Below are 57,671 nucleotides of genomic sequence, written 5' to 3' on the forward strand. Positions count from 1 at the left end.
CCAGATGCGCCGCCAGCTGGGCACGGTCTTCCAGGACTTCCGACTGCTCCCCAACAAGACCGTCGCGGAGAACGTGGCGTTCGCCCAGGAAGTCATCGGCAAGCCGCGCGGCGAGATCCGCAAGGCCGTACCGCAGGTCCTCGACCTGGTCGGCCTCGGCGGCAAGGAGGACCGGATGCCCGGTGAGCTCTCCGGTGGTGAGCAGCAGCGCGTGGCGATCGCGCGGGCATTCGTGAACCGTCCCATGCTGCTGATCGCGGACGAGCCGACCGGAAACCTCGACCCGCAGACCTCCGTGGGCATCATGAAGCTGCTGGACCGGATCAACCGGACCGGGACCACCGTCATCATGGCGACCCACGACCAGAACATCGTCGACCAGATGCGCAAGCGCGTGATCGAGCTCGAGAAGGGCCGTCTCGTACGCGACCAGGCCCGCGGCGTCTACGGCTACCAGCACTGAGCGGATCCGGCCGCGCCGGACCCGCTGAGCATCGAGTACTGAAAGGACGCCATGCGCGCCCAGTTCGTCCTGTCGGAGATCGGCGTCGGTCTCCGTCGCAATCTCACGATGACCTTCGCCGTCGTCGTCTCCGTCGCCCTCTCGCTCGCCCTGTTCGGCGGCGCGCTGCTGATGCGCGAGCAGGTCAGCACGATGAAGGACTACTGGTACGACAAGGTCAACGTCTCGATCTTCCTCTGCAGCAAGAACGACGCGGAGTCGGCGGCCAACTGCTCCAAGGGCGCCGTCACCGCTGAGCAGAAGAAGGAGATCGAGACCGACCTCGGAAAGATGAAGGCCGTCGAGAAGGTCACCTACGAGTCGGCCGACGAGGCGTACAAGCACTACCAGGAGCAGTTCGGCGACTCCCCGATGGCCGGCAACATCACGCCGGACCAGATGCAGGAGTCGTTCCGCGTCAAGCTGCACGACCCGAAGAAGTACAAGGTCGTCGCCACCGCCTTCGCGGGCCGTGTCGGGGTGCAGTCCGTCCAGGACCAGAGATCCATCCTGGACAACCTCTTCGGGCTGATGAACGGCATGAATGTGGCCGCGATCTTCGTCATGGCGCTGATGCTGGTCATTGCGCTGATGCTGATCGTGAACACCGTCCGCGTCTCGGCGTTCAGCCGGCGCCGCGAGACGGGCATCATGCGGCTCGTCGGTGCTTCCGGGTTCTACATCCAGATGCCGTTCATCATGGAGGCAGCGTTCGCCGGGCTCATCGGTGGCGTGCTCGCCTGCATCATGCTGCTGGCCGGGCGGTACTTCCTGATCGACGGTGGTCTGGCCCTCCAGTCGAAGCTGAATCTGATCGACTTCATCGGCTGGGACGCGGTCCTCACCAAGCTGCCGCTGGTCCTTGCGATCGGGCTGCTGATGCCCGCCGTTGCCGCACTCTTCGCGCTGCGCAAGTACCTCAAGGTGTGACATGCGCCCCGTGGGGCGCGCGGTGAACCCGCCGTGCGCCCTCGGAGTGTTGTCCTAGACTCAACGCCATGTCGGGCCCCACGCACGCTCTCGGGCCCCGCGGTCTCTGCCGCGGGGCGGCCCTGACATTGGTCTTCGCGAGCGTCCTGGCCACCGGGGCGGCCACCGGATCGCTGCCGCACGGGCACGGGACGAGCACCGCGATGAAAGCCCGTGCCGTCGCCTCCACCGCCGACCGCGACGAGGTCGCGCACGCCGCCGCCGAGGCACTGGCCGACGGCAAGTCCGCTACGGAGGCGGCCGAGGAGGTCGTCAGCCGCAGCGGGGACCGCTGGGGCGCGGTGTACGACGAGCGGGAGTACGAGGAGTTCGAGCAGGCCCTCGACGGCTCGTACACGGGGGTCGGACTGGCCGCGAAGCGCTCGGCCGACGGGCTGGTCGCCGTGGCCCGGGTCCAGCCGGGCGGCCCCGCCGACCGGGCCGGTATCGAGCGGGACGACCTGCTCCGTACGGTCGACGGCCACCGGGTCGACAAACGCCCCGTCGCCGAGGTCGTCGCCCTGCTGCGCGGGGACCGTACGAGCGCCGCCGCGGGCACCACCGTCGTGCTGGGCGTCCAGCGCGGCGCCACCGGCCCGACGAGGACCCTGACGCTGACCCGGGCCCGGCTCATCACCGAGGCCGTCACCGTCCAGAAAATCGGACCGGACCGTTCCGATTCCTCCACAGCTGTACTGATCAAGGTCGACTCGTTCACCAAGGGCGCCGGCGCCAAGGTCCGCGACGCGGTCCGGAGCGCACCCGCGGGCGCCGGGGTGCTGCTCGATCTCCGGGGCAATTCCGGCGGGCTGGTCACCGAAGCCGTGGTCGCCGCCTCCGCGTTCCTCGACGGCGGGCTGGTCGCCACGTACGACGTGCACGGCGAGCAGCGAGCCCTCTACGCCGAGCCGGGCGGCGACACCGTACGACCCCTCGTCGTCCTCATCGACGGCGGCACCATGAGCGCGGCCGAGCTGCTCACCGGCGCCCTCCAGGACCGGGGCCGCGCCGTCACCGTCGGCTCGCGTACCTTCGGCAAGGGCTCCGTCCAGATGCCCAGCAAGCTCGCAGGCGGCTCGGTCGCCGAGCTGACCGTCGGCCACTACCGCACCCCGGCGGGGCGCAGCGTCGACGGGCACGGCATCACCCCGGACCTCGCGGTCTCCTCCCGGACCCTGCAGCGGGGCGAGACAGTATTGAGTGGCCTCGGGGGTGGGTCGTAGTGCGAAAATGGCCGCACTATGGCTAAGGAAAAGGACACAGGGCGCAAGCTCATCGCGCAGAACAAGAAGGCGCGGCACGACTACCACATCCTCGACACCTATGAGTGCGGTCTCGTACTGATGGGCACCGAGGTCAAGTCGCTGCGGCTGGGCCGGGCCTCGCTGGTGGACGGCTTCGTCCAGATCGACCGGCATGAGGCGTGGCTGCACAACATCCATGTCCCCGAGTACGTGCAGGGGACCTGGACCAACCACTCCGCCAAGCGCAAGCGCAAGCTGCTGATGCACCGGGCCGAGATCGACAAGCTGGAGTCGAAGTCGCAGGAGACCGGGCACACGATCGTGCCGCTCGCGCTGTACTTCAAGGACGGCCGGGTCAAGGTCGAGATCGCGCTCGCCAAGGGCAAGAAGGAGTTCGACAAGCGGCAGACGCTGCGGGAGAAGCAGGACCTGCGGGAGACGAACCGCGCGATCTCGGCGGCCCGGCGGCGTCAGCGGAGCGCCTGAGCGCGCTCCGGCAGGAATAGGCTGGCACCGTCGGGCGTTGGTCACGTACGATGGCACTGCACCTCACAGCGGGTGTGCCTTTGAAAAATCAACATGGGGATGATCGGTTTCGACAGCGGATGTCGAAGCAGGGGAAGCGAGCCGAGGAAGCGGCAATGATCTCGTAAACCATATGTCGCAACCAATAATCGCCACTTCCAAGAGCGATTCCCAGTCCTTCGCCCTCGCTGCCTAATAAGCAGTGAGTGAGGGACCCTTAATGGGTGTCAGCCCGGGGGTGTTCCCGACCCGGACCCTGGCATAATCTAGGGGACTAAACCACTGAGCCCGGTCACGGGGTTCAGTGGGAAATCAAACAGTGACTGGGCCCGTCGGAGACTTGTTCGCGAGATCTCCGGGGCCGAGAAAATCGCAGCGAACTGCGCTCGGAGAAGCCCTGATTCTGCACCGTTGGACGCGGGTTCGATTCCCGCCATCTCCACAATTCCCATGTGAACGAGGACCCCGTTGCCCACCGGCAGCGGGGTCCTCGTTCGTGTCCGGGGTCATGTCCGGGGTCATGTCCGGCGGATTCCGGCCGCCGCGACGGCCAGGGCGAGTCCCGCCGCGCACACCGGGACGACGTATCCCGAGACCGCCCCCGTGTGCTCGACCATCCAGCCGCCGGCCGCCGAACCGGCCGCTATCCCGCCCAGCAGCGCGGTGACCGAGAGCGTCATGCCCTCGTTCAACTGACCCTCGGGGGTCAGCCGTTGCACCAGCGTCATCCCGGTGACCATCGTCGGCGCCGTGGCCGCGCCCGCCAGCAGCAGACTGCCGGCCAGCGTGAGCAGCGAATCGCTCGCGGAGGCGGCGAGCAGCGGCAGGGACATCAGCGTCGTCATCCCCGCCAGGCACCACAGCAGCCGGCGCCGGATGTCCGTGGCCGGGCGCAGCGATCCGTACAGCAGTCCCGCCGCACACGAGCCGCCGGCCTGGAGCGCCAGGATCGCGCCGCCGGCGTGCGCGATCGTGACGACCTCCATGGCGCCGAAGACCGCGCCGGTGGCGAGGAAAGTGGCGAGCAGCGCGGGCATGCCGCGGGTACGCAGCGGGGAACCCGCCCGGGTGCGGGGCGCCACCGGGGGCTCCGTGGCGCGCTGGGCGGCGAAGACCAGCACGCCGGTCATCAGCAGGATCGCGCCGATCAGCGTCCCGGCCTCCGGGAAGAGCGCCGCGCACAGGAGCGCGGCGAGGGCGGGGCCGAGCATGAAGCACATTTCGTCGGCGGCCTGTTCGAAGGAGTTCGCGGTGTGCAGCGCGGCCGGGTCGCCGCGGTGCAGATGGGCCCAGCGGGCGCGGGACATGCCGCCGGTGTTGGGGGTGGTGGCGGTGGCGGCGTAGGCGGCGAAGAGTGTCCAGGCCGGGGCGTCGTAGTGCACGCAGAGCAGCAGCGCGAGCGATCCGAGCACGGCGATCGCGGTGGCGGGCACGGAGATCCTGGCCTGGCCGTACCGGTCGACGAGCCGGGCCGTCCAGGGCGCGACGACGGCGGTCGCGGCGAGTCCGGTCGCGGTGACCGCTCCGGCCAGGGCGTACGAGCCGCGCGACCCGGCGATCATGATCACGGCGCTGACGCTGAACATTCCCATCGGCAGCCGCGCGATCAGATTGCCGGTGGTGAAGGCGCGGGCGCCGGGGGTGGCGAGCAGGCGGCGGTACGGGTTGGCGGAGGCCCTACGGGCGGGGGCGCCGGTGCGCGGGGCGATCACCAGCAGGTCGCCGGAGACGGCGTGCAGCGGTGTGGTGGGCGTGTCGGACGGCATGGTTCAACCCTCGCGGCGTCCGGCCGGTGCGGTCCAACACCTGCTCCGCACCCATTCACGCACATCTGTTGTAAGTTCGGGCCCGTGACCTCCTCCGATACCGATCCCCGGCTGTTGCGCGCCTTCGTCACCGTCGCCGAGGAGCTGCACTTCACCCGCGCCGCCGCCCGGCTCTACGTCGCCCAGCAGGCACTCAGCCGTGACATCCGGCGGCTGGAGCGCGAACTCGGTGCGGAGCTGTTCGTACGGACCACCCGGCAGGTCTCCCTCACGCCCGACGGTGAACGGCTGCTGCCGCACGCCCGCCGGGTGATCGCCGCCCACGACGACCTCCGCGCCGCCTGGGCGATCCAGACGCGCCCACTGCTGGTCGACATCAGCGCCCCGGTCGGGACCGGCCACCGGCTGCTCGGGCTGGCCCGCAGCGAGGCGCCGGGGGTGGAGTTCGTGGCGCGCTATCTGAGCGGGCTGACGGGGGCGGCGGCGGAGATCCTGGCCGGGCGGCTCGATGTCTCCTTCGGCCGGGTGGCAGGGCTCGATCCGGCGGTACGGGCGGGGCTGGCGCATCAGCCGGTCTGCTTCGAGCGGCTGACCGTCCTGCTGCGCGACGACCATCGTCTGGCGTCGCTCGCCCAGGTCCCGCTGGCGGCTCTGGCGGGGGAGCGGCTGTACGCGGCGGCGGGCAACCCGGCCACGGCGGAATGGACCGACCTCGCGGAGCGGCTGTTCGCGGGGCGGGGGATCGAACTGGCGGCGCCCTTCCCGGAGATCGTGGGGGAGGAGGAGTTCGTACGGGTGGTGCGGAAGCAGGGCTGGTCGGTGCTGGCGAGCACCGAGTTCATCGAGGTGCCGGGGATGGTCGTACGGCCGCTGGTCGACCCCGTGCCGCTGTCACCGGTGTCGCTGGTGTGGCGCAAGGGGCTGAAACACCCGGGGGTGGATGCGCTGCGGCGCGTCGCGGCGGGGGTGACGACGGCGGAACGGGGGCTGGAGGTGCCTGCCGGGAGCTGGCTTCCCGAGGGAGAGCTGTCCTTCATGTCGTAGGCATGCCGATGCCGCAGGGCGCTGATCTGACATGTTGGCCGATTGTTGACCAACGTTGGCTCAACTCCAGGACAGATAAACGTGGATTGTGCATGTAAGGGCGGATCTTCTTTTCGGTGCAGGCTGTGTGAAATCGGTGTATCCCCCATTCCTGGACATCACTCGTTCAGGGGTAATTTCGTCAGCTTCGTGCGCCACATTCATCCTCCGGGTGCAAGGTGCTGGGGGGCGCACGGACCGGGTGGGGGCCCAGTCCGCCGGTACGTAACTGGCTCAAACGTGCGCACCCGTTGTTCTGAGTGGGGGATGTGCCTACACCTGTGGAAAATTGGCGTGAAGGTGCCCGTACCGGGCACACGCACGAGCCGAACGATGTCACCGTCCAGCTCGACGGTCTCGGACGTCAGCTCTCCGAACTAACTGCCGAACCAGGAGTCCCCGAAGGCTCCGACGGTCCGGTCTTCGTCGACGAGAGCGGCCGGCGCAGCAAGACGTTCAGGCGTCTGGGCTGGGTCCTTGCCGCGGTCTGCGCCTGCTACGCGGTGACGCTGGTCGTCGCCCTGCTCGGCGGCAATTCCAGCGCGCCGTGGCTGCCGCTCTCCGGCCAGAAACAGCACAAGAAGGCGGACGAGGCCCCGGCGCCGTCCGTTCCGTCGGGCAGCGCCGACGCGGTCGTGCCGGTGGGCGCGACACCGGGCGCCGCGGAGACGGAGCAGGTGGCCGGTGGCAGTGCGACGCCATCGGCCGGCGCCGGTTCCGGCAGCGCGTCCGCGCCCGGCAAGGACCCGTCGAAGCCGACGCCCGTCGTGCCGCCGAAGGCCAGCGCCACCACCGGCGGCGGCAAGAAGCCGGAACCGGGGACCCCGACCCCCGGTCCGCCCGCCGCCACCACGACGCCGCCCGTCGATCCCGGTCCGACCGTGACGCCGAGCCCGCCCGTCGAGTCCCCGGATCCTCCTGTGCAGCAAGAAGGCGCCCAGTAAATGACCACCCCCGCCTTGCGGGGCAGGCACAACAGACAGAAGCGGAACCAGCGGCGCAGGCTACCCATGCGCTATCTGCTGCCATCCGTATTTCTCGTTGCCCTGCTCGCCATGCTGATGTTGCGCGGTTACGTGCACAGCGAAATCCTCGCCGACCACCGGGTCCAGGCGCCGGCGCCCACCGACCAGGTGCCCGACGCGATCCTCGACGGCGGCCCGGTCATCGACGCCCGGAGCGCCACCGCGCCCGCCAAGACGCTGCGCATCCCCGATCACCGGATCGTGCTGACCTTCGACGACGGGCCGGATCCGGTGTGGACCCCGCAGGTCCTCGACGCGCTGAAGAAGTACGACGCGCACGGCGTCTTCTTCGTCACCGGGACGATGGCCTCGCGCTACCCCGGCCTCGTCCGGCGCATGGTCGACGAGGGGCACGAGGTCGGGCTGCACACCTTCAACCACCCGGATCTCTCCTACCAGTCGCACTCCCGTGTCGACTGGGAGCTGTCCCAGAACCAGCTGGTACTGGCGGGCGCGGCAGGCATCCGTACGTCCCTGTTCCGGCCGCCGTACTCGTCGTTCGCCGACGCCATGGACAACAAGTCCTGGCCGGTCACCCAGTACGTCGGCACGCGCGGCTACCTCACCGTCGTCAACAACACCGACAGCGAGGACTGGAAGCGCCCCGGGGTCCCCGCGATCATCGAACAGGCCACCCCCAAGGGCGGCAAGGGCGCCGTCATCCTGATGCACGACTCCGGCGGCGACCGGTCCCAGACCGTGGCCGCCCTGGGCGAGTTCCTGCCGCGGATGCAGCAGCGGGGCTACACGTTCACCAACCTCACCACCGCCCTCGGCGCCCCCAGTGCGCACACCCCAGTGGCCGGGTTCGCACTGTGGAAGGGCAAGGCCTTCGTCCTCACCGTCGATCTCTCCGAGAGACTCACCGACGTGCTGGTGGCCGGGCTCGCCGTCATCGGGGTCCTCGTCCTCGTCCGCTTCGGGCTGATGCTGCTGCTGTCCTTCCTGCACTCCCGGAAGGTCCGCAGGAGGGACTTCAGCTGGGGGCCTGCGTTCCGTCACCCCGTCTCGGTGCTCGTGCCCGCGTACAACGAACGCGAATGCATCGCCAACACCGTGCGTTCCCTGGTGGCGAGCGAGCATCCCATCGAGATCATCGTCATCGACGACGGCTCGACGGACGGCACGGCGGACATCGTCGAGGCGTTGCGGCTGCCGAACGTCCGCGTCATCCGCCAGCGCAACGCCGGCAAGCCCTGCGCCCTCAACAACGGCATCGCACACGCCCGTCACGAGATCGTCGTGATGATGGACGGCGACACGGTCTTCGAACCGGCCACCGTCCGTGAACTGGTCCAGCCGTTCGCCGACCCCAAGGTCGGCGCCGTCGCCGGGAACGCCAAGGTCGGCAACCGCGACTCGCTGATCGGCGCCTGGCAGCACATCGAGTACGTGATGGGCTTCAACCTCGACCGCCGGATGTACGACATGCTGCGCTGCATGCCGACCATCCCCGGCGCGGTCGGGGCCTTCCGCCGCGACGCGCTGGACCGTATCGGCGGTATGAGCGAGGACACTCTCGCCGAGGACACCGACGTCACGATGGCGCTGCACCGCGACGGCTGGCAGGTCGTCTACGCGGAGAACGCCCGTGCCTGGACCGAGGCGCCGGAGACCGTGCAGCAGCTGTGGTCGCAGCGGTACCGGTGGTCGTACGGCACCATGCAGGCGATCTGGAAGCACCGTCGCGCCGTCGTCGAGCGCGGCCCGTCCGGCCGCTTCGGGCGCGTCGGACTGCCGTTCGTCGCCCTGTTCATGGTCGTCGCCCCGCTGCTCGCGCCCCTCATCGATGTCTTCCTGCTGTACGGACTGGTCTTCGGCCCCACCGAGAAGACCGTCGGCGCCTGGCTCGGCGTACTCGCGGTGCAGGCCGTCTGCGCCGCGTACGCCTTCCGGCTCGACAGGGAACGCATGACACATCTGATCTCGCTGCCCCTCCAGCAGATCCTCTACCGGCAGCTCATGTACGTGGTGCTGCTCCAGTCCTGGATCACCGCACTCACCGGCGGCCGGCTGCGCTGGCAGAAGCTTCGCCGTACGGGAGTGGTGGAGGCGCCCGGCGTGATGGTGAGCCAGCGCGGGCGCAGCAACGATCGGAGACCTGTCGCATGACGAGCAGTTACACCCCGGCGTTCCCCCCGCCCCGCACGGCCCCGGTGCCCGCCCGGTCCGCCCCGCCGGCACCGGAGGCGTCGGCGCCGTCCGCCCCGGCTGCCACGAAGAGGCCGGGCCGCGACCGCTACCTCGACCTGCTGCGCGCTGTGGCCCTCGTCCGTGTCGTCGTCTTCCACGTCTTCGGCTGGGCCTGGCTGACGGTCGTGTTCCCCTCCATGGGCGTCATGTTCGCCCTCGCGGGTTCGCTGATGGCGCGCTCGCTGGACCGCCCCGCCCCGGCCGTCGTGCGGGCCCGGCTCCGCCGCCTGCTGCCCCCGATGTGGGCGTTCGCCGCGGTGGTCGTCCCGATCATGTTCGTCCTCGGCTGGAAGCCCCTGAAGGAGGAAGGTATCTGGTGGTTCATCAAGCTGGGCTGCTACCTCCTCCCGGTCGGCGCCCCGCCGTATCCGGAGGAGAGTGGCTCGCCGGGCGGGTTCCTGGAGCAGTCCTGGGCGGACCAGGCCGTCGGACCGCTCTGGTACATCCGTGCCTACCTCTGGTTCGTGCTCGCCTCGCCGCTGCTGCTGAAGGCCTTCCGCAGACTGCCCTGGGCGACTCTGCTCGCGCCGCTCGGTCTCACCGCCGTGATCGGCACCGGACTGGTCACCGTGCCCGGGGAGACCGGCGAGGGACTCGTCGACTTCGCGGTGTTCGGCTCCTGCTGGGTCCTCGGCTTCGCCCACCACGACGGACTTCTGAAGAAGGTCCCGCGCTATCTGGCGGTCTCGCTCGCCGCGTTCCTGATGGCGTTCGGACTGTGGTGGGCCGCGGGGCATCTGACGCAGGAGGGCTGGAACCTCGACGAGATCCCGCTGGCCCAGTCGGCCTGGTCGCTCGGCTTCTGCGCGATTCTGCTCCAGTACGCACCGTCCTGGCAGCAGCTCCCCGGCAGGCTGGCCCGGTGGGACAGCCTGATCACCCTCGCCAACAACCGTGCGGTGACGATCTACCTCTGGCACAACGTGCTGATCATGGCGACCTCGCCGCTCATAGACCAGCTGTGGAACATCCCCTGGGTCGGTGACCGCATCGGTCCGTACATCGACTCCTCGTACGCGGTGCTGATGCTGCTCCTGGTCTGGCCGCTGCTGGCGCTGGTGATCCTCGCGGTCGGCTGGGTCGAGGACGTCGCCGCGAGGCGCAGCCCCCGGCTGTGGCCCACCGGCGCGACCGCGAGACGGAAGAACGCACCGGCCCCGCACTGACCGGCCTTCTCCTCACCGGGCCGTCCCCGTCCCGGTGAGAGCAAGGTTGCCCACCGGTCACCTCGCGGCATCGCACCGAAACGCGCGCTCCCTAGCGTCGAGGCAGACGACCCGACACCCGTGGAACGCGAACCGTGGAGGCGTGATGGCCGGCAGGTGGATCGAGCGGTGGGAGCCGGAGGACGAGATCTTCTGGGAGGAGAAGGGCGAGCGGATCGCCCGCCGGAATCTGTGGTTCTCCGTGCTCTCCGAGCACATCGGGTTCTCGATCTGGACCCTGTGGTCGGTGATGGTGCTGTTCATGGGGCCGGAGTACGGGGTCGACCCGGCCGGGAAGTTCTTCCTGATCTCGACGGCGACGCTGGTCGGGGCCCTGGCCCGGGTCCCGTACACGTTCGCCGTCGCCAGGTTCGGCGGGCGGAACTGGACGGTGATCAGCGCCCTGACCCTCCTCGTGCCGACCGTCGCCGCGTACCTGGTGATGGAGCCCGGGACCTCGTACACCACCTTCCTCGTGGTGGCCGCGCTCGCCGGGATCGGCGGCGGGAACTTCGCCTCGTCGATGACGAACATCAACGCCTTCTTCCCGCTCCGCAAGAAGGGCTGGGCGCTCGGGCTCAACGCGGGCGGCGGCAACATCGGCGTACCCGTCGTGCAGCTCGTCGGGCTGCTGGTGATCGGCACGGCGGGCGCCACCCACCCGCGGATCGTGCTCGCCGTGTACGTACCGCTGATCGTCGCCGCCGCCCTGTGCGCCGCGTCCTTCATGGACAACCTGGCCCCCGTGCAGAACGACACCGGGGCCGCGAAGGACGCCGTCCGTGACCCGCACACCTGGATCATGTCGGTGCTCTACATCGGCACCTTCGGCTCCTTCATCGGCTACAGCTTCGCCTTCGGGCTGGTCCTGCAGACCCAGTTCGGCCGGACCCCGCTGCAGGCCGCCTCGCTCACCTTCATCGGCCCGCTGCTCGGCTCGCTCATCCGGCCCGCGGGAGGGTGGCTCGCCGACCGGTACGGCGGTGCCCGGATCACTCTGTGGAACTTCGCCGCGATGGCCGCAGCGACCGGCGTCGTCGTGTACGCCTCCGGCATCGAGTCGCTCGCCGTGTTCCTCGTCGGGTTCATCGCCCTCTTCGTCCTGACCGGGCTGGGCAACGGATCGACGTACAAGATGATCCCCGGCATCTTCCATGCCAAGGCGATCGCCCAGGGGCTGCGCGGCGAGGAGGCCGCGGCCCACGGGCGACGGCTGTCCGGGGCGGCCATGGGACTCATCGGTGCCGTCGGTGCGCTCGGCGGGCTCGCCATCAACCTCGCGTTCCGGCAGTCCTTCCAGACCGCGGGCACCGGCACGGCGGCCTTCTGCACCTTCCTCGCCTTCTACGGGGCGTGTTTCACGGTCACTTGGGCGGTATACCTTCGCCGCGCCGCCGTCGTCCCCGCGAAGCCGCAGCTCAGTTACGCCGAGGTGTGATCATGACCGTCCGGCGTCGGGACGACGTAACGGGCGGGAAATACGGGTGAACCGAGCCTGTCACGCTTCCTTGGCAGTCTCGGTCCTCCGCATCAACGAGCAGCGGGACGAGAGCCGGTAGACCACATGCGCGACGACGAACAGCACGGGCCCCTCGCGGGTTTCACGGTCGGGGTGACCGCCGCGCGCCGCGCGGACGAACTCGGCACCCTGTTGCAGCGACGGGGTGCCACCGTCGTACACGCGCCCGCCCTGCGGATCGTGCCGCTCGCCGACGACAGCGAACTCCTCGCCGCCACCGAGGAACTCATCGACCAGGTTCCCGACGTGGTCGTCGCGACCACCGCGATCGGCTTCCGCGGCTGGATCGAGGCCGCCGACGGCTGGGGCATCGGCGACCGGCTGGTCGACCGGCTGCGCACGGTCGAACTGCTGGCCCGCGGACCGAAGGTGAAGGGCGCCGTCCGGGCCGCCGGGCTCACCGAGGCCTGGTCGCCCGGCTCCGAGTCCATGGCCGAGGTCCTGGACAGGCTCCTCGACGAGGGCGTCGAAGGCCGCCGCATCGCACTCCAGCTGCACGGCGAACCACTGCCGGGCTTCGTCGAGTCGCTGCGGGCGGGCGGCGCCGAAGTCGTCGTCGTACCCGTCTATCGCTGGATGGAACCCGAGGACCTCGCCCCGCTCGACCGGCTGCTCGACGTCACCGCCGCCCGTGGCCTGGACGCGCTCACCTTCACCAGCGCCCCGGCCGCAGCCTCCTTCCTGAACCGGGCCGGGAAGCGCGGGCTGCTCCCGGAGATCCTGGGCGCCCTGCAGGGCGAAGTCGTCTCGGCCTGTGTCGGCCCGGTCACCGCACTGCCGCTGCAGGCCCGCGGCATCGACACCATCCAGCCGGAACGCTTCCGGCTCGGCCCGCTCGTCCAGCTGCTCTGTCGCGAACTTCCCGGCGGCGCCCGTACGTTGCCGGTCGCCGGGCACCGGGTCGAGATCCGCGGTCACGCGGTGCTCGTCGACGACGAACTGCGCCCCGTGCCGCCCGCCGGCATGGCCCTGCTGCACAGCCTGTCCCGCCGGCCGGGCTGGGTGGTGGCCCGGGCCGACCTGCTGCGTGCGCTGCCCGGCAGCGGTACCGACGAACACGCGGTGGAGACCGCGATGGCCCGGCTGCGTACGGCACTCGGTGTGCCCCGGCTGATCCAGACGGTCGTCAAGCGCGGCTACCGGCTGGCGCTGGACCCGTCGGCGGCGGACGCCAAGTACGCGGACTCCTGAGGCGTTACCGTGCAGGGGTGACCACCGACACCCACCTGCTCGACACGGAGATACGACTCCGTCCCGCCACCATGGCCGACGCCGCCTGTCTCGCCGATTCGCTGACCCGCAGCCGCGCGTACATGCAGCCATGGGAACCCGTGCGTCCCGACGTCTTCTACACCGAGAAGGGGCAGCAGGAGCGCCTGGCCGGGCTGCTGGCGGACCACGAGGCGGGGCGGGGGATGCCGTGGGTGCTCGCCGACGCCGACGACCGGGCGATGGGCGGGTTCACGCTCACCAACATCGTGCTGGGACCGTTCCGCAGCGCCAGTCTCGGCTACTGGGTCGATGTCGCCCACGCGGGCCGGGGCCTTGCCACCGCAGCCGTGGCGCAGGTCTGCGCGGCGGCCAGGGACGTGCTGCGGCTGCACCGCGTGGAGGCCTCGACCGTGCTCGACAACGCGGCGTCACAGCGGGTGCTCGCCAAGTCCGGCTTCGAGGTGATCGGTATGGCTCCGCGCTATCTGCACGTCAACGGTCAGTGGCGCGACCACCGGCTGTTCCAGCGGCTCCTGCACGACGGTCCGGTCGAAGGGCCGGCCGACCGGCCGTCCGCCGGCTGACCTGCCGGTCCGGACGAAACACCTGGTCCGCCTCCCGGACGTGGCGGTGCCCGTCGAGCGGCCACGGCGGGCGGGCCGGGAGGATCTCCGCGAAGGCGTACCCGCTCTTCACGGCGACCCGGCACGAGGCGCGGTTGTTCTCCTGGTGGAGCAGGTCGAGCCGCTGCAGACCGTCGTCGGCGAAGGTGGTGAACGCCCAGCCGGTGAGCGCTTCGACCGCCTGCGGGGCGAGCCCGCGGCCCCGGGCCCGCGCCGCCGTCCAGTAGCCGACCTCGGCCGAACCGGAGCCGGGCGCCGGGTACGTCAGCGCCACATTGCCGACCGGCCGGTCGTCGAGGGCCGTGTCGACGACGGCGAAGCTGAACCGGGTGCCGGACTCCCGGCCCTCGGTCTGGACGCGCAGCCAGCGTTCCGCGTCCGCCTCGTCCGTGACGAGATCCCGCAGCCGGTCGCGCATCGTGGGATCGCGGAAGGCCTCGACCAGCGCCGGTATGTCGTCCCGGCACCAGGGCCGCAGCAGCAGGGGGCCGGCCGAGAACGCGGCCTCCCGGAGATCGTCGCTCATGTCCTCACCGTACGGGGCTGGGACCGGCCATGACCCGGGAGGTGGGAGGGGTTCCGGGCCGGGCCGGCGACGGGCACTCTGGTGGTGGCTACCACCGGTGAACCGAGGCGGTGACATGCGCATGGCGGCGGGCAAGGGCTCGTACGACTGGCGGTTCGACTCCGGGCGGCTCTGCCTGGACCTGGTGGCGACGGGGATCGGCACCTCCGGCGCCTGCGAACTGCTCGACGGGGCGGACCGGCTCGCCGACTGGCTGGTGGCCACCGGGCTCGTACCGGAGGACACCCGCCTCGACGCCGTCGACGACACCTGGCTGACGAGCTTCCGGCAGCTGCGCACAGGCGTCGACCTGTTGCTGACCGCCGAGCTCGGCGGCCACGACGCCGACGGCGCGCTCGAACGTGTCAACGAACTTGCCGCCGGGGCCCCGCCGGGAGTGCGGGCCGTGCGCGCCCGGAACGGTCTGCTGGTACGGGCACTGAGCGCCGACCTCGAATGCCGGGCGCTGCTGTCCGCAGTCGCCCGCGACGTCGTGGAGCTCCTGACCGACCCGGTCGCGCGGGCCGGGCTCCGCCGCTGCGAGGGCGACAGCTGCCGACGGATCTACCTCGATACGTCACGGGGGCGACGGCGCCGCTGGTGCTCCAGCGAGGTGTGCGGGAACCGGGAACGGGTGGCCCGGCACCGGCGCCGGGCGGCGGGGGCCACGGTCCCGGCGGAGCGGACCTCGTAAAAAATCTCGGAACAGCGTTGAATGGATCGGGGCCCGCTTCCGTATTCGATGGCCAAGGAGCTCTACAGGGTCTCGACCGGGAGGTTCGGGTGCGCAAGGATGCGGCCGTGGCCGATGACCGTCCGCACAGGGCTCGACATCGCAGTGAACCGCCCCCGTCTCCCTCCGCCGTCCCCGACGAGGAGCTGATGCGGGCGCTCTACCGCGAACACGCCGGACCGCTGCTCGCGTACGTGCTCCGCCTCGTCGCCGGCGACCGTCAGCGTGCCGAGGACGTGGTGCAGGAAACGCTCATCCGTGCCTGGAAGAACGCCGGTCAGCTCAACCGGGCGACCGGCTCTGTCCGCCCCTGGCTGGTGACGGTCGCCCGGCGCATCGTCATCGACGGCCACCGCAGCCGGCAGGCCCGGCCGCACGAGGTCGATCCGTCGCCGCTGGAGGTCATTCCCGCGGAGGACGAGATTGACAAGGCGCTGTGGCTGATGACGCTCTCGGATGCGCTCGACGATTTGACCCCCGCCCATCGGGAAGCATTGGTCGAGACCTATTTCAAGGGACGTACGGTCAATGAGGCTGCCGAGGTGCTCGGCATACCCAGCGGCACGGTGCGGTCCCGGGTCTTCTACGCACTGCGCTCGATGAAGCTCGCACTCGAAGAGAGGGGGATCACGGCATGAGCAACCACGAGTGGGAGCCTTTCGGGCCCCGGCCGACCGGTCCCTCCAGCCCCACCGGCCCCACAGGTCCGCGCGGCCGTCCGGGAATCCCCGACAGCTTCGGCGGCCCCGACAACTTCGGCGGCTTCGGCGGCCCCGGGGGCTTCGGCGCAGCGCGCGTCCCCGGTTCCGGTGGAGCCACCGAAGGGCCGGAGCACGACGCCGCCGGTGCGTACGTCCTGGGCATCCTGGACGAGACCGAGACCTCCGCGTTCGAGGAGCATCTGGCCGGCTGCGCGCTCTGCGCCGCCCATCTCGACGAGTTCGCCGGCATGGAACCCATGCTCGCGATGCTCGCCGAGGCCCCCGCCGCCGTACCGGGCGCCCGCCCCGTCCCGCACGTGCCCGAGCCACCCGCCCCCCGGGTGCTCGACCGGCTGGTCGACGAGGTCGCGACCAGACGGGCCAGGCGGCGGCGCCGCGGCATGTATCTGGTGGCGGCCGCCGCGGCGCTGATCATCGGCGGTCCGGTGGTCGCCGTCGTGGCCACCGGCGGCGACAGCGGCACGAACCAGGCGGCCGACCCGCACCCCACCAGCCCCGCCGAGGACGCGTTCTTCCACCACATGACGGAGAAGGTGCAGGCCACCGATCCCATCACCAAGGTCCACGCCACGGTCGGTATGGAGAAGAAGGCGTGGGGCACGCACGCCGTGCTGGAGCTCAAGAACGTCACGGGACCGGAGAAGTGCAGCCTGATCGCCGTCTCGAAGACCGGCGAGGAGGAGGTCGTCACCTCCTGGTCCGTACCGAAGTGGGGCTACGGCCTCGAGGACTCCCCGCACCCGACCGCGAAATATCCGCTCTATGTCCACGGCGGCGCGGCGATGGACCCTGCCGACATCGACCATTTCGAGGTGCGCACCTTCGACGGAAAGCGGCTGGTGGACATCGACGCATAACCGCCCGACCGGGGCCCGACGCACAATCGAGACCTCTCACGAGCCATATCGGTGCTCGTGGCAGGTGCGCGGCGGGGCTTCCTTCGCATAGGGTTGACGGCTGCCCAATGCACGTCAGAAGGGGGCCTCGGTGGCCGCGCAGGATGCCGCTGTCGATTCGTTGCGGGACCGGGAAATCGGTGTCGAGCAGGAACATCTCGACCGTGTTTATCACCGCCTTGAGGAGAAGATCCACGAGGCGGAATTCCTCATGAACGATGCCGCCAAGCGCGGCCACGTCGGTACGCCCGGCGCGCTCGCCGAGCGTGATGCCCAGGTGTTCCGGGCCGGGATCCATCTCAACCGGCTGAACAGCGAGTTCGAGGACTTCCTCTTCGGGAGGATCGATCTGCTGCTCGGCAAGGACGGCGAGCGTGGCCCGGACGGCGCGTTCACCTCCGTCGAACCGGCCGACGACGCCGTACGCGACGACAGCACGGCCGATATCGCGGAGACGCTCCACATCGGCCGGATCGGGGTCCTCGACTCCGACTACGCGCCGCTGGTCATCGACTGGCGGGCACCGGCCGCCGCGCCGTTCTACCGGTCGACGCCGAAGGATCCGGGCCGGGTGGTACGCCGCCGGGTCATCCGCTCCAAGGGCCGCAAGGTCCTCGGGGTCGAGGACGACCTGATGCGCCCGGAGCTGACCTCGTACAAGGACGGCGACAAGCTGCCCGTCATCGGCGACGGCGCGCTGATGGCGGCGCTCAGCCAGGCCCGCAGCCACACCATGCGGGACATCGTCTCGTCCATCCAGGCCGAACAGGACATGGTGATCCGGGCGCCCGCCGCCTCCGTCACCGAGGTCTCCGGTGGCCCCGGCACCGGCAAGACCGCCGTCGCCCTGCACCGCGCCGCGTATCTGCTCTACCAGGACCGGCGGCGGTACGCGGGCGGCATCCTCGTCGTCTCGCCGACCCCGCTGCTCGTCGCGTACACCGAGGGCGTGCTGCCCTCGCTCGGCGAGGAGGGGCAGGTCGCGATCCGCGCGGTCGGCTCGCTCTCCGACGAGGCGGCGGGCGTCGAGGGTGCCACCACGTACGACGAACCGGCCGTCGCTCGGATCAAGGGCTCCTCCCGGATGCTCCAGGTGCTGCGCAAGGCGGCCCGCGGGGCGCTGGAACAACCGCGGACCCCGGGCGTACCCCAGGGCGGGCAGGACGGCCAGCTGTCGTTCGGTGACGGGGACGACACCGACGGCTCCGAGGACGAGGCGGCCGCGCCCCTCACCACCCCCACCCACCTGCGTGTGGTCGCCTTCGGCGCCCGCGTCGAACTGAATGCCGACGAGCTCCACCGCATCCGGCAGTCCGTACTCGGCGGCACCACCCCGGTCAACCTGCTGCGCCCCCGCGCCCGCAGGCTGCTGCTGGACGCCCTGTGGAACAAGTCGTCCGGCCGGGGCCGCTACACCGACCCCGAGCTGGCCGCGGAACTGCGCTCCTCCTTCGACGAGGACGTCTCCACCGAGACGCCGTTCATCGACTTCCTGAACGCCTGGTGGCCCGAGCTCACCCCACGCGGGGTGCTCGCCGCAATGGCCGATGAGAAGCGGCTCGGCCGCTGGGCGCGCCGGGTCCTCAACCAGGGCGAGGTGCGCCGCCTCGCCCGCTCGCTGAAGCGGCTCGACAGTGCGGGCCGGGGCCCCCTGTCCGTACACGACGTGGCGATCCTCGACGAGCTGCACGCGCTGCTCGGTACCCCGCACCGGCCGAAGAAGAAGCGCGAGTTCGATCCGCTGGACCAGCTCTCGGGTCTGGAGGAGCTGATGCCGCAGCGCGAGGAGACCCAGCGCGAGCGGGCCGAGCGGCTCGCGGCGGAGCGTACGGAGTACACGCACGTCATCGTCGACGAGGCGCAGGACCTGACACCGATGCAGTGGCGCATGGTCGGCCGCCGCGGTCGTACCGCCACCTGGACCATCGTCGGCGACCCGGCGCAGTCCTCCTGGTCCGATCCCGACGAGGCGGCCGAGGCGCGCGACGAGGCGCTCGGCAACCGCCCGCGCCGCCGCTTCACCCTCACCGTCAACTACCGGAACCCGGCGGAGATCGCGGAGCTCGCGGCGAAGGTCCTGGCGCTCGCCATGCCCGGAATGGAGTCCCCGGCCGCGGTCCGTTCGACGGGAGTGCAGCCCCGCTTCGAGGCCGTACGCGACGGCGATCTGGCCGGGGCCGTACGGGAGGAGGCACGGCGGCTGCTCGGCGAGGTGGACGGCACGGTCGGCGTCGTCGTCGCGATGAACCGGCGCGCGCAGGCCCACAAGTGGCTCGCGGAGCTCGGCGACCGGGTGGTGGCGCTCGGCAGCCTGGAGGCGAAGGGCCTGGAGTACGACGCCACGGTCGTCGTCTCGCCGGCGGAGATCGCCGACGAGTCGCCGGCCGGTCTGCGGGTGCTGTACGTGGCGCTGACCCGCGCGACGCAGCAGCTCACGGTGGTATCGGGGGAGCGGGACCTGCCCGACGAGGACGGTGTTCCGGATCTGCTCAGGGACTGACGGACAAGTCAACCTGCGGCGCGGGAATCACTTATCCCGGGGACTTTGTTAGCCTGGTGTCGGCACCGGCTCGATCCAAGCCCCCGGGCCCAACCTTCGTCGCTACGAGCGACCACTTGCCGCGAGGCGAGCATGGCGGGTCGGTGCCGCTCAAGTGAAAAAGACAGACCCGTGTCACCTTCCGGTGGCGCGGGTCTGTTTCTGTTGGTGGCCCGGTCCGGCAGCCGCGTCCGGGGCTGCCGGGGTTTCACGGAGAGACCAAATCTCGTATGGTGGAAAACACTTTCCGAAACATGGCAGTCATTACCGGCTACCGGCCAGTAGGTGCGAACATCGGGAAGCGTGTCCGAGGCGAGCGCCCCGGCCGCGCAGCAATGAAGCTAGGGAAAGCGAAGGACTCGGTCATGGCAACGGCGCCCAGCGTCTCGTACTCGATGACGGTCAGGCTGGAGGTGCCCGCGAGCGGTACAGCGGTCTCCCAGCTCACCACGGCCGTGGAGTCCTCCGGCGGTTCGGTCACCGGCCTCGATGTGACCGCTTCCGGTCACGAGAAGCTGCGGATCGACGTCACCATCGCGGCCTCCTCCACCGCGCACGCGGACGAGATCGTCGAAGGTCTGCGCGACATCGAAGGTGTCGTGCTGGGCAAGGTCTCCGACCGTACGTTCCTGATGCACCTCGGCGGCAAGATCGAGATGGCGTCCAAGCACCCCATCCGCAACCGTGACGACCTCTCGATGATCTACACCCCGGGTGTGGCGCGGGTCTGCATGGCGATTGCCGAGAACCCCGAGGACGCTCGGCGTCTCACCATCAAGCGCAACTCCGTCGCAGTTGTGACGGACGGCTCCGCCGTACTCGGCCTCGGCAACATCGGTCCGATGGCGGCCCTGCCGGTGATGGAGGGCAAGGCGGCCCTCTTCAAGCGGTTCGCCGGCATCGACGCCTGGCCGATCTGCCTGGACACCCAGGACACCGACGCGATCGTCGAGATCGTCAAGGCGATCGCCCCCGGCTTCGCGGGCATCAACCTGGAGGACATCTCCGCACCCCGCTGCTTCGAGATCGAGGCACGGCTGCGCGAGGCCCTCGACATCCCTGTCTTCCACGACGACCAGCACGGCACCGCGATCGTCGTGCTGGCCGCCCTGACCAACGCACTGCGCGTGGTGGGCAAGGGAATTGGGGACGTACGCGTCGTCATGTCCGGCGCCGGAGCGGCCGGTACGGCCATCCTGAAGCTGCTCATCGCCGCGGGCGTCAAGCACGCCGTCGTCGCCGACATCCACGGTGTGGTGCACGCGGGCCGCGAGGACCTGGTCTCCGCCGACCCCGACTCGCCGCTGCGCTGGATCGCCGACAACACCAACCCGGAGTCGATGACCGGCACGCTCAAAGAGGCCGTCGTCGGCGCCGACGTCTTCATCGGCGTCTCCGCTCCGAACGTGCTGGACGGCAACGACGTCGCGGCGATGGCGGACGGCGCGATCGTGTTCGCGCTCGCGAACCCGGACCCCGAGGTGGACCCGGCAATCGCCCGCCAGACCGCGGCAGTTGTCGCCACCGGGCGCTCCGACTTCCCGAACCAGATCAACAACGTGCTGGTCTTCCCGGGTGTCTTCCGGGGCCTGCTGGACGCTCAGTCCCGCACGGTCAACACGGAGATGATGCTCGCCGCGGCCGGCGCCCTCGCCGAGACGGTTGCCGAGGACGAGCTGAACCGGAACTACATCATCCCGTCGGTCTTCAACGACAAGGTCGCGGGCGCGGTCGCCGGGGCCGTCCGCACGGCCGCGAAGGCCGCTGGAGGCGCCGTGACGGGCGCGGGGAACTCCATGTGAACCCACCGCTTCCCTTGCCCGCCACGGCCCCTGCCGGGGGCTGTGCCGGGCTGTGGCGCCCCCACGTCGACCTGCCCCACGGCGCGTCGCGGGTCGCGGGGCCCCAAACGCCCCTTTAGGGTGGGCGGGCAGCGAGCCCCGCAGGACCCTGCACCCGCTGTGGACCCGCCGAGGGGCGCTCCAGCATCTGCTGAGGGCCGCTTCAGGGAGTCGACGGAACGTCACCACGACGAGGCAGTGGCGGCTTTCGTGTGACTCCGGAGGGTGCCGGATTGGCTTTCCCGCCGCAGGTGGGGGCAGGATGCGTATTCGGGCGCGAGGGTCTGACGTCAGACCCGGGTCCGGGGACTGTCCGAGGGCCCTGGCAGCATCGGCTTCGATCTCACGCCTCACAGGCAAGAAGAACACGGGAGTAACAACATGAACCGCAGTGAGCTGGTGGCCGCCCTGGCCGACCGCGCCGAGGTGACCCGCAAGGACGCCGACGCCGTGCTGGCCGCGCTCGCCGAGACCGTCGGTGAGATCGTCGCCAAGGGCGACGAGAAGGTCACCATCCCCGGCTTCCTGACCTTCGAGCGCACTCACCGTGCCGCTCGCACCGCTCGTAACCCGCAGACCGGCGACCCGATCAACATCCCGGCCGGCTACAGCGTGAAGGTCTCCGCGGGCTCGAAGCTCAAGGAAGCCGCCAAGGGCAAGTAAGCCCCGTAGGCACGACGGAGGGCGGTCACCCCGACCAAGGGTGACCGCCCTCCGGCGTGTGCAGGCCGCAGAATCCGCTGCAAGGCCGTTGTGAGCCGCTGTGAGGCCACTGCCGGGCCCGTAGCGAGGTTCTGGCGGCGAGAGGCCGTGTGTGCAAGCCTCGCCGGCGAAACGAGAAGCGGGGGCCCGGGGCAGTGCCCCGAACCCCCGCGTCGGTCCTGGCCGTCGGGCGCCCGCCCTCAGACCAGTGACCCGCCCGGCAGCTCCACCTTCGCGCCCAGCTTCTCCAGCTTGTCCATGAAGTTCTCGTAGCCGCGGTTGATCAGGTCGATGCCGTGCACCCGGGACGTGCCTTGCGCCGCCAGCGCGGCGATCAGGTACGAGAAACCGCCGCGCAGGTCCGGGATGACCAGATCCGCGCCCTGCAGCTTCGTCGGCCCGGACACGACCGCCGAGTGCAGGAAGTTCCGCTGGCCGAAGCGGCAGTCGGAGCCGCCCAGGCACTCGCGGTAGAGCTGGATGTGCGCCCCCATCTGGTTGAGCGCGGACGTGAAGCCGAGCCGGGACTCGTACACCGTCTCGTGGACGATGGACAGGCCCGCGGCCTGCGTCAGGGCCACCACCAGCGGCTGCTGCCAGTCGGTCTGGAAGCCGGGGTGCACGTCCGTCTCCAGGGCGATGGCGTTCAGTGCGCCGCCCGGGTGCCAGAAGCGGATGCCCTCGTCGTCGATCTCGAAGGCGCCGCCGACCCGGCGGAACGTGTTCAGGAACGTCATCATCGAGCGCTGCTGTGCGCCACGCACATAGATGTTGCCCTCGGTCGCCAGCGCCGCGGACGCCCAGGAGGCCGCCTCCAGGCGGTCCGGGATCGCCCGGTGCGTGTAACCGTCGAGCCGGTCGACACCGGTGATCCGGATCGTCCGGTCGGTGTCCATCGAGATGATCGCGCCCATCTTCTGCAGCACGCAGATGAGGTCCTCGATCTCCGGCTCCACGGCCGCGTTGGACAGCTCGGTGACACCCTCGGCGAGCACGGCCGTGAGCAGCACCTGCTCGGTGGAGCCCACCGACGGGTACGGCAGCCGGATCTTCGTACCGCGCAGCCGCTGAGGGGCCTCCAGGTACTGGCCGTCCGCCCGCTTCTCGATCGTCGCGCCGAACTGCCGCAGCACGTCGAAGTGGAAGTCGATCGGCCGTCCGCCGATGTCACAGCCGCCGAGTCCCGGAATGAACGCGTGGCCCAGCCGGTGCAGCAGCGGGCCGCAGAAGAGGATCGGGATGCGCGACGAGCCCGCGTGGGCATCGATGTCGGCGACGTTCGCGCTCTCGACATGGGTGGGGTCCAGGATCAGCTCGCCCGGCTCGTCGCCGGGGCGGACCGTCACACCGTGCAGCTGCAGCAGGCCCCGCACGACCCGCACATCGCGGATGTCGGGCACGTTGCGCAGCCGGCTGGGCCCGCTGCCGAGCAGCGCGGCGACCATCGCCTTCGGCACCAGGTTCTTGGCGCCTCGGACGCGGATCTCGCCCTCCAGCGGGGTTCCGCCGTGGACAAGCAGGACATCGTCTGTGCCGGTCATGGATCTCGCGTTCCGGAGTGGTCGGGCAGGGGGCCAACCGAAAGGGTAATGGGCAGGTACCCCCCTTCCATAAGGCTACGGGCGGTGTACGAACGTCATGAATCCGCCACAACACGCTCTGCTCGCGGAGCCTTGCGGAGGGTCACCGTCCGCAAGTGCCTCCCGGACCGTGCGCTCTTCGTGCAACCGTGCGCCCTGAGCTGCGCTCGGGCCCCCTCCGGCACCCGGCGCACCACTTGGTCCCCACGGAGGGCGAAGATGCGGGATCATTTCTGCCATGACCGAGGTGTCCTCGCTCACAGGGCGACTGCTCGTGGCCACACCCGCCCTGGCGGACCCGAATTTCGACCGCGCGGTGGTGCTGCTCCTCGACCACGACGAGGAGGGCTCGCTCGGCGTGGTCCTGAACCGCCCGACCCCGGTCGGTGTCGGTGACATCCTCGTGTCCTGGGCCGAGCTGACCGCCGAGCCGGACGTCGTCTTCCAGGGCGGCCCCGTCTCACTCGACTCGGCGCTCGGCGTCGCGGTGATCCCCGGCGACGAGGGACCGCTCGGCTGGCGACGGGTGTATGGGGCGATCGGTCTGGTGGACCTGGAGGCGCCCCCGGAGTTGCTGGCGGCGGCGCTCGGCTCACTGCGGATCTTCGCCGGATACGCGGGCTGGGGGCCCGGACAGCTGGAGACGGAGCTGACCGAGGGGGCCTGGTACGTGGTGGAGTCCGAGCCCGGAGACGTCTCCTCGCCGCGTCCGGAACAGCTGTGGCGGTCGGTCCTGCGCCGTCAGCGCAGCGAGCTCGCCATGATCGCCACCTATCCGGACGACCCTTCGCTCAACTGAAGCCCGGGCCTTTCAGTACCCTGGCTGTTATGAGCACTCTTGAGCCCGAGCGCGGGGCAGGTACGGGGACCCTCGTAGAGCCGACGCCGCAGGTGTCGAGCGGCGACGGCGACCACGAGCGCTACGCCCATTACGTCCAGAAGGACAAGATCATGGCGAGTGCCCTGGAGGGCACCCCCGTGGTCGCACTGTGCGGGAAGGTCTGGGTACCGGGGCGCGACCCCAAGAAGTATCCGGTCTGTCCCATGTGCAAGGAGATCTACGAGTCCATGGGCGCCGGTGGCGACAAGGACAAGGGCAAGGGCGGCAAGGACAAGAAGTAGTCCGTCCCCGACCGTTCGGGCCGAGGCCCCCGGGAGCGCGCTGACGCGTGCACCCGGGGGCTTTTCGTATGCACTTTCGTAGACCCTGGGTTGTTTGCCCGTATCGCTCGGTCACAGATTGGTTGAGACCACTTGTCGCCGTCCGTGACCGCTCCTACTCTCCTGCCAGTTGTGCAGAACGAAACGTGCGTTGCATATGTTGCAACACTCAATCGGTAGGGGTTCCGGATGAAGCTTTCCGCCCGAATTGCCGCCCCGGCCGCGGCGCTCGTACTGGCCGGCCTGACCGCCACCGCCTGCGCGCCGCAGACCTCCGACACCGGCGCCAAGGGGGACGAAAAGACCGGGACGCTGCGCGTGTGGCTGTTCCAGGAGGTCGGCAACAAGCCCAAGGAGCAGGTCGTCGACGCGGCGGTGGCCGACTTCGAGAAGACCCACAAGGGTGCGAAGGCGGAGATCGAGTACATCCCCGTCGACACCCGTGCCCAGCGCATCAAGGCCGCCTTCAACGATCCGAAGAGCGCCCCGGACCTCATCGAGTACGGCAACACGGACACGGCCGGCTACGTCAAGGACGGCGGACTCGCCGATGTGAGCAAGGAGTTCGCGGCCTGGGACGAGGCCAAGGACACCGATCCGACCGCGAAGCAGTCGGTGACGGTCGGCGGCAAGGTGTACGGGGCGCCGCTCTTCGTCGGCGTACGCGCGCTGTACTACCGCACCGACATCTTCAAGGACCTGGGCATCGAACCTCCCAAGTCGCAGGCCGAACTGATCTCCACCGCCAAGAAGATCCACAAGAAGAAGCCGGAGCTGTACGGCCTCGCCGTCGGTGGCGCGTACACGTACGGCGCGATGCCGTTCATCTGGGCGAACGGCGGCGAACTCGCCGACGAGAGCGGTGGTACGTACAAGGCGGCCATCAACAGCGACCGGGCCCGCAAGGGCATCGAGGCGTACACCTCGCTCTTCGGTGACGGCAACTGCCCGGCCGCCAAGTGCGCCGCGATGGGTGGAAATGCGACGGTCACCGCTTTCGCCTCCGGCAAGGCGGCCATGGCGATCGGCGGCGACTTCAGCCACGCGGCCGTCGAGGCGGGCTCGGTGAAGGGCAAGTACGCGGTGGTTCCGCTGCCCGGCGCGTCCGAAGGATCGATCGCCCCCGCGTTCGCGGGCGGGAACAACATCGGCGTACTGAAGAGCAGTTCGCACCGCACCCTCGCCGTGGACCTGATGAAGTCGCTGACCGGCAAGCAGACCCAGGCGAAGCTGTTCGACGCGATGGGCTTCCTGCCGACGTACACGGATGTGCGGGCCACGGTCGCGCAGAAGGAGCCGTTCGTCGAACCGTTCGTCAAGACGCTGGGCGCGGGCGCCAAGTTCGTCCCGGCCTCGCCGGGCTGGGGCCAGATCGACTCCTCGCTGATCCTGCCGACGATGTTCCAGGAGATCGTCAGCGGCCGTAAGGACGTGGCACAGGCCTCGGACGACGCGGCGAAGAAGATGGACGCGGCGTTCACCGACGCGGGCTGACGATGACGGCGAACAGTACGGCGTACAAGGCTCCTGCGGCGGCCGGGGCGGGCAGCACGCCCCGCCGCCGGCTCTCCCGGGGACCGGCACGCCGCCCCGGCTGGACCCCCTGGCTCTACCTGCTGCCCGCGCTCGTCCTCCTCGGCGGGCTCCTCCTCTACCCGATCTACCAGCTAGGCCTGATCTCGTTCCTGGAGTACACGCAGGCCCAGGTCAGCGGTGGTGAACCGACCACCTTCCAGGGGTTCGGGAACTACGCGACGCTCTTCGGAGACAGCCAGTTCTGGCAGGTGCTCCTCGCGACCGTCGTCTTCGCCGCGGCCTGTGTGCTCGCCACCCTGCTGGTCGGCTGCGCGCTCGCCGTCCTGCTGACGCGCGTACGGGCCCTGCCCCGGCTCGCGCTGATGCTGGCGGCGCTCGGCGCCTGGGCGACGCCCGCGATCACCGGCTCCACCGTCTGGGTGTTCCTTTTCGACCCGGACTTCGGACCGGTCAACAGGGTGCTGGGGCTGGGCGACTTCTCCTGGACGTACGGGCGTTACAGCGCCTTCGCCCTGGTGCTGCTCGAAGTGCTCTGGTGCTCGTTCCCGTTCGTGATGGTGACGGTGTACGCGGGCATCCGGGCGATCCCCGCCGAGGTGCTGGAGGCGGCCGCGCTGGACGGCGCCTCGCAGTGGCGGATCTGGCGGTCGGTCATGGCGCCGATGCTGCGGCCGATCCTCGTCGTCGTCACCATCCAGTCGATCATCTGGGACTTCAAGGTCTTCACGCAGATCTATGTGATGACGGGCGGCGGCGGCATCGCGGGCCAGAACCTGGTGCTCAACGTGTACGCGTACCAGAAGGCGTTCGCGTCCTCGCAGTACAGCCTTGGCTCGGCGATCGGGGTCGTGATGCTGGTGATCCTGCTGGCCGTCACGCTGGTCTATCTGCGCCTGGTACGGCGCCAGGGGGAGGAACTGTGAGCGTGCTGCGCATCCGTCGTCCGGGCAGGCTGGCCGCCGAGGCCGCCGCGCTCCTGATCGCCGCCGTGGTCGCCTTCCCGCTGTACTGGATGGTGCTCTCCGCACTCAAGCCGGCGGGAGAGATCCAGTCCACCGACCCCCGCCCGTGGACGCTGTCGCCGTCCCTGGACTCCTTCCGCCGGGTCCTCGAACAGCACGATTTCGGCCGCTACTTCCTCAACAGCCTGATCGTCGCCGGCACCGTCGTCGTCGCGTCCGCGCTGGTCGCCTTTCTGGCGGCGACGGCGGTGACCCGCTTCCGCTTCCGGTTCCGCACCACCCTGCTGATCATGTTCCTGATCGCGCAGATGGTGCCGGTGGAGGCGCTCACCATCCCGCTGTTCTTCCTGATGCGGGACTTCGGCCAACTCAACACGCTCGGTTCGCTGATCCTGCCGCACCTCGCGTTCTCGCTGCCGTTCGCGATCTGGATGCTGCGCGGCTTCGTCAAGGCCGTCCCGGACGCACTGGAGGAGGCCGCCTACATCGACGGCGCGAGCCGCACCCGCTTCCTGTGGCAGATCCTCTTCCCGCTGGTCCTCCCGGGGCTCGTGGCGACCAGCGTCTTCTCGTTCATCTCGACCTGGAACGACTTCCTGTTCGCCAAGTCCTTCCTCATCAGCGACACCTCGCAGTCGACGCTTCCGATGGCGCTGCTGGTCTTCTTCAAACCGGATGAGAACGACTGGGGAGGGATCATGGCAGCCTCGACGGTGATGACCGTCCCCGTGCTGGTCTTCTTCGTACTCGTACAGCGACGTCTGGTCTCGGGGCTGGGCGGAGCGGTTAAGGACTGACGTCATGGACATGGAACTGATCCCGGCACCGGTGAGCGTCGGCGACCAGGGACGGTGCGGCTTCCTGATGGACCGGGCCACGACCATCACCGGGCAGGACGGCACCGAGTCCACCGAGCGCTGGCTCCGCTCGACGCTCGGGGCCGCGTTCGGCCTGTCGCTCCCACCGGGCGTCGAGGGCAAGGACAACACCATCCTGCTGCGCATCGACCCGGCCCTGGAGCCCGAGGGTTACCAGCTGTCCACCGGGACCGGCCAGAGCGTCGTGATCACCGGCGGCAGTCCCGCCGGGGTCTTCTGGGGCGCCCAGACCCTCCGGCAGCTCCTGGGACCGGAAGCCTTCCGCCGGGCACCCGTCTCCACCGGCGTTCCCGCGCGCATTCCGTTCACGGACATCGAGGACCGGCCCCGCTTCTCCTGGCGCGGCATGATGCTCGACGTCTCGCGGCACTTCCTGCCCAAGGACGATGTCCTGCGGTACCTCGACCTCCTCGCCGCCCACAAGCTGAACGTCTTCCACTTCCACCTCACCGACGACCAGGGCTGGCGCGTGGAGATCAAGCGCTACCCGAAGCTCACCGAGGTCGGCTCCTGGCGCTCCCGTACCAAGCACGGGCACCGGGCCTCGGAGCTGTGGGACGAGACCCCGCACGGCGGCCACTACACCCAGGACGACATCCGCGAGATCGTCGCGTACGCCGCCGAGCGGCATATCCGCGTCGTCCCCGAGATCGACATCCCGGGCCACTCGCAGGCCGCCATCAGCGCATACCCGGAACTGGGCAACACCGACGTCATCGACACCACCACCCTCTCCGTTTGGGACACCTGGGGCGTCAGTCCGAACGTACTCGCGCCCACTGACAACACCCTGCGCTTCTTCGAAGGCGTTTTCGAAGAGCTCCTCGACCTCTTCCCGGCTGCCACCTCGCCGTTCATCCACGTCGGCGGAGACGAGTGCCTCAAGGACCAGTGGAAGGAGTCCCCGACCGCCCAGGCCCGCATCAGGGAGCTTGGCCTGGCCGACGAGGACGAGCTGCAGTCCTGGTTCATCCGGCACTTCGACCGCTGGCTCACGGCGCGCGGCCGCCGCCTCATCGGCTGGGACGAGATCCTCGAAGGCGGCCTCCCGGACGGCGCGGCCGTGTCGTCGTGGCGCGGGTACGCGGGCGGCATCGCCGCAGCCGAAGCGGGGCACGACGTCGTGATGTGCCCGGAGCAGCAGGTGTATCTGGACCACCGTCAGGACGGCGGCCCCGACGAACCGATGCCCATCGGGTACGTCCGCACCATCGAGGACGTCTTCCGCTTCGACCCCGTACCGCCGGGCCTGACCGAGGAGGCGGCCGGTCACATCCTCGGCACCCAGGCCAACGTGTGGACCGAGGTCATGCAGAACCGGTCCCGCGTCGACTACCAGGTCTTTCCGCGGCTCGCGGCCTTCGCCGAGGTCGCCTGGTCGGCACTGCCCGCCCCCGCCGACCGGGACTTCGCCGACTTCGAACGGCGAATGACGGCGCACTACGCCCGACTTGACGCGCTCGGCGTCGAGTACCGCCCGCCGGGCGGCCCGTTGCCGTGGCAGCGACGCCCCGGTGTTCTCGGACGTCCGATCGAGGGGGCGCCCCCGAACGTGTGAGCCCGGCTGCAGTGCGGGTCCGGCCACCACGGTTCCTGGGAACGTGGTGGCCGGTAAGCGTCCACCGCACGAACGGAACAAGTCGTACAACCATGGCTGAAGAGTGCCAATTCACACTCTGCGCCGAAGAGGTGCGAAACGGGACCATCTTCCAGGTCGGGGACGGATCCACCCTTCGCGGACCCTCGCGTCGGTCCGATCGGAAGATGTGCCAGAGTTGCCACGTCCGGGCTTCGAGCACGTACCGTACGGCGAAACAAGCCGGACGCCGGGACACCGGGAAGGGGCAGCTGGGTTGACCACGCACGCACCGCAGGCGGCGCAGTCCGTGACGCTGCCCGCCTCGCTCGACGAGGCCGTGGCGGCGCTCGGCGCCATGCCTGCCGCCGTTCCTGTGGCCGGTGGCACGGACTTGATGTCGGCCGTCAACAAGGGGCTCCTGCGTCCCTCCGGGCTGGTCGGCCTCGGCCGGATCAGTGAGCTCCGCGGCTGGCACTACCAGGACGGTCACGCCCTGCTCGGCGCCGGCCTCACCCACGCCCGTATGGGGCGGCCCGACTTCGCCGCCCTGATCCCCGCCCTGGCCGCGTCCGCGCGCGCCGCGGGCCCGCCCCAGATCCGTAACGCCGGAACACTCGGCGGCAACATCGCCACCGCCGCCCCGACCGGCGACGCCCTGCCGGTGCTCGCCGCCCTGGAGGCCGAGCTCGTCATCGCGGGACCCGGCGGCGCCCGCCGCGAGATCCCCGTCTCGCACCTGCTGGCCGGCCGCGAGATGCTCGAGCCCGCGGAGCTGATCGGCTTCGTCCGTGTACCGCTGCTGCACGCCCCGCAGGTCTTCCTGAAGGCGACCGGCCGCACCGGACCCGGCCGCGCCACCGCCTCCGTCGCGATCGTCCTCGACCCGGCCCGGCGCGGGGTGCGCTGTGCGGTCGGCGCCATAGCGCCGATGCCGCTGCGCCCGCTGGAGGCCGAGCGGTGGATCGCCTCGCTGATCGACTGGGACGGTGAACGGGGCCTGGCCCCCGACGCGCTGGCCGCGTTCGGCGAGTACGTCGCGGCGGCGTGCATCCCGGACCAGGCACCGCCCGCCGACGGGGGCGAGACACCACCGCTGCCCCCCGCCGTACTGCATCTGCGGCGCACGGTCGCCGCGCTCGCCCGACGCGCGCTGGGGAGGGCACTGTCGTGAGCAACAGCGACAACCACGAGGACCACAACGAGCAGCACGGAGGCTGGCAGCCGACCCCGCAGGGCGGCGAGTACGACTCCGAGGCCACCGCCTTCGTCCACCTGCCGCCGGAGGACCTGGCGAACGCGCCACTGGCTGCCCCCGGCCATGGCTACGTACCGCCGATGATCCTGCCGCTGACCCCTGCGGCCGGGCTCGACCCGGCGGCCACGGGCAGCTGGGTGGTCCGGACGCAGGGCCTGCCGGAAGGCGGCGCGGAGCAGCAGGCGCAGGGCACGGTGCACTGGCCGGATCCGAACCAGCAGCACGGGTATTCGCAGCACGAGCAGCACTCCGCGGGGGATCAGTACCCGCAGCACGAGCAGCACTCCGCGGGGGAGCAGTACGCCCAGCACGAGCAGCACGGTGAGCCGCCGGCCGCGACGGGCCAGTGGGACTTCACCGAGGCGACGGCTGCGGAGCCCCTCGGCCACACCGGCCAGTGGACGATCCCGGTCGCCGAGGGCGACCTCCCGGACGAGTCCGGCGAGTTCACGACCTCGGCGCTGGCCTCCCAGTGGTACGGGGACCGGACGCCGCCGGCCACGCTGCCGGGCGGCGCGCCCGCGCCGTGGGCGACGCAGCCGGAGCCGGCCCCCGAGGCCCCCGAAACGGCTGTGGGGACGCCGGCACACGGCGTGGACGTCACGCACGCGCCTGCCCCGGAGTCCACGCGCGTCCACGTGCAGCGCGATGCGGACGGCGAGCTGCCGACGGAGCCGGCCGCCGACCCGACGGCGGACTTCGTGCCGGACCCGACCCCGGACCTGGTCCCCGACCTCACCACGGACCTGGTCCCCGGCGTCGAGACCGACACCGACACCGATACCGACACCCCCGTCGCACTCGCTGCGGAGGAGGTCCCGGCCGACGCACCGCCCCTGGACCCGCCGTTCCTGGACGCACCGCCCGTCGACACCTCGAGCGAGCACCCCGCCACCTCGTACGTCCTGCATGTGAACGGCGCCGACCGCCCGGTCACCGATGCCTGGATCGGCGAGTCGCTGCTCTACGTGCTGCGCGAGCGGCTCGGCCTCGCCGGTGCCAAGGACGGCTGCTCGCAGGGCGAGTGCGGTGCCTGCAACGTCCAGGTCGACGGCCGGCTCGTCGCCTCCTGCCTGGTCCCCGCGGCCACGGCTGCGGGCAGCGAGGTCCGTACGGTCGAGGGCCTGGCCGTCGACGGCGAGCCGTCCGACGTCCAGCGGGCCCTGGCCAACTGCGGCGCCGTCCAGTGCGGCTTCTGCATCCCCGGCATGGCCATGACCGTCCATGACCTGTTGGAGGGCAACCACGCCCCCAGCGAGCTGGAGACCCGCCAGGCGCTCTGCGGCAACCTGTGCCGATGCTCCGGCTACCGCGGCGTGCTCGACGCCGTGAGCGAGGTCATCGCCGGCCGCGAGGCCGGCGCCGAGGCCGCCGCCGTGCCCGGCCCCACGTCCCCGTCCGCGGAAGCGCACGCCGACGAGGCGCGTATCCCGCACCAGGCAGCCCCGGGTGCCGGTAGTGTCCAGCCACATCTGCAGGACGGAGGCATGGCGTGAGCAACGACGCAGCCACCGCGGCGAACGCGACCCGCACAACGCTCACCACCCCCCCGGTCGACAGCCCCGACACCGAGCCGCCCGTGTTCGGCCTCGGCGCCTCGCTGCCGCCCGCCGACGCCCGTGCCAAGACCGAGGGCACCTTCCCGTACGCGGCCGACCTCTGGGCCGAGGGACTGCTGTGGGCGTCGGTGCTGCGTTCCCCGCACCCGCACGCCCGAATCCTGTCCATCGACACCAGCGCCGCGGCCGAGATGCCGGGCGTACGCGCGGTCGTCACGCACGAGGACGTCCCCGGCGACGGTGCGTACGGCCGCCGTGTGGTCGACCGCCCGGTCTTCGCGTCCGAACTGGTCCGCCACCACGGCGAGCCGATCGCCGCGGTCGCCGCCGACCACCCCGACACGGCCCGCCTCGCCGCCGCGGCGGTAGTCGTCGAGTACGAGATCCTCGAACCGGTCACCGACCCGGAGAAGGCCTTCGAGGCCGAGCCCCTGCACCCCGACGGCAACCTGATCCGTCACATCCCGCTGCGCTACGGCGACCCGGACATCGCGGGCGAGGTCGTCGTCGAGGGCCTGTACCGCATCGGCCGACAGGACCCGGCCCCGATCGGTGCCGAGGCCGGACTCGCCGTGCCCCGCCCGGACGGCGGCGTGGAGATCTACACCGCCTCCACCGACCCGCACACCGACCGCGACCTCGCCGCCGCCTGCTTCGGTCTGGAACCGGACCGGGTGAAGATCGTCGTCACCGGTGTCCCCGGCGCGACCGGCGACCGCGAGGACCCGGGCTTCCAGCTGCCGCTCGGCCTGCTCGCCCTGCGCACCGGCTGCCCGGTCAAACTGGCCGCCACCCGTGAGGAGTCCTTCCTCGGCCACGCCCACCGCCACCCGACGCTGCTCCGCTACCGCCACCACGCGGATGCGGAGGGCCGACTGGTGAAGGTGGAGGCGCAGATCCTCCTCGACGCGGGCGCGTACGCCGACGCCTCGTCCGAGTCCCTGGCCGCAGCGGTGGCCTTCGCCTGCGGTCCGTACGTCGTTCCGCACGCCTTCATCGAGGGCTGGGCGGTCCGTACGAACAACCCGCCGTCCGGCCATGTGCGCGGCGAGGGCGCGATGCAGGTCTGCGCCGCGTACGAGGGCCAGATGGACAAACTGGCGGCGAAGCTGGGCATCGAACCGGCCGAACTCCGCCTGCGCAACTCCCTCTCGACCGGCGACATCCTGCCCACCGGCCAGACCGTGACGTGCCCCGCCCCGGTCGCGGAACTCCTGCGAGCGGTACGGGACTTCCCGCTCCCCACACTCCCGAAGGACTCTCCCGAGGACGACTGGCTGCTGCCCGGCGGCCCGGAGGGCGCGGGCGAGCCGGGCGCGGTGCGCCGCGGCGTCGGCTATGCGCTGGGCATGGTCCACATGCTCGGCGCCGAGGGGGCGGACGAGGTCTCCACGGCCACGGTCAAGGTCCACGACGGCGTCGCCACGGTCATCTGCGCGGCGGTAGAAACCGGCCAGGGTTTCTCGACCCTGGCCCGCCAGGTGGTCCAGGAGACCCTGGGCATCGAGGAGGTCCACGTCGCCTCGGTCGACACCGACCAGCCCCCGGCCGGCCCCGCCACGCACGGCCGCCACACCTGGGTCTCCGCCGGAGCCGTCGAACGGGCCGCCAAGATGGTCCGTACCCAGCTCCTCCAGCCGCTGGCCCACAAGTTCGGCATGTCCACGGAGCTGCTCCAGATCGCCGATGGCAAGATCACCTCGTACGACGGAGTGCTGTCCACGACGGTCACGGAAGCGATGGACGGCAAAGAGCTCTGGGCCACCGCCCAGTGCCGCCCCCACCCCACCGAGCCGCTCGACGAGTCCGGCCAGGGCGACGCGTTCGTCGGCCTCGCCTTCTGCGCGGTCCGCGCGGTCGTGGACGTCGACATCGAACTCGGCTCGATCCGCGTGGTGGAGATGGCCGTCGCCCAGGACGTCGGCCGGGTCCTCAACCCGGCCCAGCTGGCGACCCGTATCGAAGCCGGCATCACCCAGGGCATCGGCACGGCACTGACCGAGAACCTCCGCACGGCCCGCGGTCTGATCCGCCACCCCGACCTAACGGGTTACGCACTGCCGACAGCGCTTGACGCGCCGGACATTCGCATCGTCAAACTCGTCGAGGAACGCGACGTGGTGGCTCCCTTCGGGGCCAAGCCCGTCTCGGCGGTCCCGGTGGTGACGTCACCGGCAGCAGTGGCCGCGGCAGTTCGCGCGGCGACCGGCCGCCCGATAAACCGCCTCCCGATCCGACCGCAGGCGGCTGTGGCGGCGGCCAGCGCCTGACCGAATTGCGTTGCACATGCAACACGGAGATGCGCGCTGTCACCGCTGCTGGCTACAGTGATCCCCAAAGCTGAAGACAGCTGCATACGGGGGAGGGTGCTGTGCTGCCGAGTGACGCCGGAGGATCGGCGGAAACACCGGGCGGGCCGTTCGGGTCCGTCGTCGGTTTCGCGCAGAACGCGGTCGGTGAACTGGTCACCGAGCTTTCGTCGTTCACGAAGTTCCGCGACCGGATCGACGAACTCCTGCGCGACCTCAAGGCATCGCCGGCCGGACCGAAGAAGGTGGGCGAAGAGCCCATGGTCCGCACCCAGTTCGGCGGCGGCCACAACGGCTGGGCCGAGGCGGCCGATCTGTTCCTCTCGTACCAGACGGTCATCACCCAGCTCGAATCTCTGTCGAAGCTGCTGTCGGACTCGATAGAGGGCATGGGCATCGCGGTGCTCGCGTCCCACAAGGGCTACGAGAACCTCGACGTGGACATTCGGCGCCGCATGCTCGCGATCAACGACAACGCGCAGGAGCACTACGGGGGTTCGTACGACCCGACAGTGCCGGCCAAGCAGCATGCCGACCAGCCGGCGGCGGCGAAGCCGACGCCCGGCGAGTCCACCGGGACCATCTGACTGATGAAGACGACGATCAGCGGCTTGGCACGGGCATAGACGGGGGCACGAGATGGACCACGGGGAAAGCGGCTCGGGTACGGCGTTCGAGAGCATGTCCCACGAGGAGATGCTGGCATGGCTGGACCAGGCGAACGGCGGGGCGATACAGGGTGCGGCCGACCGACTGGTGAGCGCGGCCACGGAGATCCGCAAGATCGCGGAAGATCTGAAGGTGCGCCCGCAGTGGGTCGAATGGAAGGGCGAGGGCGCCGACGCATTCCGCACATGGAGTGCGGACCTCGCCAACTCCACGTTGCGCCTGGGTGATTACAGCGAGGGCGCGTCGAAGTGGCTGACGCAGGCTTCGAACGCGATCGCATCGGCCCAGGCGGCGATCCCCCGCACCCAGGCGGGTGCACAGGCCAACTTGGACGCGGCGTTGGCGGCGCGCAATGACCCGGATGCATCGGCGGTTGCGCAGAAGTCGGCGGAGACGCTGATCGCAACGCAGGAGGCGAACCGCCAGGAGGCGGCGGCGCAGATGCGGAAGCTGGGGCAGTCGTACTCGTTGTCGGCGTCGCAGATGGACGGACTGGAGAAGCCGGCGTTTCCGCCGCCGCCGGCGACGATTGTTCCGGAGCGGGAAGGTGGCATCGACGACTCGGGGAGCTGGGCGCCTCCCGGTGGCGGTTCCGGGTCGGGAGGGGTTGGCGGCGGCGTCGGGCACGCAGCGACCACGGACACCTCGCCCGCGGAGGTGTCCGATCCGGGAACATCAGGCGCCGTTGACCGTGCGGTGGTTCAGATGCCCGCGCGCTCGGGAGCACCTGTGGGTATGGAGATCGACGGCGTAGCGACTTTGCCGGAGTCGTTGTCTACGCCTATCGGCTCGCCGACGGGACTGCCGCTGACGGGCAAGCCGGACGGTAATTCGCTGCTGGGCCCGAGCGTTATGCCGCCCGTATTCGGGGGAAATTCAACGCTGCCCCCGAATCAGCAGGGCGCCGGACGCTACACGGGTACGGGCGTCCGTCCTCCGTCGTTGTCTGGTCCAAATGGGCTCGGCAGCGGTCCGACAAGTCGTATGCCCCGTGACACTGGCATCAGCGGCGGTAGGCCGGTTACCCAGACCGGTGGGCGTCCGACGGGCGGACTTCCCCGTGGCACGGTGGTCGGCGGCGAAGGTACGCATGGCCGCGGCCCTCTGGGCCGCGGTGCGGGCATCGGTGGCCCGAGCGGGCTTCCCGGTAGTCGTCGGCTGGCCGGAGAATCCGACGGAGTCGTCGGCGGCCGTCCTCAGCAGCCGGGGCGTTCGAGCGGCCGTCCCTTCACGCCCGGCGGCTCTGGTCTGGTTCGGGGCAATGGTGCGAGTGACGGCACGCGTGCGGTCGGACAGGCGGGACGCGGAGCGAACGCTGCTGCGGGCGTCCGTCCAGGCTCCTCCCGTCGCGACGGCGGCGAGCGACCGGATTACCTGGCGGAAGACGAAGAGACCTGGCAGCAGGGTGGCCGACGCGTTGTGCCCCCCGTGATCGATTGATTGAAAGTATTCAGTGAAGGACGCAGATGTTTACCAGCAACATGCAAAAGGGCCGCACCTGGACCGCCGCGTCGGCGGCCGTTGGGATGCTGCTGGTGGCTGCCACGGCCGGGTCGGCCCACGCTGCATCGGTCCGTTCGTACCAATGGCACCTGACTGCCATGAAGGCCGAGGAGATCTGGCGGACCAGCACAGGTACGGGCGTTACCGTCGCGGTCATCGACACGGGGGTAGACGCGTCCAATCCTGACCTTCATGGGCAGGTCCTCAAGGGCAAGGACTTCGCCCCGGGCGAATCGGGTGACGAGCAGACCGACTACGATGGCCACGGCACGGGCATGGCCGGCCTGATCGCCGGCACCGGCGGAGCCCGCGGCGGGGATGGTGCGTTCGGTCTCGCTCCCGGAGTGAAGATTCTGCCTATCCGGATTCCTGACAAGGCCGCCAACCTCGAGGACGACATCAAGCAGTTCAATACCGCCGTTCCGGCTGCGATTCGATACGCAGCGGATCACGACGCCAGGGTCATCAACCTTTCCCAGGCGGCGAGCGAGGGCTCGCAGCAGCTGACGGACGCGGTGAAGTACGCCCTGGACAAGGGCTCATTGGTCTTCGCCGGTACGGGCAATGACGCGAGGACCGGCAACGTCGTCAAGTATCCGGCGGCGACGCCGGGAGCCGTCGGAGTCGGGGCCATCGGCAAGGATCTGAAGAAGACCGGCGAATCCCAGTTCGGTCCTCAGGTGGACCTTTCCGCGCCGGGCGACGAGATGATCCACGCCTGCTCGAGTAAGACGCATCTCTGCACCTCACACGGGACCAGCGACGCGACCGCCATCGCCTCCGCCTCCGCCGCTCTCATCTGGTCCAAGCACCCCGACTGGACCAACAACCAGGTCCTGCGCGTCATGATCAACACGGCCGGCGGCCCGACCAGCGGCGCTGAGCGCACCGACTACATCGGCTACGGCATCGTCCGCCCCCGCATCGCCCTGAAGACCCCCGGCGACCCCGGTCCAGCCGACGAGTACCCGCTCCCCGATCTCGCGGCAGCCGAGAGTGCTCAGCCCTCCGCCGAGCCCTCCAAAGCGACCGGAAGTTCAGAGAGCGACGACAAGCCGGCTGCCGCAGCCCCGGCATCCGACACCGACAGCAACACTGGTGTCTTGATTGGCCTCGGTATCGGTGTCGCCGCTCTCATCGGGGTAGCCGTCACCGCCCTGGCCATCCGCTCCCGCCGCCGCAAGGCCGCCGCAGCCGCACCGCACGCGTATACACACCAACCGCCGTACCCGTACCCGTCTCAGCACCAGCCCGCACCGTCGACCTTCGGGCCCCCTCCCACCGCTCCGCCCGGTTCTAACTCGCCGTACGGAGGCCCCCCGAGGCAAGGCCCTTACGCCTGAATTCGCAAACGGGAGTTTGCGGACAAGGCGGTGTGCGGGTGTAAGAGTTCTGCGGGAATGACTTGAACGTGCTGCTCCACGCTTACGCCCGTCAGATAGCGTTGATCCGCTCGGGCGATTCGCGTTGCCGGCCATGCCCGTAACTTCACGCCAGCAACGAGTCCACCTGTGCGTATGAGCAGAATCTGAAACGGGGACAGAGTGTCGTTCGACGAGGAATGGGCTGAGCTGCGCGCCGAAGCGGCGGCAAAGCAGACAGCGACGATGCACCTCAACAGCTTCCAAGCCGGAGATGGCTCGTCCGGGGCCAAGGAGAAGGTGAAGATCACCGGCGCGGAGCTGCGACGGCGGGCCGGCAAGGCCGACATCGTCCGGGGCGACTTTCGGGACGCCGACAACAAGACGATGACGGAGACCAAGCAAGTAGGACCCAGTCTGAAGGGTTTCGCGTCGCGGTCGGCGTTCGAGGTTTTCGTGAAGCGCTGGAATGCGCAGATGAAGTATGTCGAGGGACTCCTGGAGGGGGACGTGGCAGGAGCCCTGCGCGCGACCGCCGTTGACTTCGCTGCGGAGGACCAGGCGCAGGCTGACCGGCACAAGCACGCGTCCGGCAGGGATCGGGATCTGAAGTGATGGTGCGGGGATCGGGGGAACGGTCATGCTGACGTACGAGAATCTCCTCCAGGTGGATCTCGGTCCGCTCTCGGAGGCGGTTGTGAAGTGGCGCAACCTGCCAGGTCAGTTCAAGACCATCGCGCGGAAGTACGAGAACACCGTCGAGAAGGGGCTGTGGGACTATGACTGGGAAGGTGAAGCAGCCAACGCCGCGCGGACCAAGCTAGGCAAGGTGAAGCGGCAGATCGACGCGGCATCCGAAGAGGCCACGGATATACATCTGCTGCTTGACGACGCGCTTCATGTTTTCAAGTCGTCGCAGAAGAAGCTCAAGGAGCTGCGCGACCAGATCGAACAGGACAAGTACCTGTCGATAAAGTCGAGCGGCGAGGTCTGGTTCGACGCCCCGGCTGATACACCGATAGACGACCTGGCCGCACTCCGGAAGGGCTACCAGGAGTCGATCATCGCCTACCGCGAGAGCATTCGATCGTGCCTGACCGCGGCCGACGAGGCCGACGACACCCTTAGCTGGGTTCTCTCGCAGGACGGCAATGGCCGCGACCGTGGCTTCGACTCGCACGCGTACCGCAGCATCAAGGCTGCCAAGCAGGGGCGAGCGGCAGCCGAGAAGGACCTGGCAACTCTCACAGAGCTTGCGTCAGCTCGGACGGTTCCGGATACCGAGACGCTCACGCGGATCAACAATCTCCTGAAGAAGCACGAGGGCGATCCGTACTTCACCGAGCAGTTTGCGACTCGGCTCGGCCCCAAGAGGACACTGGAGTTCTGGACGAGGATCGCTGACCGCCGGCAGACCGGCGACGAGCGGACCAAGATTTCTGCCGAGATCCAGAAGTCTCTGAGCCGAACCCTGGCGACCGCATCTCACTCCGACAGTCCCGCCATGAAGCGTTGGAAGAAACAGATGGTGGCTCTCGGGGACGACCGTGTCCAGATGGTCGACATGGACGCAGTAACCATCAGCGATGGACCGTACGGCTACCAGGTGATGAGCAGCCTGATGCGGACCGGTGAGTACGACAAGGACTTTCTCACCGACTACGGCCGAAGCCTTATCGATTTCGAGAAGGACCACAAGAGCACCAAACTGAAGGACTTGTGGCAGCCGGACGGTTATGAGACGTACCTCAACTTCGGGCCAGGAACTGACCACGGACTGGACCCCATGGCCGGCTACATGGACGCACTCGGGCACAACCCGGACGCTGCGAAGTCGATGTTCTTCTCCAAGGATTGGGGGACGCACGACAAGATCGACCCCGACCTGCAGTATCTGCTCAAGGACCGGGAGTGGCCGAACGGGAACTGGCTGGTCGAGAACAAGCGGGGCTACGGATATGACGAGTTGGGCCACGCTCTGGAAGCAGCGACTCTCGGCGTGCCGTACGACCAGCCGGAACTGGGGCTGCGCCGGGACGACACGACGGCAAACGTCATGGAGCAGGTCGTGAGGCTGGTCGGCAATGACCAAGGCTTTGTAGCGGACAAGCCGGGGATCGGCAACAGCCTGGCCAAGATGGGCGCCGGGTACATCGATGACTTGAACTGGTCCGTCGCTAACTTCAGCGATGGCGACGGAGGAAGAGCTTCGCGGGACGCGGCGTTCGGTCATACGGGCAAGGGGCACATCTTCTTGAAGCATGACAGTGCCTTGAGTTTCCTCCAATCGGTTGGTCAACACGAGGGCGGCTGCGAAATCCTTTCTCAGGCGCAGGAGCAGTACACGGTCAGCGGACTCAAGGCTCATCCGAGTCCAGATGACGAGCTCAAGATGATCATTGAAAGTGGCGCCAAGACGCATGGAATCCTTGATCAGTCCCGCGTCACGGAGATCAATCATGAGTACGGCGAGAAGACGGACGAAGCCAATCGCAAACTTGCGGAAGCGGCTGAGTGGAAAAAATTTGGGATCAGTCAGGGCATTGGCGTAGGTGTCGGGCTGGCGACACTGCCCTTTGGTGGTCCCGCCGCAGCCACTGGAGCCGCAGCCGTTGCCCAGTTCGCCGTCCCGCTGATCATCGAAGGTGCAGGGGGAGCGATTGAGACGGATCAAGGGATCGGGATCGACCGCGAACTGGCCAAGCAGGAGGCAGATTTCGACCGCGAAGAAGAGGTGGATAAGAGAGGATTTGCTGCTCGGGGGCGCAAACGAGCCGGAGCTCCCCTGGACGCATACATTGCGGTGCACCCGGAGGTGGATGACACCGCTTGGTGGAAGGACGTCAGAGTCGGCGTTGAGCGTGGTTATACCAACGGTGACACCGAGGCCGATCAGACAGATGCGGACTGAGATGAAGAAGTGGTACTCCGTGGGTGCCGCCACGGTGATCCTGTTGGCGTCTGCCACTACTGCATGTACAAGCGGAGAGAAGGATGCTGGAGCAGAAGGGGGCAAGTCTGAGCACTCGAACTCTCTAACCCCTTTGGCCGAGGTCTGCGGCGGAATAGTTAATGGGGCGACCCGATCCGAGATCTCAAGCAAATTGAAGACCGATCGGGTCTATTGGTATGGGGCTGCGAAGGGAACTGCCCAAGGCGAGCCCGCCGAGGTGGCGGAAGTCTTGTCCAGAGGCATGAATCGGCGGTTTTCATACAATTCTACCTGCGGGTTCGGTAGGAGAGCGAGTGACGACGTGGCTGTGAACATCTGGCTTGATTGGTGGCCGGAGACGTTCGAACACGCGAAGGGCAAGATTCAAGGCGCTTCGGCGGCATATGACCTGACCTCAGGGGAACCTCGTCTTGCGCGTCTGTTTGTCGATTGCCAGCGCCCTGATCTGGCTGAGCCCGGCAAGGAGATGGATCTCCTAAGGGTAGTGATCGATGACCGGCTGCAGCTGAGTTCGAAGTCGCGCGTGCGGTTGCTCAATGCGGCGGCGTCACAGGTAATCGAGTTCATGGACTGCAAGAACAAGGTCACTTTGCCGGCGGTGGATGCCGTGGTCCAAGTGGATCCGCGCCTCAAGTGAGGAGGCGGAGTGGACCTGTGGCCGTCGTCGTGCGCGGCTCTTCACTCGCCGTGGCAGCGGTCGGCTTGTGCGCCGCGCTGCTGGCTGTGTCGGCCTGTGGCGGGGGTGACGACGGCGGGGGGCGCGGCTACTCGGTTCCGGACCGGCTGTGCGGTGTCGACGTCGGCGGGGACACGCTGACACCGCTGCTGCCGAACGGAGAGAAGCTCGCGGAGCGGGATTCCGGCTCAGCCCCCGGCAGTCTCCGTTGCGCGCTCACTGTCGACGGGCGGCCCGCGTTGTCTGTCGTCGGGGACGTACTGAACACGGACGCCGATCCCTTCGCCAGCGCCGACTGGTATCTCAGGCTGGGGAAGGACGCCGGGCCGAAGGACGGTGCGCAGTATCGGGGCACCCGCATCATGGATCGCTTTGCGCTCGCCGTGAAGGAGTGCGCATACCAAGGCTCCCCGCGGAAGTACGCCGTCCTTGTGGAACTCGGCGAATTCAAGCCGGTACCCGAGGATGTCGCCGACCGCCGCAAAGCGCTGAAGGAATTCATCAACGGATTCGTGTCGTCCGCGCTGGAGACGCAGGGCTGTTCCTGAACATGCCGAAGCCTGCCGGGCGCGACGTGTGAAACGTGCCTGGCAGGCTTCCCGTGTGACGGCCGTGACCGGAATCGAACCGGGGTAACGTGCTTTGCAGGTTTGTCCGGGCTGGTCAGAGTGTGATCCGGATCGGGTCGCCCGCGTCCATTCCGGTACGAATGGCGGGAGGGGCAGGGACGACTGAACAGCCCTGTACGGCCGCGTGCGGCGATGAACGACACGGAAACCGAAATGGGGCGTGGCCTACTCCGGAAAGCCGAGCACGCTGTCCGATCGGTCGGTGTGAGCGCTTCAGCTAGGGAGTCCGAGCGTTCTTGGCGGGCCGGTCTACGTCTGCGGCTCGGCATGCCTTGCCGAGGGTGATGAACGGATTACCTCAGCCCTCCTTGCCAGCCGCCCCATGCGATCTGCGCAGCTCCGCCGCAAGAGTCCTATTGTGGAAAGACATACCAGGGGCGGCGTCGAGGCGGGAAAGACGTGGCGGAACCGGAGATCGACTACGCGGCGGTGTTCCAGGCCCTTCCCGGAGCGGCGGCACTGCTGACCCCGCAGCTGATCTACGCGGACGCCAACGAGCAGTTCTTGCGCACCTTGGGCCGCACCCGCGAGCAGGTCATCGGCAGCTACCTGCCCGACGACTTCCGTGACAACCCGGACGACCCTGCCGCGGCCGTCGTGCTCAACATTCAGGCGTCACTACTCCGGGTGGCGGAAACCGGTGAGCTCGACATCATGGAGGTGCGGCGCGCCGACCTGGAGAGCCCTGACCGGCCCGGGGTACGGGACGAGCGGTACTGGAGCTGGATCAACACTCCCGTCTTCGGTCCGGACGGGCGGGTGGCCCTGTTGCTGCACCGGGTGGAGGAGGTCACCGAACTCATCCGCGCCCGCGAAGTCGCGCTGAGCTTGCAAGAGGCGATGCTGCCCGCCTCCCGGCCGCTCGGCCGTCACCCAGCAGCCGTACGCTACCGGCCCGCCGTCGACACGCTGCACGTGTGCGGCGATTGGTACGACCTGGTCGACCTGCCCGGCGACCGCATCACCGTCTCCGTCGGCGACGTCGTCGGCCACGGCCTGTCTGCGGCCAAAGTCATGGGACAACTGCGCAGCGCGCTGAGCACGGCCTCCCGCGCCGTCGACGGCCCCGCCGGGGCCCTGGAAGTCCTTGAGCTGTACGCCCGCTCCATCGCCGGCGCCGAGAACACCACAGTGGCCACGACGTTCATCGACTGGGACACCCGCACCGTCACCTACAGCAGCGCCGGTCACCCCCCACCGGCCCTCCTGCAGAGGGACGGCACAATGGAGTTCCTGGACCAGGCCACCGACCCCCCACTCGGGGCCCGCCCTGACAGCGCCCCCCGGCCCCAGGCCACCGCGCCCTTCACCGAGGGCGCAGTCCTCGCGCTGTACACCGACGGACTGATCGAGCGCCGCTGCGAAGACATCGACACCGGCCTCGCGCGGCTCGCCGATTCCCTGGCTCGCCACCTGGAAGCCGACTCCGAAACCCTCGCCGACGCCGTGCTGGCCGACCTGCTCCTGCCCGGCGGAGTCACCGACGACACCGCCCTGGTCATCGAGCGCCTATGACCCCGCCACAACCTCCGCAGCAGTGCGCTCCGTTCAGACCACATCGGCGCCTGAGTACGGAGGGGCCAACTGGAGCGCTAACAGGCTTCCCAATGGAGAAGTCAAGGCCTGGGGGCCTGTCGCCTCAGGCCCCTCACAGCTTGAACAGCACTCCGCGCCATGTCCATCCAGCGTCGAGCACCACGTTCCGGGGGCGATTCTTCATCTCCCTGGTGTCGAAGCGGAACGTCTCGACCTTGTGCCGGCGGCCGTCGGGCCCCCGCTGGTACGTCCACTGCCGGTACACCGCGGTCCCATGCCCACGGGAGTACCGCCCACCGGAGTGCTCGGGCGACGAGGCCTCCCACTGTTCGTCGAGGGTGCGCACCTCGTGATTCGCCGGGACCAAGCGCATCCGGGTCTTGAGGGTCAGGCGCAGCTCCCGGATCCGGCACTCTGCCACCAGGTCGGCACGTTCTTTCGGAGTGCCATTGCGCACGACGAACGGCACGTCCGAGCCGTTGAGCGCGAGAAGCGCAGCCCGGACCTCCATGATGGGAAGCTTTGCTACATCGCTGTCGGGGTACTTGGTGCCGGTCAGTTTGTCCCAAAGCCGGCCCATCGTCAGATCCCCGCCTTGGTGTCCGGGCGCACGGTGCGCACAAGGTCCTGGAACGCCACGCTGCGCGGCGGCAGCGCAGCCTGGCCCCTCGCATGAGCCGGCCAGCGGGTCCGGGGGCTCCGGTCAACTGGGCGTGCGGGATGCCGCGCACAGGAAAAGGCTTCTACGCCGAGGCCCACTCCGTGCAACACCGTCGAACGCTGCGGCATCGTGTGAAGCGCCGGTCGGCCTGGCTGTGCGAACCGACAAACTCGCCATCGCCTACGAGCTGCTGAGCTGCTGCCGGCCACGGGGTTGATGGGTTGACCTGGTCGAGTGCACGCCGGGAACTCTGACTCCCGCTCCGCGCGGAGACCGTGACCGGATTTGAAGCGGCGTAACTCGCTTTGCAGGCGAGCACCTCAACCTCTCGGGCACACGGCCGTGTGTGCGCGTGGCACGATCAAGTCGCCGTGGCGGGCTGCTCGGCGGCACTGCGGGGTGCCGGAATCGTCGCCGTCGCGGTGGACGGGACCGGCGCCGTGGTCGTCTCGGTGAACACCGGCTGCGGACGTGGCGGCGCAGGGGCGAACAGCCAGCCGATGGACGGCCGGGTCAGTGGCCGAACCAGTCGGCGGACCGGCGGAGAGCCGAGCGTCATCGTCAGCAGGACCGCGCAGAGCACCAGGCCGACGATCTCGACGGGGGTATTCACCCGGGAGATCCAGCCCTGCTCCCGGAACGGCATGATGACCAGCGGATGCAGCAGGTAGATGGTGAAGCCGCCCGCACCCAACGCGGAGATCAGCGGCAGCCGCCGTCGGGGCATCAGCCTCAGCAGGCAGAGCACCAGGGCCGCCGCCGAGGCCAGCACCAGCAGCCGGATGACCCAGGCCCATTCCAGGCTCATCGGATCGGCGACGGAGTAAGGGTGGCGCATCGACAGCCAGTTGCCCTTGATGTCCCGGTGCCACAGCCACCCGGCGACGCAGGAGGCCAGAATGCCGGCGACCGCCACGGGCAGGCTCCAGCGGCTGGTGAACCAGGTGCGCAGATAGCCCTGGCCGATCCGCCAGCCGAGGTAGAACAACGGCATATAGACAAGGGTCCGGCTGGCGGAGAAGGCCATCCCGAACTCGTCGATGTACCCCACCGCGAGGGCGACGCCCGTGGTGACGATCAGCGGGTGACGCAGCTGCACCACCAGCGGCAGCAGCAGCCGCCAGAAGAAGAGGGACATCAGGAACCACAGAGTCCACGGCAGTTGGACGACATGCACGGTGAACGCGGCGCCCAGCCAGTGGCTCTCCAGGGAGAAGAACAGGCTGAACACCAGGGCGGGCAGCACGATGCTCTGCAGCAGGGAGCGCAGGGGGCGGTGGCCGAGCGGACCCGCGCTGCTGAACACACCGGCCAGCATGACGAACGCCGGCACTCGGAAGGCCCAGCTGGCGATGTGGAAGGAGTGCAGCACGTCCTCCCGTTCCATGATGCTGCCCACGGTGTGCAGAACCACGATCAGCGTGGCGGAGACGAACCGAGCGTTGTCCCACCATGGATCCCTGGCCCGTTCGGCCCGCGCAGTCCCTTGGGAATGGCCGGCGGCGGTGGCGGATCTCGGGAGTGGCTTGTCCATCGCGGCAATGCTCCTGACAGCGGGCCGGCCGTGACATGGCCTGCCGCACTGGTGATCGAATCGGGTCGGTGGGCACACTGTGCCCGACCGTCGCGAAGGACCCGGTTGCCGCTTCAGGTTCATACGGTGAACCCCGCATGTACATCAGGGGCAAAGGGTGCCGAGAGCGTGATGATGCTTGCGCCGGAGTATCAGGAGGTCGTGTCGGCCCTGACTGATCGGAGCCGTTGCGTCACGTGGAAGAGCTCGCCCGCCGTGGGGCTCACGTCATCAGCTCCTCAGTAGTTGCTGGTCACGCCCCCCGGGCCGGTCGCACGGTCGCGAGGGTGAGTGCTTGCTTCAGATCACCGCAGTCTACCGCGGTAGACTGCGGTCGCGCGGTGTACCGCGGATATCTAGCGTCAACTGCATGAGTGAGGATCTTGACCGAACGCGCCCTGTGTGGCGCCAGGTGGCGGCAGTGATCACTGCTCGTATCGCGGAGGGCGCTTACCCGGTGGGTGGAAAGGTCCCCAGCGTGGTGGAGCTGTCGACGGAGTTCGGGATTGCGGCCTCGACGGCTCAGAAGGCGTTGACCCACCTGAAGGCTGAAGGGCTCATCCGTACCGAGGTCGGGCTCGGCTCGTTCGTTGCCGATGGGCCTTCGTAGCTCCGGTTCCGGCTTCGAGGCCGACCTGGCCGAGGGGCGAACCGTGGGCGGGAAATGAAGGTGGGGAAGCGGCCCGTTCGGGGCCGCTTCCCCACCTTCAGCAGATCCGCGTGACTCCCGGACCGGAGACCGTGACCGGATTCGAACCGGTGTAACTCGAGTTGCAGTCGAGCCCCTGAACCACTCGGGCACACGGTCGTGCGCTTCGTGCGTTTTTGCGTGTCCTGCTGATGCGTCGACCGTAGGCGCGGTGGGGGCGGGTGCTCAAGAGTGCGGGGCGGGGTGCAATGCGACTGCCATACGCCGTTCATGGTCGGCGCCCCTTTCCACGCCCCGGTCCTACGACCAAGGGACCAGTGCGCGACCGACTCGGGACAGGCCTCAAAGCGGATCTTGCCCCTTACTCTTGGGCGCATGACCGCCCTCGAACCGCGTGACGCCGATGTCTCGCCCCATGCTGTGGACGCTCCCGTCGTCGCCGAATCCGAAGGGCTGCTGGGCCGGACCTATCGGGCGCTGAGCATCGGCATCGTCTCCGTCGTGTTCCTGATCGCCTTCGAGGCGACCGCAGTCGGGACCGCGATGCCGGTCGCCGCCCGTGAGCTGCACGGCATTCCGTTGTACGCGTTCGCGTTCTCCGCGTACTTCACGACCAGTCTCTTCGCCATGGTGCTGTCCGGGCAGTGGGCGGACCGGCGCGGTCCGCTGGCGCCGCTGGCCACCGGGATCAGTGCTTTCGGGGCCGGGCTGCTGCTGTCGGGGACGGCGGGCAGCATGTGGATGTTCATCGCCGGGCGGGCCGTGCAGGGGCTCGGTGGCGGGCTGGTGATCGTGGCGTTGTACGTGGTGGTCAGCCGGGCCTATCCGGAGCGGACCCGGCCGGCGATCATGGCCGCTTTCGCGGCGAGCTGGGTCGTCCCGTCCGTCGTCGGGCCGCTCGCCTCCGGCAGCGTTACCGAGCATCTGGGCTGGCGCTGGGTCTTCGTCGGGATTCCGGTGCTGGTGGTCTTCCCGCTGGCCCTCGCGCTGCCCGCGATCCGGCGCATGGCGTCCGGGCCTGCCGATCCGTCGGCGCCCGTCGAACCGTACGACCGACGGCGCATCGGTCTGGCGCTCGGCATTTCGGTAGGGGCCGGTCTGCTGCAGTACGCGGGGCAGGAGCGGAACTGGTTTGCGCTGGTTCCGGCCGCCGCGGGTGTCGCTCTGCTCGTTCCCGCCGTACGGGGGCTGCTGCCCGCGGGCACCGGGCGGGCAGCGCGCGGGCTGCCGTCGGTGGTGCTGCTGCGGGGGATCGCCGCAGGGTCGTTCATCGCCGCCGAGTCCTTCGTGCCGCTGATGCTGGTGACGCAGCGCGGGCTGTCCCCGACGATGGCCGGGCTGTCGCTCGCCGCCGGGGGCGGGACCTGGGCGCTCGGCTCGTACGTACAGGCCCGGCCGCGCCTGGAGCCGTACCGGGAGCGGCTGATGGTGGGCGGCATGGTGCTGGTCGTGGCGGCGATCGCGGGCGCACCGTCGGTGCTGATCGCGTCGGTGCCGGTGTGGATGGTGGCCGTCGCCTGGGCCGTCGGGTGCTTCGGCATGGGCATGGTGATCGCTTCGACGAGCGTGCTGCTGCTGAAGCTGTCGGCACCGGAGGAGGCGGGCGCCAACTCCGCCGCGCTGCAGATCTCCGACGGGCTCTCGAACGTGCTGTTGCTGGCCGCGGGGGGCGCGGCGTTCGCCGCGCTCGGCGGCGGTGCGGTGGGGGCGGCACACGAGGCCGTGGAGGCGGGGGCGTCCGGGGCGCATCCGGGGGCGTTCGCGGTGGTGTTCCTGCCGATGGCGGGGGTGGCGCTGGTGGGGGCGTGGGTGGCGGGGCGGGTGCGGGAAAAGGCGTAGTACCGCGTTGTCCCACGGCATACCGTTCAGCGATGCCGGTCCGAATCTGCGGTCCACCGACGAAGAGCCGGGCCGTCTCGCCATGCCCGGGATCGCTGCGGAACTGCCCGTGTCCGCTGCGTGGAACTCCCTGTGAAGAGGGTCTCAACGGAGCCGAACCATGGTTCGTCCATACGGGGTTCCGGCCGGGGCCCCGGTAGGGTGGCCCGGTTGTCGTATCGCGTGCCGGCCCGTCCCGGCCCGTGCGGACAGCGCCCCACGTACCCGAGAGCCCCGAACCGGAGACCGTGACTACTACCGCCTCCCACCACCTCTCACCCGCCTATCCCGGCCGCGCCCCCTGGGGCACGGCCGGGAAGCTGCGAGCCTGGCAGCAGGGCGCCATGGAGAGGTACGTCCAGGAGCAGCCGCGTGACTTCCTCGCGGTCGCCACGCCCGGCGCGGGGAAGACCACCTTCGCGCTGACCCTCGCGTCATGGCTGCTGCACCACCATGTCGTGCAGCAGATCACCGTCGTCGCGCCGACCGAGCATCTGAAGAAGCAGTGGGCGGAGGCGGCCGCCCGGATAGGGATCAAGCTCGACCCCGAGTACAGCGCGGGACCCGTGAGCAAGGAGTACCACGGGGTCGCGGTCACGTACGCGGGTGTCGGCGTCCGTCCGATGCTGCACCGCAACCGGTGCGAGCAGCGCAAGACCCTCGTGATCCTCGACGAGATCCATCACGCCGGTGACTCGAAGTCGTGGGGTGAGGCCTGCCAGGAGGCGTTCGACCCGGCGACCCGGCGGCTCGCGCTCACCGGTACGCCGTTCCGGTCCGACACGAACCCGATCCCGTTCGTCGCGTACGAGGAGGGGAACGACGGGATCCGGCGTTCATCGGCCGACTACACGTACGGGTACGGGAACGCCCTCGCCGACGGCGTCGTCCGCCCCGTGATCTTCCTCAGCTACAGCGGAAACATGCGCTGGCGCACCAAGGCCGGTGACGAGATCGCCGCCCGCCTCGGCGAGCCCATGACCAAGGACGCGATCGGGCAGGCCTGGCGGACCGCGCTGTCGCCCACCGGTGACTGGATCCCGAACGTCCTCTCGGCCGCCGACAAGCGGCTGACCGAAGTACGCAAGGGCATTCCGGACGCGGGCGGTCTCGTCATCGCGACCGACCAGGAATCGGCGCGCGAATACGCCAAGATCCTCAAGAAGGTCACCGGAGAGAAGGCGACCGTGGTCCTCTCCGACGAGAAGGCCGCGTCGAAGAAGATCGACAAGTTCAGCGAGGACGAATCGCGCTGGATGGTCGCGGTCCGGATGGTGTCGGAGGGCGTCGACGTGCCGCGCCTCGCGGTCGGTGTGTACGCCACCACCATCTCGACCCCGCTCTTCTTCGCCCAGGCCGTCGGGCGTTTCGTACGGTCACGCCGGCGCGGCGAGACCGCCTCCGTCTTCGTGCCGACCATCCCGATGCTCCTCGACTTCGCCAACGAGATGGAGGTCGAGCGGGACCACGTCCTCGACAAGCCCAAGAAGGGCAGCGACGAGGAGAACCCGTTCTCGGAGGAGGACAAGCTCCTCGCCGACGCGGAGCGGCTGGAGGACGAGGAGACCGAGGAGCAGCTGCCGTTCGAGGCGCTGGAGTCCGACGCGGTCTTCGACCGGGTGCTGTACGACGGCGCCGAGTTCGGCATGCAGGCGCACCCGGGCAGCGAGGAGGAGCAGGACTACCTGGGCATCCCCGGGCTGCTCGAACCCGACCAGGTGCAGCTGCTGCTCCAGAAGCGGCAGACCCGGCAGATCGCGCACAGCAGGCAGAAGCCCGCCGGGGAGGCCGACCTGTTGGAGAAGCCGGCCGAGGCCCGGCCGGTGGTCACCCACAAGCAGTTGCTGGGGCTGCGCAAGCAGCTCAACACGATGGTGTCGGCGTACACGCACCAGAGCGGCAAGCCGCACGGTGTGATCCACACCGAGCTGCGGCGGGTCTGCGGCGGGCCGCCGAGCGCGGAGGCGACGGCCGGGCAGATCCAGCAGCGGATCCAGAAGGTGCAGGAGTGGGCCACGCGCATGACGTGAGGCCGTGAGGCCGCACGGTGACGGGTGTCGGTCGGGGCGGGGCAGCGGGCCCCGGACCGACCCCGGCTTCACTGTCCGGGGCCCGGGGACGGCGGTGATCCGGACCTGGCGAGGTCCTGACGGACAGAAAAATTGCGCCACATTCGTTCACGGTGAGTTAACGGCGGTTCACTTCCGCACACGGAGCGTCGCGAAGGCGTCGGCCGACCTGGACGCGCGTAGATGGGCAGAATCCGGTCGGCGCCGCGCTGACCGGCACTTATGCTTCCGAAGCACAACCGCATGCCCGCGGACGCCCGGATTCTGGACGAGGTCTTCCGCTGAGCGGACTGGCTCGCTACTGTCCCCAAAAAGTGAACGCCCCGTGGCAACGCCGCCGCGGAGCGCAGCCGGTGCCTTGGCCGCCGGCGGCCTCTCCGTGCGTCGCCGCTGGGACCGGCGACGCAACCTCCGTGAGAGTGCCGCCACTCACCAAAGAGGAGAGGGCGTCGTGACCGCGGAGACCTCCCAGACGCTCGACCGGGGACTACGCGTCCTCAAGCTGCTTGCCGACACCGACCATGGGCTGACTGTCACCGAGTTGTCCAACAAACTCGGTGTGAACCGCACCGTGGTCTACCGTCTGCTCGCCACTCTGGAGCAACATGCCCTGGTGCGCCGCGACTTGGGCGGCCGGGCAAGAGTCGGCCTGGGCGTGCTGCGCCTGGGCCGTCAGGTGCATCCGCTCGTGCGGGAGGCAGCGCTGCCCGCGCTGCGGTCCCTCGCCGAGGACATCGGAGCCACCGCCCACCTGACCCTGGTCGACGGCAGCGATGCGCTGGCGGTCGCGGTCGTCGAACCGACCTGGACGGACTACCACGTGGCGTACCGGGCCGGCTTCCGCCATCCCCTCGACCGCGGGGCAGCGGGCCGGGCGATCCTTGCCGCCCGGGCGAAGCCGGTGGCCGAACCCGCCTTCACCCTCACCCACGGGGAACTCGAAGCGGGTGCGAGTGGCGCTGCGGCGGCGCTGATGGGTGTGACGGGGGTCGAGGGCAGCGTGGGCGTCGTGATGCTCGCGGACGCGGTACCGGAGCGGGTCGGCCCACGGGTCGTCGACGCGGCCCGTGAGGTGGCGGACGCGCTGCGGTAGTGACCGGCGCCGTCCGGTGGCTGTGCTGTCATCGAGCGCCGGACGGGCCGGCCCGGCAGGTCGGGCGTCCTCGGGCGCCGGACGGGCCGGGGGTGGCCGCACCCGCCCTCCGCCCCCGGCGGTTAGATTGTGCGGGTGGTCACTCGTCTCTCGCGCCCCCGCACCCTCGCTCTCTGCGCCCTGCCCGTCCTCGCGCTGTTCGGCGTGGCCGCCTTCGCGCCACTGCCGTTCACGCTGGCGCAGCCCGGTACGACCGCGAACGTGCTCGGGGACGTGCGCGGCACGCCCGTGATCAGCATCGAGGGCACGCCGACCCGGTCCACCAGCGGTCAGCTGCGGATGACGACGATCATTGCGAGCGGACCGGCCGCGGACGTCGGCGTGGGAGATGTGATCGACAGCTGGTTCCGGACGGATCGTGCGGTCCTGCCCCGCGACTCGGTCTACCCGACCGGCGGCTCCGAGAAGGAGATCGAGAAGCACAACCTCGAGGACATGACGAAGTCGCAGAACTCCGCCGTCGACGCTGCCCTGACCTACCTCGGAAAGCCCCCCGGTTCGGTGGACGTCACCCTGCATCTCGCGAATGTGGGCGGGCCCAGCGCCGGCCTGTTCTTCGCGCTCGGCATTGTCGACAAGCTCGACGGCAACGGCTCCGGTGGGGATCTCACCGGTGGCCGCACCATCGCCGGCACGGGCACGATCGAGGCGAACGGCGATGTCGGCGCGGTCGGTGGGGTCTCGCTGAAGACCCAGGCCGCCAAGCGCGACGGGGCGACCGTCTTCCTCGTTCCGAAGGCCGAGTGCAAGGAGGCGGGTGCCGAGCTCCCGAAGGGGCTCAAGCTGATCCCCGTCACGACGCTGAAGAGCGCGGTGTCGTCGCTGCAGGCGCTGGAGCAGGGCCACAAGGTCCCGAGCTGCTGACCCCGGGCCGGCCCGATCCGGTCGTGCCGACCCGGCCCGATCCGGTGGGTATGCGGGCTGCCCGCCTACTCGCGTGAGACGTCCGCCGTCACCTCGGCGGCCGGGGCACCGACCCGCGCCCCCTCGGACGGCCTGCTGTCCATCGTGCGCCACACGGGGAAGACCATCGGGCTCACCGTCGCCAGCAGGTACACCCCACCCAGCGCCAGCAGCGCCCCGTCCACACCCACGCTCTCGACCAGCAGCCCCGCCACCAGCCCGCCCACCGGAAGTGCCAGCTCGCAGCCCGCGGTGATCGCCCCGGAGACCCGGCTGCGGAGCCGTTGCGGTACGCGTTCGTACGTCACCGTGGTCAGGATCGGGTTCAGCACCCCGCCCGCGAGACCGCCGAGCAGCATCGTCACGGCGAGCGGCAGCGTCGTGTCCGTCAGCGCGGCCACCACGAACCTCGGGCCGCCGCAGAGCACCACGCACACCGTGAACACGGCTCGCCGTGAGAACCGGTGCCCTACCGCCCCGTACACCAGCGCGCCCGTCAGGCCGCCGGCCCCGAACAGTGCGGTCAGCAGTCCCAGTTGGGTCGCACCGCCCAGTTCGCGCTCGGCGTGCACCGGCAGCAGCACGGCGCTCCAGCCCTGGTCGGTGCCGTTCATGAAGAGCACCATCACCACGACGGCCAGCAGCAGCCGGTTGCCGAACAAGTAGGTATAGCCCTCGCGTAGTTCGGCGCGGTACGTACGCAACGAGACCGGTGTGGCCGACTTGCGCGGCTCGGCCGACCGTACCCCTCGTACGCCTGCCGCGATCAGCAGTGCGGACGCGCCGAACGTCGCGGCGTCCAGCAGCAGTACGGTCTCCGCACCCACGAGCGCGATCAGCACCCCGGCCAGCGCCGCCCCGGTCATCCTGGCGCCGCGCGAGGTGGCGTCGAAGAGGCTGGCGGCGCGGGTGATCGTGGTTCCGGCATGTTCGGCGAGATCCGGCAGGAGGACGTAGCGCGCGGTGTTGCCGGGCGTGTGGACGAGCCCGTTCAGCGCCATCAGCGCGCAGAGCATCCAGAACTCGAGTGCCCCCGCGTAGTGCAGCAGCGGGACGGCGGCGATGGCAAGACCGCACACCGTGTCGGAGGCGACGGAGACCCGCCGCCGTCCTGCTCGGTCGATGACGGGCCCGCCGATCACCGCGGAGACGACGATCGGCAGCGTGGCGCAGAAGGCGACGACGCCGGCCCGGCCGGCGCTGCCGGTGGTCTGCAGGACGAACCACGGGACCCCGATCAGGGTGAGCGAAGTGCCCGCAGTCGATATGGAGTTGGCTGCAAGAAGGGCAGCGAGCGGTTTGCGGTTCCCCCCGTCCATGGTTAAGCCGTGCGAGGGGTGCTGGGGGCGGGCAGACCGTGGCGGTTCGGTAGGACATACAGGCCCAACTCGACCAGGGTCCATCCCAGGTGCATGCGGAGACTCTGCCGCGGTGACTGGCGGGGCCGACGGGACAGGCGGAACTCGGAGGCGCGCTGCTGCAGTTCGGCGGAGCGGAGGTGGTGCAAGGGCAGGTGCATGTCGGAGTGCATGGCGAAGTCCTCTCGGGCGGTGAGGTCAGGCGGTGCGGACAGGCGGTGCGGTGGGTTCGGGCGGCGCGGCGGCTGGGCCCTGGGGTCAGTCGGTGGGGCGCGGGAAGACGTGCAGATGGGTGCGGACGAGGGCCGAGCCCTCGGTGTCCTCGGGGACCCGGCCCCGGTAGCTGTCGACCAGATCGTGGATCTTCTCGGCGAGCTCCAGCGAGAGCTCCGGGGTGAGCCGCACCTTGAAGTCGCTCACGTCCCACGAGTGCTGCCACTCCTCGGGCCACTCGTGCATGGTGCCGAGCCAGGTGTTCAGCTCCTGTGTATGCGAGCCGGCGATCTCGTGCAGCACGAGCCTGGTGGCGCCGCGCACCTCGGGGTTGGGGTCACGCAGGAACTCAGCTGTCCGGTCGAACGCGATGCCCATGTACACGGCCCGCCACCACCGCTCGCGTCCCTTGCCGAGCGTCGGGTCGTCCTCGACGAAGCCGTACGTGGCCAGTTGGCGCAGGTGGTAGCTGGTGGCGCCGCTGGACTCGCCGAGCCGGTCCGCGAGCCCCGATGCGGTGGCGGGGCCGAACTCCCGGAGGGTGTTGAGCAGGCGGAGTCGCAGGGGGTGGGCGATCCCGCGCAGGGTGCGGGCGTCGACGCGGTGGATGTTCGGGTCGAGCGGCTTCTCGCCGTCGGCTTCGTTCGCTGCCATGCTTCGACCGTAGACTTGCAAAGGTCTCTTTGCAACGCTTCTTTGCAACGAATTCTTTGTAACTTCTCGGCCGGGCGCCCCTAAGGGCTGTCCCGTAATCCCTGGCGGGCGCACGACGACAGCTGCGGGACTTCCTGCTGCGTTGTCGGAACGCCCGAATGCGCCCGGTATGAGGACGCTCCTCCGCCTTGCGATGCACCGCATCCGACGCCGCGCGCTGATCCACCAGGGATTACGGGACAGCCCTTAGCCGTTCTTGATGAAGCCTTCCTGGATCAGCCAGTCCTTCGCCACGATGTGCGGGTCCTGCCCGTCCACGTCCACCTTCGCGTTCAGCTCCTGCGCGACCTCCGTGGTCAGCCGTCTGCTGACCGGATCCAGCAGCCCCGCGATCTCCGGGTACTTGTCGAACGTCGCGGTGTGGATGACAGGCGCCGCGTTGTAGTTGGGGAAGAAGTGCTTGTTGTCCGCGAGGACGTCGAGGTCCATCGCCTTGATCCGGCCGTCCGTGGTGTACACCTCGCCCAGCAGGCAGGAGTTGGACTTCGACACCTGTGTGTAGATGATCCCGGCGTCCATCTTCTTGATGTTGCCGGGCGGGATCGACATCCCGTACGCCTTCTCCATGCCCGGCAGCCCGTCGTCGCGCGAGGCGAACTCGTTCTCCACGCAGATCGTCACCGCCGACGGGTTCCTCTTCGCCAGCGCGGCGACGTCGGAGAGCGTCCTCAGGTGGTACTTCGCGTTGTTCTTCTTGCTGATGGCCAGGGCGTAGGTGTTGTTGAGGGTGGACTGCGGCAGCCAGGTCACCCCGTTCTTCCGGTCCTCGTCCCGGACCGCCTCCCACTGCTTCAGCGGGTCGGTGATCGGCTTCGCATGGCCGAGGTAGGTGATCCAGGCGGTGCCCGTGTATTCGTACATCGCATCGGCGTCGCCCTTGATGATGGCCTCGCGCGCGCTGATCGACCCGGGCAGGTTCGTCCGGTCCAGTACCTCGGCACCGGCTGCCTTGAAGACCAGGCCGATCATCTGGCCGAGGATGATGTTCTCGCTGAAGTTCTTCGAGGTGACGGTCAGTGAGGCGCCGTCCAGCGGTTGGCCCTGGCCGACGGAGCCCGGCACGACGTCGTCGGCCATCGGCGAACCGCTCTTGAGCCCGCAGCCGGCGAGCAACGGGATGAGCACCAGCACACCGACGAGACCGGCCCGGAATGTGCGTGACGCCCCCGCCGTACGCATCACCCCACCTCCAGTCCGCGTGGTGTCAGTGCCACCTCGACCAGGGAGGCCATCCAGTCCACCAGCAGCGCCAGCACCACCGTCAGCACGGAACCGAGCACCAGCACCGGCATCCGCTGCGTCTGGATGCCCGAGGTGATCAGGTCCCCGAGCCCGCCGCCGCCGCCGAACGTCGCCAGGGTCGCCGTGCCGACGTTGAGCACAAGCGCCGTCCGCACGCCCGCCAGGATCAGCGGGACGGCGAGCGGCAGTTCGACCTTCGTGAGCGTTCCCATCGCCGACATGCCGATGCCGCGTGAGGCCTCGACCAGGTTCGGTTCGATCGCCTTCAGGCCGGCCACCGTATTGGAGAGCACCGGCAGCACCGCGTAGATCACCATGCCGATGATCGCCGTCCGCGGGCCGATGCCCAGCCAGATCACCAGCAGCGCCAGCAGCCCGATCGCCGGGGTGGCCTGCCCGACGTTGGCGACCACCGTGACCAGCGGGGCGCCCTTGCGGAACCTGGCCCGGGTGAGCGCGATCCCGAGCGGGATGGCGATGATCAGCACCCAGAAGGTGGAGATCGCGGTCAGTTTGACGTGCTGCCACCAGCGGAGTTGCACATTGCCGCCGGAGAGCGAGTTCCTCGCGATCGAGTCGAGTGGGACGTTGGTGATCCACAGATAGGTGGCGACGAGGACGATGGCCAGGGCGGCCGGTACCAGAACCAGCTTGCGCCAGGTGATCCGGCGCGGCGGTTCTGCGGGCGGCGGTGCGGGTTCCTCCTCCTCGTCGTGGAAGGCTCGGCCCCTGACCTCGAGCTCGCCGGGCAGCCGGGCGGGCGTCGGTTGCTCACCGCCCTTCGAAGGCGGAACGAGGGGGGGAATCGAGCCGTTGGGGGGAATCGGCTGGTCGGGAGGGACCGGCTGGTCGGGGTTCATGCGCCTGCACCGCCCTCCTGGTCCCGCTCGGTCTGATGGGCGCGCAGTTCCTGCAGATCGTGCTGGTGCTCGATGGCGGTGAGCCGGTCCGCCTCCAGGAGTTCATGGACGGAGTTCATCAGGGTCTGCATGTCGACGACACCGATGAACTCGCCGCGCCGCCCGGTCACCGCGACCCGTCCGCCGCTGTCGATGAGCACGGCCTCCAGCGCGTCGTGCAGCGTGCCGTCCCGGGTCACCGTGTCGTGGACCAGCTGCCCGGCACGCGCCAGCGAGCCACGGGCCCGCATCAGGTCGCCGCGCCGCAGCCATTTGTACGGACGGTTCCTGCGGTCCAGCATCAGCAGCTCGTTGTGCGGGCCGGAGCGCAGCTTGTTGAAGATCTCCT

At 69.4% G+C, this 57,671-nt stretch carries 49 protein-coding genes, 2 tRNA genes and 1 other RNA gene (2 of these 52 cut by a window edge); 40 read left to right on the forward strand and 12 right to left on the reverse strand.

Features of this window, described 5'->3' with window-relative positions; translation table 11 throughout:
• The 5 genes from ftsE to ssrA all read left to right on the forward strand — a co-directional run.
• Positions 1-463, forward strand: the 3' portion of a protein-coding gene (gene ftsE, locus ACIA8E_RS17235) for a cell division ATP-binding protein FtsE (protein ID WP_356125377.1). Its footprint begins 227 nt before the window's first position; 463 of the gene's 690 nt are visible here — the last part of the coding sequence; its start codon lies beyond the left edge, outside the window; the stop codon is at positions 461-463.
• A gap of 51 nt (positions 464-514) precedes the next feature.
• Positions 515-1,432, forward strand: a complete 918-nt coding sequence (gene ftsX / locus ACIA8E_RS17240) for a permease-like cell division protein FtsX (RefSeq protein WP_399298785.1) — start codon at positions 515-517, stop codon at positions 1,430-1,432.
• Between the two features lie 68 nt (positions 1,433-1,500).
• Complete coding sequence (locus ACIA8E_RS17245; RefSeq protein ID WP_399298787.1) at positions 1,501-2,694, forward strand: S41 family peptidase; 1,194 nt, start codon at positions 1,501-1,503, stop codon at positions 2,692-2,694.
• 18 nt (positions 2,695-2,712) lie between these two features.
• Positions 2,713-3,201, forward strand: coding sequence for an SsrA-binding protein SmpB (gene smpB, locus ACIA8E_RS17250; protein WP_030922931.1), 489 nt, complete (start codon positions 2,713-2,715; stop codon positions 3,199-3,201).
• A gap of 95 nt (positions 3,202-3,296) precedes the next feature.
• Positions 3,297-3,685, forward strand: a transfer-messenger RNA (tmRNA) gene (gene ssrA, locus ACIA8E_RS17255).
• A gap of 73 nt (positions 3,686-3,758) precedes the next feature.
• On the opposite strand, the gene ACIA8E_RS17260 is transcribed toward ssrA, so the two are convergent.
• Positions 3,759-5,006, reverse strand: coding sequence for an MFS transporter (locus ACIA8E_RS17260; RefSeq protein WP_399298789.1), 1,248 nt, complete (start codon positions 5,004-5,006; stop codon positions 3,759-3,761).
• An 84-nt stretch (positions 5,007-5,090) separates the two neighbouring features.
• Here ACIA8E_RS17260 and ACIA8E_RS17265 point away from each other — a divergent pair, with 84 nt between their 5' ends.
• From ACIA8E_RS17265 to ACIA8E_RS17295, 7 genes are all read left to right on the forward strand, one after another.
• Entirely contained in the window at positions 5,091-6,050 is a 960-nt protein-coding gene (locus ACIA8E_RS17265; RefSeq protein ID WP_399298791.1) for a LysR family transcriptional regulator, read from the forward strand.
• Positions 6,051-6,370: 320 nt separating this feature from the next.
• Entirely contained in the window at positions 6,371-7,033 is a 663-nt protein-coding gene (locus tag ACIA8E_RS17270) for a hypothetical protein (protein ID WP_399298793.1), read from the forward strand.
• Positions 7,034-7,099: 66 nt separating this feature from the next.
• Positions 7,100-9,226 carry a bifunctional polysaccharide deacetylase/glycosyltransferase family 2 protein gene (locus ACIA8E_RS17275; RefSeq protein WP_399299161.1) on the forward strand — a complete coding sequence of 709 codons (2,127 nt, stop codon included), beginning with the start codon at positions 7,100-7,102 and terminating at the stop codon, positions 9,224-9,226.
• The gene (locus tag ACIA8E_RS17280; protein WP_399298795.1) at positions 9,223-10,473 is read left to right on the forward strand and encodes an acyltransferase; all 1,251 of its coding nucleotides are present in this window, start codon (positions 9,223-9,225) and stop codon (positions 10,471-10,473) included. The genes ACIA8E_RS17275 and ACIA8E_RS17280 overlap by 4 nt, the downstream gene beginning before the upstream one ends.
• 145 nt (positions 10,474-10,618) lie before the next feature.
• Entirely contained in the window at positions 10,619-11,950 is a 1,332-nt protein-coding gene (locus tag ACIA8E_RS17285) for a nitrate/nitrite transporter (protein ID WP_399298797.1), read from the forward strand.
• Between the two features lie 126 nt (positions 11,951-12,076).
• Positions 12,077-13,222 carry a uroporphyrinogen-III synthase gene (locus ACIA8E_RS17290; protein WP_399298799.1) on the forward strand — a complete coding sequence of 382 codons (1,146 nt, stop codon included), beginning with the start codon at positions 12,077-12,079 and terminating at the stop codon, positions 13,220-13,222.
• Positions 13,223-13,239: 17 nt separating this feature from the next.
• Positions 13,240-13,827: a GNAT family N-acetyltransferase gene (locus ACIA8E_RS17295; protein WP_399298801.1), complete on the forward strand. Its 588-nt coding sequence runs from the start codon at positions 13,240-13,242 to the stop codon at positions 13,825-13,827.
• Here ACIA8E_RS17295 and ACIA8E_RS17300 read toward each other — a convergent pair.
• Complete coding sequence (locus tag ACIA8E_RS17300) at positions 13,736-14,392, reverse strand: GNAT family N-acetyltransferase (protein WP_399298804.1); 657 nt, start codon at positions 14,390-14,392, stop codon at positions 13,736-13,738. The two genes, ACIA8E_RS17295 and ACIA8E_RS17300, sit on opposite strands and share 92 nt — an antisense overlap.
• A gap of 121 nt (positions 14,393-14,513) precedes the next feature.
• On the opposite strand from ACIA8E_RS17300, the gene ACIA8E_RS17305 reads away from it, so the two are divergent.
• From ACIA8E_RS17305 to ACIA8E_RS17330, 6 genes are all read left to right on the forward strand, one after another.
• Positions 14,514-15,125 (forward strand): CGNR zinc finger domain-containing protein, encoded by a 612-nt coding sequence (locus ACIA8E_RS17305; RefSeq protein WP_399299163.1) that lies wholly within the window; start codon positions 14,514-14,516, stop codon positions 15,123-15,125.
• A gap of 89 nt (positions 15,126-15,214) precedes the next feature.
• Entirely contained in the window at positions 15,215-15,802 is a 588-nt protein-coding gene (locus tag ACIA8E_RS17310; RefSeq protein ID WP_093776749.1) for a sigma-70 family RNA polymerase sigma factor, read from the forward strand.
• Positions 15,799-16,743 (forward strand): anti-sigma factor family protein, encoded by a 945-nt coding sequence (locus ACIA8E_RS17315; protein ID WP_399298807.1) that lies wholly within the window; start codon positions 15,799-15,801, stop codon positions 16,741-16,743. The genes ACIA8E_RS17310 and ACIA8E_RS17315 overlap by 4 nt, the downstream gene beginning before the upstream one ends.
• Before the next feature lie 130 nt (positions 16,744-16,873).
• Entirely contained in the window at positions 16,874-19,282 is a 2,409-nt protein-coding gene (locus tag ACIA8E_RS17320) for a HelD family protein (RefSeq protein WP_399298809.1), read from the forward strand.
• Between the two features lie 404 nt (positions 19,283-19,686).
• The gene (locus tag ACIA8E_RS17325) at positions 19,687-21,123 is read left to right on the forward strand and encodes an NAD-dependent malic enzyme (RefSeq protein WP_399298811.1); all 1,437 of its coding nucleotides are present in this window, start codon (positions 19,687-19,689) and stop codon (positions 21,121-21,123) included.
• A gap of 420 nt (positions 21,124-21,543) precedes the next feature.
• Entirely contained in the window at positions 21,544-21,825 is a 282-nt protein-coding gene (locus ACIA8E_RS17330) for an HU family DNA-binding protein (protein WP_003968811.1), read from the forward strand.
• Between the two features lie 239 nt (positions 21,826-22,064).
• On the opposite strand, the gene murA is transcribed toward ACIA8E_RS17330, so the two are convergent.
• Positions 22,065-23,405, reverse strand: a complete 1,341-nt coding sequence (murA, locus tag ACIA8E_RS17335; RefSeq protein WP_030922987.1) for a UDP-N-acetylglucosamine 1-carboxyvinyltransferase — start codon at positions 23,403-23,405, stop codon at positions 22,065-22,067.
• 277 nt (positions 23,406-23,682) lie between these two features.
• On the opposite strand from murA, the gene ACIA8E_RS17340 reads away from it, so the two are divergent.
• The 17 genes from ACIA8E_RS17340 (at position 23,683) to ACIA8E_RS17420 (ending at position 43,989) form a co-directional block, all read left to right on the forward strand.
• Positions 23,683-24,243: a YqgE/AlgH family protein gene (locus ACIA8E_RS17340; RefSeq protein WP_399298814.1), complete on the forward strand. Its 561-nt coding sequence runs from the start codon at positions 23,683-23,685 to the stop codon at positions 24,241-24,243.
• Between the two features lie 29 nt (positions 24,244-24,272).
• Positions 24,273-24,566 carry a DUF3039 domain-containing protein gene (locus ACIA8E_RS17345; RefSeq protein ID WP_063756076.1) on the forward strand — a complete coding sequence of 98 codons (294 nt, stop codon included), beginning with the start codon at positions 24,273-24,275 and terminating at the stop codon, positions 24,564-24,566.
• 228 nt (positions 24,567-24,794) lie between these two features.
• On the forward strand, positions 24,795-26,099 hold the full coding sequence (locus ACIA8E_RS17350; protein ID WP_399298817.1) for an extracellular solute-binding protein: 1,305 nt from the start codon (positions 24,795-24,797) through the stop codon (positions 26,097-26,099).
• A 2-nt stretch (positions 26,100-26,101) separates the two neighbouring features.
• Complete coding sequence (locus tag ACIA8E_RS17355; RefSeq protein ID WP_399298819.1) at positions 26,102-27,064, forward strand: carbohydrate ABC transporter permease; 963 nt, start codon at positions 26,102-26,104, stop codon at positions 27,062-27,064.
• Entirely contained in the window at positions 27,061-27,900 is an 840-nt protein-coding gene (locus tag ACIA8E_RS17360; RefSeq protein WP_030971138.1) for a carbohydrate ABC transporter permease, read from the forward strand. Before ACIA8E_RS17355 ends, ACIA8E_RS17360 begins: the two co-directional genes overlap by 4 nt.
• Before the next feature lie 4 nt (positions 27,901-27,904).
• A complete protein-coding gene (locus ACIA8E_RS17365) occupies positions 27,905-29,539 on the forward strand; it encodes a beta-N-acetylhexosaminidase (protein ID WP_399298821.1) in 1,635 nt (544 codons plus the stop codon).
• Between the two features lie 295 nt (positions 29,540-29,834).
• Complete coding sequence (locus ACIA8E_RS17370) at positions 29,835-30,731, forward strand: FAD binding domain-containing protein (protein ID WP_399298824.1); 897 nt, start codon at positions 29,835-29,837, stop codon at positions 30,729-30,731.
• On the forward strand, positions 30,728-32,311 hold the full coding sequence (locus ACIA8E_RS17375) for a 2Fe-2S iron-sulfur cluster-binding protein (protein ID WP_399298826.1): 1,584 nt from the start codon (positions 30,728-30,730) through the stop codon (positions 32,309-32,311). The genes ACIA8E_RS17370 and ACIA8E_RS17375 overlap by 4 nt, the downstream gene beginning before the upstream one ends.
• Positions 32,308-34,644, forward strand: a complete 2,337-nt coding sequence (locus tag ACIA8E_RS17380) for a xanthine dehydrogenase family protein molybdopterin-binding subunit (RefSeq protein ID WP_399298828.1) — start codon at positions 32,308-32,310, stop codon at positions 34,642-34,644. The genes ACIA8E_RS17375 and ACIA8E_RS17380 overlap by 4 nt, the downstream gene beginning before the upstream one ends.
• Before the next feature lie 101 nt (positions 34,645-34,745).
• Complete coding sequence (locus tag ACIA8E_RS17385; protein ID WP_399298830.1) at positions 34,746-35,270, forward strand: hypothetical protein; 525 nt, start codon at positions 34,746-34,748, stop codon at positions 35,268-35,270.
• A gap of 52 nt (positions 35,271-35,322) precedes the next feature.
• Complete coding sequence (locus ACIA8E_RS17390; RefSeq protein ID WP_399298832.1) at positions 35,323-36,792, forward strand: hypothetical protein; 1,470 nt, start codon at positions 35,323-35,325, stop codon at positions 36,790-36,792.
• 26 nt (positions 36,793-36,818) lie between these two features.
• Positions 36,819-38,198, forward strand: a complete 1,380-nt coding sequence (mycP, locus tag ACIA8E_RS17395; RefSeq protein ID WP_399298834.1) for a type VII secretion-associated serine protease mycosin — start codon at positions 36,819-36,821, stop codon at positions 38,196-38,198.
• A 201-nt stretch (positions 38,199-38,399) separates the two neighbouring features.
• On the forward strand, positions 38,400-38,831 hold the full coding sequence (locus ACIA8E_RS17400) for a hypothetical protein (protein WP_399298836.1): 432 nt from the start codon (positions 38,400-38,402) through the stop codon (positions 38,829-38,831).
• 25 nt (positions 38,832-38,856) lie between these two features.
• Positions 38,857-41,127: a DUF6571 family protein gene (locus ACIA8E_RS17405; protein ID WP_399298838.1), complete on the forward strand. Its 2,271-nt coding sequence runs from the start codon at positions 38,857-38,859 to the stop codon at positions 41,125-41,127.
• 343 nt (positions 41,128-41,470) lie between these two features.
• Positions 41,471-41,806: a hypothetical protein gene (locus tag ACIA8E_RS17410; protein WP_399298839.1), complete on the forward strand. Its 336-nt coding sequence runs from the start codon at positions 41,471-41,473 to the stop codon at positions 41,804-41,806.
• 17 nt (positions 41,807-41,823) lie between these two features.
• Entirely contained in the window at positions 41,824-42,393 is a 570-nt protein-coding gene (locus ACIA8E_RS17415) for a hypothetical protein (RefSeq protein WP_399298841.1), read from the forward strand.
• Positions 42,394-42,873: 480 nt separating this feature from the next.
• Positions 42,874-43,989, forward strand: coding sequence for a PP2C family protein-serine/threonine phosphatase (locus tag ACIA8E_RS17420; protein WP_399298843.1), 1,116 nt, complete (start codon positions 42,874-42,876; stop codon positions 43,987-43,989).
• Positions 43,990-44,122: 133 nt separating this feature from the next.
• On the opposite strand, the gene ACIA8E_RS17425 is transcribed toward ACIA8E_RS17420, so the two are convergent.
• From ACIA8E_RS17425 to ACIA8E_RS17435, 3 genes are all read right to left on the reverse strand, one after another.
• Entirely contained in the window at positions 44,123-44,590 is a 468-nt protein-coding gene (locus tag ACIA8E_RS17425) for a hypothetical protein (protein ID WP_399298845.1), read from the reverse strand.
• A 351-nt stretch (positions 44,591-44,941) separates the two neighbouring features.
• Positions 44,942-45,013 (reverse strand) — tRNA-Cys (locus ACIA8E_RS17430).
• Positions 45,014-45,032: 19 nt separating this feature from the next.
• Positions 45,033-46,205 carry an acyltransferase family protein gene (locus ACIA8E_RS17435; protein ID WP_399298847.1) on the reverse strand — a complete coding sequence of 391 codons (1,173 nt, stop codon included), beginning with the start codon at positions 46,203-46,205 and terminating at the stop codon, positions 45,033-45,035.
• A gap of 409 nt (positions 46,206-46,614) precedes the next feature.
• On the opposite strand from ACIA8E_RS17435, the gene ACIA8E_RS17440 reads away from it, so the two are divergent.
• Complete coding sequence (locus tag ACIA8E_RS17440) at positions 46,615-46,854, forward strand: winged helix-turn-helix domain-containing protein (protein WP_326629937.1); 240 nt, start codon at positions 46,615-46,617, stop codon at positions 46,852-46,854.
• Positions 46,855-46,980: 126 nt separating this feature from the next.
• Here the strand turns inward: ACIA8E_RS17440 and ACIA8E_RS17445 are convergent.
• A tRNA-Cys gene (locus ACIA8E_RS17445) sits at positions 46,981-47,052 on the reverse strand.
• 216 nt (positions 47,053-47,268) lie between these two features.
• On the opposite strand from ACIA8E_RS17445, the gene ACIA8E_RS17450 reads away from it, so the two are divergent.
• From ACIA8E_RS17450 to ACIA8E_RS17465, 4 genes are all read left to right on the forward strand, one after another.
• Positions 47,269-48,732 carry an MFS transporter gene (locus ACIA8E_RS17450; protein ID WP_399298849.1) on the forward strand — a complete coding sequence of 488 codons (1,464 nt, stop codon included), beginning with the start codon at positions 47,269-47,271 and terminating at the stop codon, positions 48,730-48,732.
• Between the two features lie 287 nt (positions 48,733-49,019).
• The gene (locus tag ACIA8E_RS17455) at positions 49,020-50,801 is read left to right on the forward strand and encodes a DEAD/DEAH box helicase (RefSeq protein WP_399298851.1); all 1,782 of its coding nucleotides are present in this window, start codon (positions 49,020-49,022) and stop codon (positions 50,799-50,801) included.
• Between the two features lie 490 nt (positions 50,802-51,291).
• Positions 51,292-51,933, forward strand: a complete 642-nt coding sequence (locus tag ACIA8E_RS17460; RefSeq protein WP_030971111.1) for an IclR family transcriptional regulator — start codon at positions 51,292-51,294, stop codon at positions 51,931-51,933.
• Positions 51,934-52,068: 135 nt separating this feature from the next.
• Positions 52,069-52,857 carry a S16 family serine protease gene (locus ACIA8E_RS17465; RefSeq protein WP_399298852.1) on the forward strand — a complete coding sequence of 263 codons (789 nt, stop codon included), beginning with the start codon at positions 52,069-52,071 and terminating at the stop codon, positions 52,855-52,857.
• 65 nt (positions 52,858-52,922) lie between these two features.
• Here ACIA8E_RS17465 and ACIA8E_RS17470 read toward each other — a convergent pair whose 3' ends face one another.
• From ACIA8E_RS17470 to ACIA8E_RS17490, 5 genes are all read right to left on the reverse strand, one after another.
• Positions 52,923-54,215: an MFS transporter gene (locus ACIA8E_RS17470; RefSeq protein ID WP_399298854.1), complete on the reverse strand. Its 1,293-nt coding sequence runs from the start codon at positions 54,213-54,215 to the stop codon at positions 52,923-52,925.
• A 297-nt stretch (positions 54,216-54,512) separates the two neighbouring features.
• Entirely contained in the window at positions 54,513-55,121 is a 609-nt protein-coding gene (locus ACIA8E_RS17475; RefSeq protein ID WP_399298856.1) for a helix-turn-helix domain-containing protein, read from the reverse strand.
• A 246-nt stretch (positions 55,122-55,367) separates the two neighbouring features.
• Positions 55,368-56,258: a glycine betaine ABC transporter substrate-binding protein gene (locus ACIA8E_RS17480; protein ID WP_399299165.1), complete on the reverse strand. Its 891-nt coding sequence runs from the start codon at positions 56,256-56,258 to the stop codon at positions 55,368-55,370.
• Between the two features lie 101 nt (positions 56,259-56,359).
• Positions 56,360-57,283, reverse strand: a complete 924-nt coding sequence (locus tag ACIA8E_RS17485) for an ABC transporter permease (protein ID WP_399298858.1) — start codon at positions 57,281-57,283, stop codon at positions 56,360-56,362.
• Positions 57,280-57,671, reverse strand: the final stretch of a protein-coding gene (locus ACIA8E_RS17490) for an ABC transporter ATP-binding protein (protein WP_399298860.1). Its footprint extends 865 nt past the window's final position; only the last 392 of its 1,257 coding nucleotides appear in the window; its start codon lies off the right edge, out of view; it ends in the stop codon at positions 57,280-57,282. Before ACIA8E_RS17490 ends, ACIA8E_RS17485 begins: the two co-directional genes overlap by 4 nt.

This window comes from Streptomyces sp. NPDC051664 (genome assembly GCF_044453545.1).
Lineage (GTDB): Bacteria > Actinomycetota > Actinomycetes > Streptomycetales > Streptomycetaceae > Streptomyces.

Bases quoted from the DNA above. Each gene is read 5' to 3' on its own strand.
- ACIA8E_RS17355 (WP_399298819.1), top strand. From the start codon at position 26,102: ATGACGGCGAACAGTACGGCGTACAAGGCTCCTGCGGCGGCCGGGGCG.
- ACIA8E_RS17275 (WP_399299161.1), top strand. From the start codon at position 7,100: ATGCGCTATCTGCTGCCATCCGTATTTCTCGTTGCCCTGCTCGCCATG.
- ACIA8E_RS17285 (WP_399298797.1), top strand. From the start codon at position 10,619: ATGGCCGGCAGGTGGATCGAGCGGTGGGAGCCGGAGGACGAGATCTTC.
- ACIA8E_RS17315 (WP_399298807.1), top strand. From the start codon at position 15,799: ATGAGCAACCACGAGTGGGAGCCTTTCGGGCCCCGGCCGACCGGTCCC.
- ACIA8E_RS17405 (WP_399298838.1), top strand. From the start codon at position 38,857: ATGCTGACGTACGAGAATCTCCTCCAGGTGGATCTCGGTCCGCTCTCG.
- ACIA8E_RS17485 (WP_399298858.1), bottom strand. From the start codon at position 57,283: ATGAACCCCGACCAGCCGGTCCCTCCCGACCAGCCGATTCCCCCCAAC.
- murA (WP_030922987.1), bottom strand. From the start codon at position 23,405: ATGACCGGCACAGACGATGTCCTGCTTGTCCACGGCGGAACCCCGCTG.
- ACIA8E_RS17440 (WP_326629937.1), top strand. From the start codon at position 46,615: ATGAGTGAGGATCTTGACCGAACGCGCCCTGTGTGGCGCCAGGTGGCG.
- ACIA8E_RS17300 (WP_399298804.1), bottom strand. From the start codon at position 14,392: ATGAGCGACGATCTCCGGGAGGCCGCGTTCTCGGCCGGCCCCCTGCTG.
- ACIA8E_RS17365 (WP_399298821.1), top strand. From the start codon at position 27,905: ATGGACATGGAACTGATCCCGGCACCGGTGAGCGTCGGCGACCAGGGA.
- ACIA8E_RS17305 (WP_399299163.1), top strand. From the start codon at position 14,514: ATGGCGGCGGGCAAGGGCTCGTACGACTGGCGGTTCGACTCCGGGCGG.
- ACIA8E_RS17280 (WP_399298795.1), top strand. From the start codon at position 9,223: ATGACGAGCAGTTACACCCCGGCGTTCCCCCCGCCCCGCACGGCCCCG.
- ACIA8E_RS17325 (WP_399298811.1), top strand. From the start codon at position 19,687: ATGGCAACGGCGCCCAGCGTCTCGTACTCGATGACGGTCAGGCTGGAG.
- ACIA8E_RS17450 (WP_399298849.1), top strand. From the start codon at position 47,269: ATGACCGCCCTCGAACCGCGTGACGCCGATGTCTCGCCCCATGCTGTG.
- ACIA8E_RS17390 (WP_399298832.1), top strand. From the start codon at position 35,323: ATGGACCACGGGGAAAGCGGCTCGGGTACGGCGTTCGAGAGCATGTCC.
- ACIA8E_RS17475 (WP_399298856.1), bottom strand. From the start codon at position 55,121: ATGGCAGCGAACGAAGCCGACGGCGAGAAGCCGCTCGACCCGAACATC.
- ftsX (WP_399298785.1), top strand. From the start codon at position 515: ATGCGCGCCCAGTTCGTCCTGTCGGAGATCGGCGTCGGTCTCCGTCGC.
- ACIA8E_RS17345 (WP_063756076.1), top strand. From the start codon at position 24,273: ATGAGCACTCTTGAGCCCGAGCGCGGGGCAGGTACGGGGACCCTCGTA.
- ACIA8E_RS17260 (WP_399298789.1), bottom strand. From the start codon at position 5,006: ATGCCGTCCGACACGCCCACCACACCGCTGCACGCCGTCTCCGGCGAC.
- ACIA8E_RS17245 (WP_399298787.1), top strand. From the start codon at position 1,501: ATGTCGGGCCCCACGCACGCTCTCGGGCCCCGCGGTCTCTGCCGCGGG.
- ACIA8E_RS17435 (WP_399298847.1), bottom strand. From the start codon at position 46,205: ATGGACAAGCCACTCCCGAGATCCGCCACCGCCGCCGGCCATTCCCAA.
- ACIA8E_RS17350 (WP_399298817.1), top strand. From the start codon at position 24,795: ATGAAGCTTTCCGCCCGAATTGCCGCCCCGGCCGCGGCGCTCGTACTG.
- ACIA8E_RS17480 (WP_399299165.1), bottom strand. From the start codon at position 56,258: ATGGCCGACGACGTCGTGCCGGGCTCCGTCGGCCAGGGCCAACCGCTG.
- ACIA8E_RS17425 (WP_399298845.1), bottom strand. From the start codon at position 44,590: ATGGGCCGGCTTTGGGACAAACTGACCGGCACCAAGTACCCCGACAGC.
- ACIA8E_RS17470 (WP_399298854.1), bottom strand. From the start codon at position 54,215: ATGGACGGGGGGAACCGCAAACCGCTCGCTGCCCTTCTTGCAGCCAAC.
- ACIA8E_RS17330 (WP_003968811.1), top strand. From the start codon at position 21,544: ATGAACCGCAGTGAGCTGGTGGCCGCCCTGGCCGACCGCGCCGAGGTG.
- mycP (WP_399298834.1), top strand. From the start codon at position 36,819: ATGTTTACCAGCAACATGCAAAAGGGCCGCACCTGGACCGCCGCGTCG.
- ACIA8E_RS17340 (WP_399298814.1), top strand. From the start codon at position 23,683: ATGACCGAGGTGTCCTCGCTCACAGGGCGACTGCTCGTGGCCACACCC.
- ACIA8E_RS17290 (WP_399298799.1), top strand. From the start codon at position 12,077: ATGCGCGACGACGAACAGCACGGGCCCCTCGCGGGTTTCACGGTCGGG.
- smpB (WP_030922931.1), top strand. From the start codon at position 2,713: ATGGCTAAGGAAAAGGACACAGGGCGCAAGCTCATCGCGCAGAACAAG.